54 protein-coding genes (2 of these 54 cut by a window edge) are annotated in these 57671 nt (G+C 68.9%); 10 read left to right on the top strand and 44 right to left on the bottom strand.

Features of this window, described 5'->3' with window-relative positions:
* The 22 genes from dnaE to DDQ50_RS13445 form a co-directional block, all read right to left on the bottom strand.
* On the bottom strand, positions 1-3406 hold the 5' portion of the coding sequence (gene dnaE / locus DDQ50_RS13340; protein WP_276308403.1) for a DNA polymerase III subunit alpha. Its footprint begins 107 nt before the window's first position; 3406 of the gene's 3513 nt are visible here — the first part of the coding sequence; its start codon is at positions 3404-3406; the stop codon falls past the left edge of the window.
* 87 nt (positions 3407-3493) lie between these two features.
* Positions 3494-4087, bottom strand: a complete 594-nt coding sequence (locus DDQ50_RS13345) for a GNAT family N-acetyltransferase (RefSeq protein ID WP_116757183.1) — start codon at positions 4085-4087, stop codon at positions 3494-3496.
* A 56-nt stretch (positions 4088-4143) separates the two neighbouring features.
* On the bottom strand, positions 4144-5067 hold the full coding sequence (locus tag DDQ50_RS13350) for an RluA family pseudouridine synthase (protein WP_116757184.1): 924 nt from the start codon (positions 5065-5067) through the stop codon (positions 4144-4146).
* 11 nt (positions 5068-5078) lie between these two features.
* A complete protein-coding gene (gene lspA / locus DDQ50_RS13355; RefSeq protein WP_338065161.1) occupies positions 5079-5738 on the bottom strand; it encodes a signal peptidase II in 660 nt (219 codons plus the stop codon).
* Positions 5725-6405 (bottom strand): DivIVA domain-containing protein, encoded by a 681-nt coding sequence (locus DDQ50_RS13360; protein ID WP_116757185.1) that lies wholly within the window; start codon positions 6403-6405, stop codon positions 5725-5727. Before DDQ50_RS13360 ends, lspA begins: the two co-directional genes overlap by 14 nt.
* Positions 6406-6529: 124 nt before the next feature.
* Positions 6530-6838, bottom strand: a complete 309-nt coding sequence (locus tag DDQ50_RS13365; protein WP_377940121.1) for a YggT family protein — start codon at positions 6836-6838, stop codon at positions 6530-6532.
* 73 nt (positions 6839-6911) lie between these two features.
* Positions 6912-7379, bottom strand: coding sequence for a cell division protein SepF (locus DDQ50_RS13370; RefSeq protein WP_116757186.1), 468 nt, complete (start codon positions 7377-7379; stop codon positions 6912-6914).
* Between the two features lie 33 nt (positions 7380-7412).
* Positions 7413-8102, bottom strand: a complete 690-nt coding sequence (locus DDQ50_RS13375; RefSeq protein ID WP_116757187.1) for a YggS family pyridoxal phosphate-dependent enzyme — start codon at positions 8100-8102, stop codon at positions 7413-7415.
* A 31-nt stretch (positions 8103-8133) separates the two neighbouring features.
* Positions 8134-9294 (bottom strand): cell division protein FtsZ, encoded by a 1161-nt coding sequence (ftsZ, locus tag DDQ50_RS13380; protein WP_116757188.1) that lies wholly within the window; start codon positions 9292-9294, stop codon positions 8134-8136.
* Between the two features lie 302 nt (positions 9295-9596).
* Positions 9597-10598 carry a cell division protein FtsQ/DivIB gene (locus DDQ50_RS13385; protein ID WP_240614390.1) on the bottom strand — a complete coding sequence of 334 codons (1002 nt, stop codon included), beginning with the start codon at positions 10596-10598 and terminating at the stop codon, positions 9597-9599.
* Positions 10595-12028: a UDP-N-acetylmuramate--L-alanine ligase gene (murC, locus tag DDQ50_RS13390; RefSeq protein ID WP_116757189.1), complete on the bottom strand. Its 1434-nt coding sequence runs from the start codon at positions 12026-12028 to the stop codon at positions 10595-10597. The genes DDQ50_RS13385 and murC overlap by 4 nt, the downstream gene beginning before the upstream one ends.
* Positions 12029-12033: 5 nt before the next feature.
* The gene (locus DDQ50_RS13395) at positions 12034-13131 is read right to left on the bottom strand and encodes a UDP-N-acetylglucosamine--N-acetylmuramyl-(pentapeptide) pyrophosphoryl-undecaprenol N-acetylglucosamine transferase (RefSeq protein WP_116757190.1); all 1098 of its coding nucleotides are present in this window, start codon (positions 13129-13131) and stop codon (positions 12034-12036) included.
* On the bottom strand, positions 13128-14393 hold the full coding sequence (locus tag DDQ50_RS17530; protein WP_240614427.1) for an FtsW/RodA/SpoVE family cell cycle protein: 1266 nt from the start codon (positions 14391-14393) through the stop codon (positions 13128-13130). Before DDQ50_RS17530 ends, DDQ50_RS13395 begins: the two co-directional genes overlap by 4 nt.
* A gap of 112 nt (positions 14394-14505) precedes the next feature.
* Positions 14506-16185: a UDP-N-acetylmuramoyl-L-alanine--D-glutamate ligase gene (murD, locus tag DDQ50_RS13405; RefSeq protein WP_116757192.1), complete on the bottom strand. Its 1680-nt coding sequence runs from the start codon at positions 16183-16185 to the stop codon at positions 14506-14508.
* Positions 16185-17282 (bottom strand): phospho-N-acetylmuramoyl-pentapeptide-transferase, encoded by a 1098-nt coding sequence (gene mraY, locus DDQ50_RS13410; protein ID WP_116757193.1) that lies wholly within the window; start codon positions 17280-17282, stop codon positions 16185-16187. The genes murD and mraY overlap by 1 nt, the downstream gene beginning before the upstream one ends.
* On the bottom strand, positions 17267-18688 hold the full coding sequence (locus tag DDQ50_RS13415) for a UDP-N-acetylmuramoyl-tripeptide--D-alanyl-D-alanine ligase (protein ID WP_116757194.1): 1422 nt from the start codon (positions 18686-18688) through the stop codon (positions 17267-17269). The genes mraY and DDQ50_RS13415 overlap by 16 nt, the downstream gene beginning before the upstream one ends.
* Entirely contained in the window at positions 18685-20238 is a 1554-nt protein-coding gene (locus DDQ50_RS13420) for a Mur ligase family protein (protein WP_116757195.1), read from the bottom strand. The genes DDQ50_RS13415 and DDQ50_RS13420 overlap by 4 nt, the downstream gene beginning before the upstream one ends.
* Positions 20239-20323: 85 nt before the next feature.
* Positions 20324-22093, bottom strand: a complete 1770-nt coding sequence (locus DDQ50_RS13425) for a peptidoglycan D,D-transpeptidase FtsI family protein (RefSeq protein ID WP_116757196.1) — start codon at positions 22091-22093, stop codon at positions 20324-20326.
* A gap of 14 nt (positions 22094-22107) precedes the next feature.
* Complete coding sequence (gene ftsL / locus DDQ50_RS13430) at positions 22108-22740, bottom strand: cell division protein FtsL (protein WP_116757197.1); 633 nt, start codon at positions 22738-22740, stop codon at positions 22108-22110.
* Positions 22737-23735, bottom strand: a complete 999-nt coding sequence (rsmH, locus tag DDQ50_RS13435) for a 16S rRNA (cytosine(1402)-N(4))-methyltransferase RsmH (RefSeq protein WP_116757198.1) — start codon at positions 23733-23735, stop codon at positions 22737-22739. The genes ftsL and rsmH overlap by 4 nt, the downstream gene beginning before the upstream one ends.
* Positions 23736-23843: 108 nt before the next feature.
* The gene (mraZ, locus tag DDQ50_RS13440; protein WP_240614428.1) at positions 23844-24275 is read right to left on the bottom strand and encodes a division/cell wall cluster transcriptional repressor MraZ; all 432 of its coding nucleotides are present in this window, start codon (positions 24273-24275) and stop codon (positions 23844-23846) included.
* Between the two features lie 254 nt (positions 24276-24529).
* Complete coding sequence (locus tag DDQ50_RS13445; RefSeq protein WP_116757456.1) at positions 24530-24901, bottom strand: DUF3040 domain-containing protein; 372 nt, start codon at positions 24899-24901, stop codon at positions 24530-24532.
* 138 nt (positions 24902-25039) lie between these two features.
* On the opposite strand from DDQ50_RS13445, the gene DDQ50_RS13450 reads away from it, so the two are divergent.
* Positions 25040-26152 (top strand): polyprenyl synthetase family protein, encoded by a 1113-nt coding sequence (locus DDQ50_RS13450; protein ID WP_116757200.1) that lies wholly within the window; start codon positions 25040-25042, stop codon positions 26150-26152.
* A gap of 13 nt (positions 26153-26165) precedes the next feature.
* On the opposite strand, the gene DDQ50_RS13455 is transcribed toward DDQ50_RS13450, so the two are convergent.
* Entirely contained in the window at positions 26166-26504 is a 339-nt protein-coding gene (locus DDQ50_RS13455) for an Rv2175c family DNA-binding protein (RefSeq protein ID WP_116757201.1), read from the bottom strand.
* A 241-nt stretch (positions 26505-26745) separates the two neighbouring features.
* Here DDQ50_RS13455 and DDQ50_RS13460 point away from each other — a divergent pair, with 241 nt between their 5' ends.
* Together DDQ50_RS13460 and pknB are read left to right on the top strand one after the other, a co-directional pair.
* A complete protein-coding gene (locus DDQ50_RS13460; RefSeq protein WP_116757202.1) occupies positions 26746-27915 on the top strand; it encodes a lytic transglycosylase in 1170 nt (389 codons plus the stop codon).
* Between the two features lie 105 nt (positions 27916-28020).
* Positions 28021-29985 carry a Stk1 family PASTA domain-containing Ser/Thr kinase gene (gene pknB / locus DDQ50_RS13465; RefSeq protein ID WP_116757203.1) on the top strand — a complete coding sequence of 655 codons (1965 nt, stop codon included), beginning with the start codon at positions 28021-28023 and terminating at the stop codon, positions 29983-29985.
* Between the two features lie 45 nt (positions 29986-30030).
* Here pknB and DDQ50_RS17320 read toward each other — a convergent pair whose 3' ends face one another.
* The 5 genes from DDQ50_RS17320 to DDQ50_RS13485 form a co-directional block, all read right to left on the bottom strand.
* On the bottom strand, positions 30031-30519 hold the full coding sequence (locus tag DDQ50_RS17320) for an endonuclease domain-containing protein (RefSeq protein WP_165829820.1): 489 nt from the start codon (positions 30517-30519) through the stop codon (positions 30031-30033).
* Between the two features lie 272 nt (positions 30520-30791).
* Positions 30792-30965: a hypothetical protein gene (locus DDQ50_RS17325; RefSeq protein WP_165829821.1), complete on the bottom strand. Its 174-nt coding sequence runs from the start codon at positions 30963-30965 to the stop codon at positions 30792-30794.
* A gap of 217 nt (positions 30966-31182) precedes the next feature.
* The gene (locus tag DDQ50_RS13475) at positions 31183-32550 is read right to left on the bottom strand and encodes a class II 3-deoxy-7-phosphoheptulonate synthase (RefSeq protein WP_116757205.1); all 1368 of its coding nucleotides are present in this window, start codon (positions 32548-32550) and stop codon (positions 31183-31185) included.
* A 107-nt stretch (positions 32551-32657) separates the two neighbouring features.
* On the bottom strand, positions 32658-33353 hold the full coding sequence (locus tag DDQ50_RS13480; protein ID WP_116757206.1) for a lysophospholipid acyltransferase family protein: 696 nt from the start codon (positions 33351-33353) through the stop codon (positions 32658-32660).
* Positions 33354-33387: 34 nt separating this feature from the next.
* Entirely contained in the window at positions 33388-34392 is a 1005-nt protein-coding gene (locus DDQ50_RS13485; RefSeq protein WP_116757207.1) for an ROK family glucokinase, read from the bottom strand.
* Between the two features lie 78 nt (positions 34393-34470).
* On the opposite strand from DDQ50_RS13485, the gene DDQ50_RS13490 reads away from it, so the two are divergent.
* Positions 34471-36300: an AMP-dependent synthetase/ligase gene (locus DDQ50_RS13490; protein ID WP_116757208.1), complete on the top strand. Its 1830-nt coding sequence runs from the start codon at positions 34471-34473 to the stop codon at positions 36298-36300.
* Positions 36301-36411: 111 nt separating this feature from the next.
* On the opposite strand, the gene DDQ50_RS13495 is transcribed toward DDQ50_RS13490, so the two are convergent.
* From DDQ50_RS13495 to DDQ50_RS13510, 4 genes are all read right to left on the bottom strand, one after another.
* Positions 36412-36933, bottom strand: a complete 522-nt coding sequence (locus DDQ50_RS13495) for a hypothetical protein (protein WP_133245975.1) — start codon at positions 36931-36933, stop codon at positions 36412-36414.
* 333 nt (positions 36934-37266) lie between these two features.
* Positions 37267-37758 (bottom strand): peptide deformylase, encoded by a 492-nt coding sequence (gene def / locus DDQ50_RS13500; protein WP_116757210.1) that lies wholly within the window; start codon positions 37756-37758, stop codon positions 37267-37269.
* A complete protein-coding gene (locus DDQ50_RS13505) occupies positions 37751-39322 on the bottom strand; it encodes a MinD/ParA family ATP-binding protein (RefSeq protein ID WP_240614392.1) in 1572 nt (523 codons plus the stop codon). Before DDQ50_RS13505 ends, def begins: the two co-directional genes overlap by 8 nt.
* A gap of 98 nt (positions 39323-39420) precedes the next feature.
* Complete coding sequence (locus DDQ50_RS13510; protein ID WP_116757211.1) at positions 39421-42819, bottom strand: pyruvate carboxylase; 3399 nt, start codon at positions 42817-42819, stop codon at positions 39421-39423.
* A 98-nt stretch (positions 42820-42917) separates the two neighbouring features.
* On the opposite strand from DDQ50_RS13510, the gene DDQ50_RS13515 reads away from it, so the two are divergent.
* A complete protein-coding gene (locus DDQ50_RS13515; RefSeq protein WP_116757212.1) occupies positions 42918-43742 on the top strand; it encodes a ParA family protein in 825 nt (274 codons plus the stop codon).
* Positions 43743-43865: 123 nt separating this feature from the next.
* Here the strand turns inward: DDQ50_RS13515 and DDQ50_RS13520 are convergent, their stop codons facing one another.
* The 5 genes from DDQ50_RS13520 to clsA all read right to left on the bottom strand — a co-directional run bounded on the left by DDQ50_RS13520 (position 43866) and on the right by clsA (position 47432).
* A complete protein-coding gene (locus tag DDQ50_RS13520; protein ID WP_116757213.1) occupies positions 43866-44777 on the bottom strand; it encodes a cyclase family protein in 912 nt (303 codons plus the stop codon).
* A 117-nt stretch (positions 44778-44894) separates the two neighbouring features.
* Complete coding sequence (locus tag DDQ50_RS13525; protein ID WP_116757214.1) at positions 44895-45440, bottom strand: MerR family transcriptional regulator; 546 nt, start codon at positions 45438-45440, stop codon at positions 44895-44897.
* Between the two features lie 124 nt (positions 45441-45564).
* A complete protein-coding gene (gene ftsR / locus DDQ50_RS13530; protein WP_116757215.1) occupies positions 45565-46269 on the bottom strand; it encodes a transcriptional regulator FtsR in 705 nt (234 codons plus the stop codon).
* Between the two features lies 1 nt (position 46270).
* A complete protein-coding gene (locus tag DDQ50_RS13535) occupies positions 46271-46783 on the bottom strand; it encodes an FHA domain-containing protein (RefSeq protein ID WP_116757216.1) in 513 nt (170 codons plus the stop codon).
* Between the two features lie 10 nt (positions 46784-46793).
* Complete coding sequence (clsA, locus tag DDQ50_RS13540; protein ID WP_116757217.1) at positions 46794-47432, bottom strand: cardiolipin synthase ClsA; 639 nt, start codon at positions 47430-47432, stop codon at positions 46794-46796.
* A gap of 123 nt (positions 47433-47555) precedes the next feature.
* On the opposite strand from clsA, the gene DDQ50_RS13545 reads away from it, so the two are divergent.
* Positions 47556-48614, top strand: a complete 1059-nt coding sequence (locus DDQ50_RS13545) for a M4 family metallopeptidase (RefSeq protein ID WP_116757458.1) — start codon at positions 47556-47558, stop codon at positions 48612-48614.
* Positions 48611-48865 carry a protealysin inhibitor emfourin gene (locus DDQ50_RS13550; RefSeq protein WP_116757218.1) on the top strand — a complete coding sequence of 85 codons (255 nt, stop codon included), beginning with the start codon at positions 48611-48613 and terminating at the stop codon, positions 48863-48865. The genes DDQ50_RS13545 and DDQ50_RS13550 overlap by 4 nt, the downstream gene beginning before the upstream one ends.
* A gap of 138 nt (positions 48866-49003) precedes the next feature.
* Here the strand turns inward: DDQ50_RS13550 and DDQ50_RS13555 are convergent, their stop codons facing one another.
* Positions 49004-49915, bottom strand: a complete 912-nt coding sequence (locus DDQ50_RS13555) for an NUDIX domain-containing protein (RefSeq protein WP_116757219.1) — start codon at positions 49913-49915, stop codon at positions 49004-49006.
* Positions 49916-49997: 82 nt separating this feature from the next.
* On the opposite strand from DDQ50_RS13555, the gene DDQ50_RS13560 reads away from it, so the two are divergent.
* The gene (locus DDQ50_RS13560) at positions 49998-50399 is read left to right on the top strand and encodes an RNA-binding S4 domain-containing protein (RefSeq protein ID WP_116757220.1); all 402 of its coding nucleotides are present in this window, start codon (positions 49998-50000) and stop codon (positions 50397-50399) included.
* 51 nt (positions 50400-50450) lie between these two features.
* On the opposite strand, the gene DDQ50_RS13565 is transcribed toward DDQ50_RS13560, so the two are convergent.
* From DDQ50_RS13565 to DDQ50_RS13580, 4 genes are all read right to left on the bottom strand, one after another.
* Entirely contained in the window at positions 50451-51566 is a 1116-nt protein-coding gene (locus DDQ50_RS13565) for a bifunctional 2-methylcitrate synthase/citrate synthase (RefSeq protein WP_116757221.1), read from the bottom strand.
* On the bottom strand, positions 51563-52519 hold the full coding sequence (gene prpB / locus DDQ50_RS13570; RefSeq protein WP_116757222.1) for a methylisocitrate lyase: 957 nt from the start codon (positions 52517-52519) through the stop codon (positions 51563-51565). The genes DDQ50_RS13565 and prpB overlap by 4 nt, the downstream gene beginning before the upstream one ends.
* A 106-nt stretch (positions 52520-52625) precedes the next feature.
* A complete protein-coding gene (locus DDQ50_RS13575) occupies positions 52626-54152 on the bottom strand; it encodes an MmgE/PrpD family protein (protein WP_116757223.1) in 1527 nt (508 codons plus the stop codon).
* A 141-nt stretch (positions 54153-54293) separates the two neighbouring features.
* Positions 54294-54563: a hypothetical protein gene (locus tag DDQ50_RS13580; RefSeq protein WP_116757459.1), complete on the bottom strand. Its 270-nt coding sequence runs from the start codon at positions 54561-54563 to the stop codon at positions 54294-54296.
* A gap of 88 nt (positions 54564-54651) precedes the next feature.
* Here DDQ50_RS13580 and DDQ50_RS13585 point away from each other — a divergent pair, with 88 nt between their 5' ends.
* Complete coding sequence (locus DDQ50_RS13585; protein ID WP_133245976.1) at positions 54652-55428, top strand: Pr6Pr family membrane protein; 777 nt, start codon at positions 54652-54654, stop codon at positions 55426-55428.
* Here DDQ50_RS13585 and DDQ50_RS13590 read toward each other — a convergent pair.
* On the bottom strand, positions 55391-56800 hold the full coding sequence (locus DDQ50_RS13590) for a flavin monoamine oxidase family protein (RefSeq protein ID WP_116757225.1): 1410 nt from the start codon (positions 56798-56800) through the stop codon (positions 55391-55393). The genes DDQ50_RS13585 and DDQ50_RS13590 overlap by 38 nt on opposite strands.
* Before the next feature lie 195 nt (positions 56801-56995).
* On the bottom strand, positions 56996-57199 hold the full coding sequence (locus DDQ50_RS13595) for a cold-shock protein (protein WP_116757226.1): 204 nt from the start codon (positions 57197-57199) through the stop codon (positions 56996-56998).
* Between the two features lie 206 nt (positions 57200-57405).
* Here DDQ50_RS13595 and DDQ50_RS13600 point away from each other — a divergent pair, with 206 nt between their 5' ends.
* On the top strand, positions 57406-57671 hold the 5' portion of the coding sequence (locus DDQ50_RS13600) for an FKBP-type peptidyl-prolyl cis-trans isomerase (RefSeq protein ID WP_116757227.1). 709 nt of this gene lie beyond the right edge of the window; only the first 266 of its 975 coding nucleotides appear in the window; it begins with the start codon at positions 57406-57408; its stop codon lies beyond the right edge, outside the window.

Here is a 57671-nt window from a genome sequence, read left to right on the forward strand (position 1 = left end):
TGAGCTGGAGCCGCACCTCGGTGCTGCCCGCATGCCTGATGAGCACATCGCCGAGCGCCTTGACCGTGTCGGTCGTCGCCCTCGCGTCGGGCAGAGTGAGGGTGAGCGGTCCGCCCGGGCCTCGCTGGCCGACGTCGGGCGTGAACACGCTGTACGCGTGCAGGTTGACGCTGTCCTCGCGCTGACTGATCCGGCCGCGCACGACCACCACGGTGTCGGTCGCCAGGGCGGGCGCGAACTCCTGGTACGCCTTGCCCATGAACATGACCGTCATCGTTCCGCCGAAGTCCTCGACCTCGACCTGTCCGTACTGGTTGCCGGACTTGCGGGCGATGCGATGCTGAACCTCGGTCAGCAGACCGGCGATCGTGACGGTCTCGCCGTCGGCGATCGACTCCGACACCAGCAGGTCCGCGATGTTGTTGGTCGCGTGCTTGGCGAGCTCGAGCTCGAGTCCCGCGAGCGGGTGGTCGGAGACGTAGAGGCCGAGCATCTCCCGTTCGAAGGCGAGCTTCTCGCGCTTCTGCCATTCGGGGCGGTCGGGCACCTTGTCGGGCTCGTCCTCGAACTCGAACATCCCGCCGAACAGGTCGACCTGACCGTTGGCCTCGTTGCGCTTGATCGACACTGCGGCCTCGACCGCGGACTCGTGGATCTCGAGCAGCGCGCGCCGGGTGGCTCCGAGCGAGTCGAACGCGCCCGCCTTGATGAGCGATTCGACGGTGCGCTTGTTCGCGACAGCGATGGGGACCTTGCGGAGGAAGTCGTGGAAGGACGTGAAGCGTCCCTTCTCGTCACGGGCCTGGCGGATCAGCTCGACGACGTTGAAGCCCACATTGCGGACCGCGCCGAGACCGAAGCGGATGTCGTCGCCGACGGCGGCGAAGAAGCCGATCGATTCGTTCACGTCGGGCGGGAGCACCTGGATCTTCATGCGCCGGCACTCGTTGAGGTAGATCGCGAGCTTGTCGCGAGCGTCGCCGACGCTCGTGAGCAGCGCGGCCATGTACTCGGCCGGGTAGTGCGCCTTCAGGTAGGCGGTCCAGTAGCTGACGACGCCGTAGGCGGCGGAGTGCGCCTTGTTGAAGGCGTAGTCCGAGAACGGGAGCAGGATGTCCCACAGCGTCTTGACCGCGGCGTCGGAGTATCCGCGCTCGTTCATGCCCGCCTTGAAGCCGGCGAACTGCTTGTCCAGCTCGGACTTCTTCTTCTTGCCCATCGCGCGGCGCAGCAGGTCGGCCTGGCCGAGCGAGTAGCCCGCGAGTTTCTGCGCGATCGACATGACCTGCTCCTGATACACGATCAGGCCGTAGGTGGTGCCGAGGACGTCGTCGAGGGGTTCGGCGAGTTCGGGGTGGATCGGGGTGATCTCCTGGATGCCGTTCTTGCGCAGCGCGTAGTTCGTGTGCGAGTTCGCGCCCATGGGGCCCGGCCGGTACAGGGCGCCGACCGCGGAGATGTCCTCGAAGTTGTCGGGCTTCATCAGTCGCAGCAGGGCCCGCATGGGCCCGCCGTCGAACTGGAAGACCCCGAGCGTGTCTCCGCGCGCGAGGAGCTGGTAGGTCTCGACGTCATCGAGCTCGAGCTCTTCGAGCACCGGCTTGTGTCCGCGGTTGACGGAGATGTTGTCGAGGGCGTCGTCGATGATCGTCAGGTTGCGGAGCCCGAGGAAGTCCATCTTGATCAGGCCGAGCGACTCGCAGGCCGGATAGTCGAACTGCGTGACGATCTGGCCGTCCTGCTCGCGCTTCATGATGGGGATGATGTCGAGCAGCGGCTCGCTCGACATGATCACGCCCGCCGCGTGCACACCCCATTGGCGCTTGAGGTTCTCGAGTCCGAGTGCCGTGTCGAACACGGTCCGCGCCTCGGCGTCGGTGTCGAGGATGGCGCGGAAGTCGGCGGCCTCCTTGTAGCGCTCGTGCGCCTTGTCGACGATGCCGGTGAGCGGGATGTCCTTGCCCATGATGCCGGGGGGCATCGCCTTGGTGAGCTTCTCCCCCATGCCGAACGGGAAGCCGAGCACACGGGAGCTGTCCTTGAGAGCCTGCTTGGCCTTGATGGTGCCGTAGGTGACGATCTGGGCGACGCGGTCGTCACCGTACTTCTCGGTCACGTAGCGGATGACCTCGCCGCGACGTCGTTCGTCGAAGTCCACATCGAAGTCGGGCATGGAGACGCGGTCGGGATTGAGGAACCGCTCGAAGATGAGGCCGTGCCGGAGCGGGTCGAGGTCGGTGATCTTCATCGCGTAGGCGACCATCGATCCGGCTCCCGAACCACGGCCGGGGCCGACGCGGATGCCGTTGCGCTTGCTCCAGTTGATGAAGTCGGCGACGACGAGGAAGTAGCCGGGGAATCCCATCTGCAGGATGACCTGGGTCTCGTACTCCGCGCGTGCGCGGACCTCGGAGGAGATGCCGTCGGGGTAGCGGTAGTGCAGCCCTTCCTCGACCTCCTTGATCAGCCAGCTGTCCTCGGTCTCGCCCTCGGGCACCGGGAAGCGGGGCATGTAGTTCGCCTCGGTGTCGAACTTGACCTCGCACCGCTCCGCGATGGCGAGGGTGTTGTCGCACGCCTCGGGGTGGTCACGGAAGATCTGGCGCATCTCCGCGGCGGACTTGAGGTAGAACTCGTCGGCGTCGAACTTGAATCGGTTCGGGTCGTCGAGCGTCGTGCCGGACTGAACGCACAGCAGGGCGGCGTGCGAGGTCGAGTCGTGAGCGTGCGTGTAGTGGAGGTCGTTGGTCGCGACGAGCGGCAGGTCGAGCTCCTTGGCGAGACGGATCAGGTCGCTCATGATGCGCCGCTCGATGCCGAGCCCGTGATCCATGATCTCGGCGTAGAAGTTCTCCTTGCCGAAGATGTCGCGGAAGTCGGAAGCGGCCTTCTTGGCTTCCTCGTACTGGCCGAGACGGAGCCGGGTCTGCACCTCCCCGCTCGGGCAGCCCGTCGTCGCGATGAGGCCGTCGGAATACTGGCTGAGCAGCTCGCGGTCCATGCGGGGCTTGAAGTAGTAGCCCTCGAGGGAGGCCCGCGAGCTGAGGCGGAACAGGTTGTGCATGCCCTGCGTCGACGACGACAGGAGGGTCATGTGGGTGTACGAGCCGGCGCCGGACACGTCGTCGCCTCCGCCGTCGCCCCAGCGCACGCGTGTCTTGTCACTGCGGTGCGTTCCGGGGGTGAGGTAGGCCTCCGTACCGATGATGGGCTTGATTCCGGCGGCCGTCGCGGTCTTCCAGAAGTCGTAGGCACCGAACACATTGCCGTGGTCGGTGACGGCGATCGCCGGCATGCCCTTCTCGACCGCCGCCTCGATGAGGGGGCCGACGCGCGCTGCGCCGTCGAGCATGGAGTATTCGCTGTGCACGTGCAGGTGCACGAAGGAGTCGCTGGAGGTTGCCAACTGTCGCTTTCTACAGACTCACGCCGGGAGCGCGCCCGTCGGGATCGGACGGCGAGGATTTCGGGTGGACATCGAGTCTAAGTCGGCTCACGAGCCGCCGGTCGGATCTCGGAGCTCGAGTCGCATGAGCACGCGCGGGAATCCATCGAGCACCGACGTGGTGTCGGCGGCCTTCTCGAATCCGGCGGATTCGAACAGCTTGCGAGTACCGACGTAGGCCATGGTCAGGTCGACTCTCTCGCCCTTGTTGTCGACCGGATACCCCTCGACGGCGGGCGCCCCGTTGCGTCGTGCGAAGTCGATCGCGCCGCTCAGCAGAGCCCGCGCGATGCCCCGGCCGCGGTTGCCCGCTCGGGTTCGGAAGCACCAGATGGTCCAGACGTCGAGGTCGTCGACGTGCGGGATCTTGCGACTCCTGGCGAAACTGTTCAGCTCACGGCGGGGTGCGACGCCCGCCCATCCGACGGGCGTGTCGCCTTCGTATGCCAGAACTCCCGGCGCGACGGCACGATCGCACAACTTCTCGACCAGGCGGCCCCGGTCGGGGCCTGTGAGCGCGTTGTTCTCAGCGGAGGGGATGCGGTAGCTGAGGCACCAGCACACGTTGGCGCCGGGGTGCCTCGGCCCGATGATCTGACGGACGTCATCGAAGACCGCCGCGGGGCGCACGTCGAACGACATGCCTCCCAGCCTGCCGCCGACCTCCGACATCCGCCAGGGGCGACGAGTGCGTCCGGTCAGTCGGCTTCGAGCACGTCGAGCGCGTGGCGCAGGTCGGCGGGGTAGGTGCTCTCGAACTGCACCCACTCCCCCGTCGAAGGGTGGCGGAAACCGAGGCGCATGGCGTGCAGCCACTGCCGGGTGAGACCGAGCCGCGCCGAGAGGGCGGTATCGGCCCCGTACATCGCGTCGCCCACGCACGGGTGGCGCTGGGCGGCCATGTGCACCCGGATCTGGTGGGTGCGTCCGGTCTCGAGGGTGACCTCGAGCAGCGTGGCCGCACGGAACGCCTCGAGCGTCTCGTAGTGGGTGACCGACGGCTTGCCGTCTGCGGTCACGGCGAACTTCCAATCGGAGCGGGGATGCCGACCGATCGAAGCGTCGATGGTTCCGGCGAACGGATCGGGATGCCCCTGGACCACGGCGTGGTAGATCTTGTCGACCTCGCGCTCCTTGAAGGCGCGCTTGAGAGCCGTGTAGGCGGTCTCGCTCTTGGCGACGACCATCAGCCCGCTGGTGCCGGCATCGAGGCGGTGCACGATCCCGGCGCGCTCCGCAGCACCCGAGGTGCTGATCCGGAACCCCGCACCGGCAAGCGCCCCGAGCACGGTGGGTCCGGTCCAGCCGGGAGACGGATGGGCCGCCACCCCGACGGGCTTGTCGACGACGACGATGTCATCGTCGTCGTACACGATGCCGAGGTCGGGCACCACGACCGGGACGATCGTCGGCTCGGACTTCTCCTGCCACTCCACCTCGAGCCATGAACCGGCGCGCAGTCGATCGGACTTGCCGAGCGTGCGCCCGTCCATCGACACCCCGCCCGACTCGGCGATCTCGGCGGCCATCGTGCGGGAGAAGCCGAGGAGTTTGGCGAGAGCGGCGTCGACGCGTGAATCGTCGAGGCCGTCGGGGACCGGAAGGCTGCGTGACTGGCTCATGGGGGTGCGGCTCAGACCGAGCCGGAGGCCCCCGTGTCGCCGGTGCGCGGAGCCGGCTCGGGGCTGATCGGGCCGCCATCGGCATCCGACGGCGCGGACGCCCTGCGGCGGGCGATGCTGCGGGTGCCGTCGAGGCTGACGCCACGCAGGGTCAGGATGATGAACAGACCCATGCTCGAGACGATCGCGACGTCGGCGAGGTTGAAGATCGCCGGGAACATCCAGATGTTGATGAAGTCGACGACGTGTCCGAGTCCGAAGCCGGGTTCACGGAACAGACGGTCGAAGAGGTTGCCGAGCGTGCCTCCGAGGAGGAGCCCGAACAGCGTCGCCCAGGCGATGGAGCGGATCCTGCGGGCGAACCAGACGATGAACACCGCAACGGACGCGGCGATGATCGAGAAGATCCAGGTGGAGCCGCTCGCAAGCGAGAACGCGGCACCGGAGTTGCGGACGAACTGGAATCGCAGGATCTCGCCCAGCACGTCGACGGAGGCACCGGGGGTGAGGTTGGCGACGACCCAGACCTTGGCGAGCTGGTCGAGAGCGAAGACGCCCACCGCGACGAGGAAGAGGAGGATCAGCGCTCGCGCGCTGACCCCTCCCCGCTTCGACCCGGGGGTCGAGCTCTCGTCGGGGCGGGCGTCGTCGGCCTGGTCAGGACTGACCAAAAGCCTGGAAGCTCGGGGGCTGACTCACGTTGAGGTTGCCGTAATTGCCGGTGTTCACGATGTTCGTCGAGTCGAGCTCGCGGAGCTGCCCCTCGATGTAGCCCTTGAGCTTCTGGCGGTATTCGCGCTCGAAGCTGCGCAGCTCGTCGATGCGGTGCTCGAGGAGCGCTCGCTCCTGGTCGAGACCGGAGATCTGCGAACGCTGCTTGGCCTCGGCCTCCGCCACGACACGGGCTGCGGTCGCGTGCCCCTCTGCGATGAGCGCGTCGCGCTTCTCGATGCCCTCGCGCACGTGCTCCTCGTGGAGGCGGCGGGCGAGCTGCAGCAGGTTGTTGGTGTTCGTCGGATCGATCGAGCTGGCGTCGACCGTGGACGACGGGTACGGGAGCGACCCGGTCTGCTGAACGGGAGCGGGCTGAGGCGCCGCCACCTGCTCGGGCGCCGGGGCGGCTGCCGCGGGAGCCGAGTTGCCGCTGCGCTGCAGCTCGGCGATGCGGGACTCGCTCGCGATCAGTCGCTGGCGGAGATCTTCGTTCTCCTGCCCGAGACGGCGCAGCTCGACGACGACCTCGTCGAGGAAGTCATCGACCTCGTCCTGGTCGTAGCCCTCGCGGAATTTGGTCGGCTGGAATCGCTTGTTGACGACGTCTTCCGGCGTGAGCGCCATGTCTTTGCCACCTTCTAAAGAACTCGGGAATGTCAGAACTTCGCTCAACGGTATCGCGCCACGAGGTTTCCCACCTGGACCGGGCGCGTGCGTTTCGCTCTCTCGGAACAGGATAGCGAGCCGGTCAGCCGATTCGGGTAGCGACGTACATTCCGACGATGACGAGGAGCATCGTGATGCTCCAGCCGAAGTCGAGTGCGACGGGACCGACGCGCAGCGGCGGGATGATCCTGCGGAAGAAACGGATCGGCGGATCCGTGAGCGTGTAGACCACTTCGGCGACCACGAGGAGGAATCCACGGGGCCGCCAGTTGCGGGAGAACGATTGGACGAGATCGAGAGCGAACCGCGCCCACATCACGAAGAAGTAGGCCAGGAACGCCAGATAGAGAACGAGTCCGACGATCGCCAGAGGGGTCAACGAGGCGGTCACGGGTCTATCCAATCAGACGGCACGACGGCGAAGATCGGCGCACGCTCAGGGGCGTGCGCCGGACGACGCTTCGTCAGTGACCGAACGACGCTTCGATATCACCCTCGACCGACTCGCCCGACACGGCGACGTGCGCGGGAGAGAGCAGGAAGACCTTGTTGGTGACTCGTTCGATCTTGCCGTAGAGGCCCTGCGACAGGCCGCTGGCGAAGTCGATCAGACGGCGTGCGTCCGCCTCGGACATCTGCGAGAGATTGATGATGACGGGAACACCATCGCGGAAGCTCTCGGCGATCACCTGGGCGTCCTTGTACTGACGCGGGTGGACTGTGAGGATCTCGTTCATCTCAGCGGGCGGCGGGACGGCGACGACGCGCGACTGGCGCTTGGGCAGAGCAGTGACCGTGGCGCGCTGCGTGCTGGCGGGCGCGGGCTGGTGCTGCGCGGGGGCTGCGGGCGCCTCCGTCTGCTGCTCTTCGTACTCGTAGTCTTCGTCGGCGAGACCGAGGTAGACCATGGTCTTTCGGATGGGATTGGACATTCAGGACCTCCGGGGTGGCTTCAGGGTTCGACATTAGGCCCCCCTCGTCCGCTCGCCCGTGATTGCCGTTCCGATCCTTAGGTGTGTCGCACCCGCCGAAACGGCCTGCTCGAAATCCCCTGACATGCCCGCCGAGATCGCACTCGCGGTTGGAGCGGCCCGCATCACCCGCTCCGACAGCTCTCGAAGCCGGGCGTAGGACCTGGCCGGGTCCTCTTCGAGCGGCGGAACGGCCATCACGCCTTTCAGTCTCATGCCCGGCGCGGCCTGGATGGACTCGACCAGTTCGTCCAGACCGGAGGGCGCCACTCCCCCTCGAGCCGGATCGTCCGTCAGATTGATCTGCGCGAAGACGCCCACGTCGAGGTCGTCGGATGCGAGCGCGTCCACCAGGCTGATCCTGTCGACCGAGTGGATGACACTCGCGTACTCGCGGACCGCACGGGCCTTCTTGCTCTGGAGCTGGCCGACGAAATGCCAGCGGATGTCCCCCGGCAGGGCCGCGGCCTTCTCCTTTGCCTCCTGGTGCCGGCTCTCCCCGAAGTCGCGCACGCCGAGCGAGTAAAGGTCCTCGAGGAGCTCGACCGGCTGGAACTTCGTCACGACGACCGTCGTGATCTCGCTCGCATCGCGACCGGCGGCGTCGGCGGCGCGCTCGACGCGCTCCGCGATCGACGCGATGCGCACGGCGAGGGGCCCGGTGTCCCGGGTGACGCCGATCATGCGCGGTAGCCAGTCATTCGATGAGAGCCGATCACTTGAGGAAGTCGGGGATGTCCAGGTCGTCGTCGTCGTCGTAATCGGCTTCGAAGTCCGTCGTCTGGGTGAGGGTCGTCGTCTCGGCGACGACCGCCCATTCCTGCGAGCCGGTCGCGCCATCGACGGCGGCCGCGGTCGCCACGCCGCCCGTCGTCGGCGCAGCGGCGTCGACGAAGTTGGTGCGCCGGCCCTCGCGGGAGGCGTTCGGCTCCCCGCCGTCGAAACCTGCGGCGATGACGGTCACGCGGACCTCGTCGCCGAGCGTGTCGTCGATGACGGCACCGAAGATGATGTTCGCCTCGGGGTGGACGGCCTCCTGCACGAGCTTGGCCGCGTCGTTGATCTCGAAGATTCCGAGGTTCGATCCGCCCTGGATGCTGAGCAGCACTCCGTGCGCACCGTCGATGCTGGCCTCGAGCAGGGGGGATGCGACCGCGAGCTCCGCGGCCTTGATGGCGCGGTCGGCGCCCCGGGCCGAACCGATGCCCATCAGCGCCGAGCCCGCGCCCTGCATGACGGACTTCACGTCGGCGAAGTCGAGGTTGATGAGGCCGGGGGTCGTGATGAGGTCGGTGATGCCCTGGACACCGGCGAGGAGCACCTGGTCGGCGGTCTGGAAGGCCTCCATGATGCTGATGCCGCGGTCGCTGATCTCGAGGAGACGATCGTTGGGGACGACGATGAGTGTGTCGACCTCGTTCTTCAGGGCGTCGACACCGCGCTCGGCCTGCGACTGGCGGCGCTTGCCCTCGAAGGCGAACGGCTTGGTGACCACACCGATGGTGAGCGCGCCGATCGACTTCGCGATGCGCGCGACGACGGGTGCACCACCGGTTCCGGTTCCGCCGCCCTCGCCCGCGGTCACGAAGACCATGTCGGCGCCCGCGAGCGCCTCCTCGATCTCCTCCGCGTGGTCTTCCGCCGCGCGGCGGCCGACCTCGGGGTCGGCTCCGGCGCCGAGGCCGCGAGTCAGCTCGCGGCCGACATCGAGCTTCACGTCTGCGTCGCTCAGCAGAAGCGCCTGGGCGTCGGTGTTGATCGCGACGAACTCGACACCGCGCAGCCCGAGTTCGATCATGCGATTCACGGCGTTCACGCCGCCGCCACCGACGCCGACGACCTTGATCACGGCCAGGTAGTTCTGGTTGTTGGACATCACGTCTTCTGCTCCTGGAAACTCTAAAGTTCGAGTTGAGGGTTAAAGTTATGCGCGGTATGCATTTCTTCTGTGCCGACCGTACGCGGGTGGAGCACCTCTGTCAGCAGGCGCGCCGCGTGTCGGACTTCTCACCTGAGCCTGCACCCATCCGCTGACAGGAAGGTTCGGGCAGAGGTTGAAGCGCCGTCATGGTCGCCGTAGATCAAGTACGCAAGCTTGCCGTAGCCGTTGCGGCCGTGATCACCGACTCGGCATGGTTCGGCGACAGCTGGGCCGCGCGGGCCCGAGACGGCTGCGGATCAGCGGATGATTCCGACGCCGGGCGACGAGACGTCGTATTCCGTGACATCGGTGGGGTGCTGCGCGAGCAGACGGGTCAGGTGCTGGGCCTTCCTCGCCGAATCCGCCGCGTCGCCCCAGACGACCTTCTGGCCGGTCGTCAGACCCAGGGTGACGTCGTCGACCGTCTTCGCCGAGATCGAGTCCACCTGGGCCAGCAGCTCGGCGGGGAGCGCCACCAGGACCGAGGCCGCCGCCGTGAACGGGACCGAGGAGAAATCGCCGCTCGGCAGGTCGATCAGCGGATAGCCCGGGATGCGCTCGGCCGCCGACTCGACCGTGACACCCGCGGAGTCGACGAGGTCGAAGCCGCTCGCGGTCTGGACAACGCCGACGGGGGTCCGCTCGACGATCCGGACGAGGAGGGTGCCCGGGGGCCTGCTCTCCGTCACGTAGCTCTGGATGAGGGGGAAGCCCTTCAACTCGGTCTCGACCTCGGAGAAGTCCACGAGCGGCAGCGGGGTGCCCATCTGGTCGTCGAGTGCGGCGACGATGTCCGCGGGAGGGATCCGCGAGGCTCCCTCGACCGTGATCTCCCGCAGCGCGAACAGCGGCGAGAACGCGCCCAGCGCGACGACCCCCGCCAGCGATCCGATCACGGCGACCGAGACGAGCAGGGTGATGCGTGCACGCCGCTGTCGGGTCGTGAAGCGGCGGACCTCGGCCTTCTCGCCTCGCTTGCGGAGCCGGCGCGCTCGACGCAGGTCGCGGCGCGCGCTCCGCTCGGCGGAGGCTGCGATCCTCGCGGTCTCGCGCGCGGACGCGACGTCGGACCTCGGCGATGCCTCTCGTGCGCGGGGCGTGTGAGCATCGGGAGGGGTCGGGCGACCTGCACCTGGTCGTGCACCCGTCAGGCGCCCTCCTGCGCCGCCTGACGGCGTACGGGAGCCGGCTGCGGGTCGGCCCCCGGTCTGGCCGCCGTCATGACCACCCGGCCGCTCGAATCCGGCGGGGCGCTTCACGCGGCACGACCTCCCGGGTCGTCGCCGTCGGGACCGGTGCCCGTCTCGAGCGCATCGAGCAGCTGCGGGACGATCCGATAGACCGATCCGCAGCTGAGGGTCATGACGATGTCGCCGTCGCGGGCGATCTCGGCGACGCGGTCCGCGGCGGTCTGCCAGTCGGGTAGGAAGTCGACCCTGGTCTGGTCGACGAACTCCGCACTGACGAGCGCCCCGCTCACCCCGGGTACGGGATCCTCGCGCGCACCGTCGACGTCGAGGACGATCGTGTGGTCGGCGAGCTCCTCGTAGACGCTCGCGAACTGGGGCGACATGAGCTGGGTGCGGCTGAACAGGTGCGGCTGGTGGACGGCGATGACCCGCCCGCCACCGACGACGCTGCGCGCGGTGGCGAGAGCGGCGGCGGCTTCCGAGGGGTGATGCGCGTAGTCGTCGAAGACCCGCACTCCCCGCCGCTCGCCCTTGAACTCGAATCGGCGCTTGGTCCCGCCGAACGCGGACAGTGCCCGCGCCACGGCAACGGGGTCGTGTCCGAGGCCGACGAGCACGGCGAACGCTCCGGTGGCGTTGATGGCGTTGTGCCGGCCCGCGACGCCGATGCTCACGGGATAGTCGGCCCCGTTCCAGGAGACGACGAAGCTCACCGTCTCGCGTGCGTCGATCGAGTGCACGCGCACATCGGCCTCCGCGCTCTCGCCGAACGTGAAGAGGTTCTTGTTCTGGATCAGCTCGCGGATGCGCTGGGTGCCCGAGTCGTCGGATGAGAGCACCACGAGCTCGGATGCGCGATCGGCGAAGATCCCGAAAGCCGCATCGAAGGCTCCGATGCTGCCGTAGTGGTCGAGATGATCCGAGTCGACGTTCGTGATGAGGGCGATGGCGGTGTCGTAGAGCAGGAACGACCCGTCGGACTCGTCCGCCTCGATGACGAACAGGTCGCTCGCCCCCGTGGCGGCGCTCGTGCCGACTTTGGAGATGACGCCGCCGTTGACGAAGCTCGGCTGGGCGTCGAGCTCGAGGAGAGCGGTGATGATCATGCCCGCCGAGGTGGTCTTGCCGTGGGCTCCGGCGACCGAGACGACCCGCTTGCCCAGCGTCAGCCACTTGAGCGCTTGGGATCGGTGCAGGACCGGGATGCCTGCGGCGCGTGCGGCGACGTACTCGGGGTTGTCCTCCCAGAGCGCGCTCGTGACGACGAGGGTGTCGGCGCCCTCGATGTTCGCTGCGTCGTGCCCGACGCTGATGCGGGCGCCGAGGTCGCGCAGAGGCTGCAGGTAGGGGCCCTCGTCACGGTCGGAACCGGAGACGGTGTAACCGGCCTCGAGGAACATGCGGGCGATGCCGCTCATTCCGGATCCGCCGATTCCGACGAAGTGGACGGCTCCGGGATCGGCGGGCAGGACGAGTGAGAGGTCGGGCTTGATCGGCACGGGCTCTACCCTAGGCTCCGCCGGGAGGCGGATCCCGCGAGTGCTTCCTCGAGCAGGTCGGCGGTGCGGTCGGCGCCGTCGAGCACACCGTGTGCGGCCGACGCGACGGCCATGGCGTCGATGCGCTGACGGTCGGCCAGGAGCGGGATCAGGTCCCGCCGGACCTGGCCCGGAAGGAACGAGGCGTCCTCGACGAGCACTGCTCCCCCGGATCCGACGACGCCGCGCGCGTTGAAGCGCTGCTCGCCGTTGCCGACCGGATAGGGCACGTAGACGGCGGGGACGCCGAGCGCTGTCAGCTCGCTCACCGTGGCCGCACCCGCCCGCGACACGGCGAAATCGGCGGCGGCGAGGGCCAGATCCATGCGGTCGCAGTACTCCAGCATGCGGTAGTCGGCCAGGTGGGGATCGGAGACCTCCGCGCGACCGCCGACGATGTGCAGGATCGACCAGCCGGCGGCGAGGATGTCGGGCGCGGACTCGAGGATCGTCGCGTTGATGCGCCGGGCACCGAGCGAGCCTCCCGTGACGAGCAGAACAGGACGATCGGGGTCGAGACCGAAGAAGCTCAGGGCCTCGGGACGCATCGAGGATCGATCGAGGGTCTCGATCTCGCGCCGGAGCGGCATGCCGACGACGCGGGCGCCTCGCAGCGGGGTCCCCGCGAATGCGACGCCGACCGAATCGGTCAGCCGGGCGCCGAGTCGGTTGGCGAGACCCGGCCGGGCATTCGCCTCGTGCAGCGCGAGAGGCAGTCGCGCCCGCTTGGCCGCGAGGTAGGCCGGGGCGGCCGCGTACCCGCCGAAACCGGCGACGACATCGACGCCGCGCTCGGTGAGGGTCCGGGTGAGTTCGCGCACTGTCTGATTGAAGGCCGGGCCGAAGCGCAACGCCGCGAGATCGGGACGCCGAGGGAACGGCAATCGCGGGATGGGCACCAGCTCGTACCCGCGCTCGGGCACCAGTCGGGCTTCGAGACCCTCTCGGGTGCCGAGGACGAGCACCTCGTCACCCGGTGCGCGACGGCGCAGCGTGTCGGCGACGGCGAGCAGCGGATTGACGTGGCCGGCCGTCCCACCGCCGGCCAGCAGCCATACCGTCACGAGACGGGCCGCGCGGCGCGCCCCGGCCGGACGCGAGGGTTCGCGGGCACGTGGTCGAGGAGCGCGGAACCCGGCACTCGGGCGAAGGACAGGGCGACTCCGATCGCCAGCATCGACACGATGAGCGCCGTGCCTCCGGAGGATATGAGCGGGAGTGGGACGCCGAGGACGGGGAAGACGCCCAGGATGACTCCGATGTTGACGAGGGCTTGGGACACGATCCAGGTTCCCACGGCGGCGACCGTGATCCGCCCCATGCCCCCGGGCGCCGACTGACTGACGATGCGGGTGAACACGACGGCGAGGACGACGAAGAGGATGAGGACGGTGACAGCGCCCACGAGACCGAGCTCCTCCCCCACCACCGCGAAGATGAAGTCGTTGTCCGCCTCGGGCAGCCACGACCATTTGGCCTTCGAATTGCCGAGTCCGACACCGAACACACCGCCGGCCGCGAGAGCCCACGTGCCGTGGGTGATCTGCCAGCACGCGTTCGCGTAGTCCTGGCTGCACCCGCTGAGCCAGGACTGGATCCGCTCGGACCGCGAGGCGCTGGTGAGCGAGAACGCGATGGCGAGCGGTGCGGCGATGACGAGCACCAGGCCGAGCTGACGCAGAGGCACCCCGCCGAAGAAGAGCGCCGCCAGCACGATGGTGGCGAGGATGATCGCGGTTCCGAGGTCGCCTCCGCGGAGGACGAGGACGATGGGGATCGCCGACACGATGAGGGCGGGGACGAGAACCCTCCGCCAGTCGGAGAGGCTCCCGCGCCGGTCCGCGAGGAACTTGCCGAGCCACAGCGCGAGCGCGAGCTTCGAGAACTCCGACGGCTGCACGTTGACGAAGCCGAGGTCGAGCCAGTTCCGGTTCCCGCCGTACTCGTAGCCGAGCCCGGTGAAGACGAGCAGCTGGCCGGCGACCGCGCCGACGAGCACGATCACCGAGAGCCGCGGCCACCAGCGCGCGGGGATGATCGAGATCGCCAGCATCGCCGGAAGGGCGAGCACCGCGGCGCCGCCCTGAGTGAGGAAGTCGGCGAAGGCGCTGTTGCCGTTCGCGAACGACTCCACCGATGACGACGAGAGCACCATGACGAGGCCGAAGGCCACGAGGAAGAGGGTGATGCCGAGAAGCAGGAAGTAGTTGGCGCCCTCGGAGACGAAGGCCTTGCCGAGCACGAAGCGGGCGGCGAGGCCGCGGTTCTCGGGCCCGTCGGTCGCGGCCGCCGTCAGAGTCGGCCGGCGGAAGCCGGATCGGAGCAGTCCGGCGCGCGGGGAACGGACCGGGGCGTCCGCGGTGCCGACCTCCGCCGTCGCGCGGGCGTCCGCCGGGCGATCCCGCTGAGTCTGCTGGGGAGCGGGCGTCCGCCGGGGACTAGGAGTCCGCTGGGCGGGACGGGTCGTCGGGGTTCGCTGCGCCGGAGGCGTCGGCTGAGGCGTCGGAGTCTTCTGGGCTGCCGCCGTCTTCGGGACCGCCGGCGCCTTCTTCGATACCGGCTTCTGGGTCGCGGGAGCCGCCGGCCTCGTCACGGTCGGACGGCGCACCGGTGTCACTTCGGTCATCGGGTCCCCCTTCCGGCGTTTCGCTGAGCAGTGCCGACACGGCGGCGGCGAATGCGCGGCCGCGGTCGGCGTAATCGGTGAACTGGTCCATGGATGCCGCCGCAGGGGCGAGGAGGACCACGTCGCCGGGCCGGGCGGCCTCAGCGGCCATGCGCACAGCAGCCTGCATGACCTCCTCAGTCTCACTCGGGACCACTTCGAACAGGGGAAGCTCGGGCGCGTGTCGGCCGAACGCCGAGACGACCTCCTGCCGATCGGCACCGATGACGATGGCCGCGCGCAGCTTCGAGGCGCGGCGCTCGACGAGGTCGGCGATCGGCACGCCCTTGAGCAGTCCCCCGACGACCCAGACGATCGAGCCGAACGCCCCGAGGGACGCGTCGGCGGCGTGCGGGTTCGTGGCCTTCGAGTCGTCGATCCAGAGCACCCCGTCGCGGTCGGCGACGACCTCGATGCGGTGCGGATCGAGCCGGTACTCCCGCAGGGCGGCACGGATCGAGGCGATCGACACCCCGGCGGCTCGGGCGAGCGCCGATGCAGCGAGGATGTTGGCGACGACGTGGGGCGCGGCGAGGCCGCGCTCGCGCAGCTCGCCGACGGTGGCGATCTCGAGGGCGGAATCACGGCGCTCGGCGAGGAACGCGCGGTCGACGAGGATGCCGTCGACGACGCCGAAGTCGCTGGGCCCGGGGACGTCAAGCCCGAAGCCGACGGCTCGCGCGCCGTCGATCACCTCGGCGTCCTCGACGAGGTGCATGGTCGCCTCATCCGCCCGGTTGTAGACGCAGGCGATGCGGGTGTTCTCGTACACCTTGCCTTTGGCCAGTCGATAGGCCTCGGCGGAGCCGTGCCAGTCGAGGTGGTCGTCGGCGATGTTCAGACACACGCTCGCGAGCGGCGAGACGCCGCGCATCCAGTGCAGCTGGTAGCTGGAGAGCTCGACGACGAGAGCGTCGAACCCCTCGGGGTCGCGGATGGCGTCGAGGACCGGGACGCCGATGTTGCCGCACGCGGCGACCCGCAGCCCCTCGGCTCGCAGCATCGCCGCGGTGAGTCCCGTGGTCGTGGTCTTGCCGTTCGTACCGGTGACGCTGATCCATTCGGCCGGCGCGCCGACCTTGTCGCGCAGCCGCCAGGCGAGCTCGATGTCGCCCCAGATCGGCACGCCCGCCTGGGCCGCCCAGACGAGCAGCGGGTGGTCGGGGTGGTAGCCGGGTGAGACGACGACGAGCTCCGGGACGAACGCCTCGAGCCGTTCGAGCCCGAGCGACCCGTCGGGGTCGAGGAGCAGCGTTCCGCCGATCACCTCGAGCAGCTGCGTGCGCTCGGGAGAGGCGGACTCCGCGATCACGAGGACCGACGCGCCCAGTTCGACGAGCGTGTCGGCGACCGAGAAGCCGGTCATGCCGAGTCCGAGCACGGCGGTGCGCAGTCCCGACCAGTCGTGGTGCCAGCTCGTGAGGGAGTCGGGCCGGACGTCGGGACGCGGCATCAGCGGCTCAGCCACTCGAGGTAGAACGAGCCGACGCCGGCGGCGACGAACAGTCCGCCGATGATCCAGAACCGCACGACGACCGTCACCTCCGCCCACCCCTTCAGCTCGAAGTGGTGATGCAGTGGGCTCATCAGGAATATCCGTTTGCCGTGCGTGATCTTGAAGTACGCCCGCTGCAGGATCACCGACCCGGTGACGATCACGAAGAGTCCGCCGATCAGCACGAGGAGCAGCTCCGTGCGGCTCAGCACAGCGAGCGACGCGATGGCGCCGCCGAGGGCGAGGGAGCCGGTGTCGCCGAGGAAGATCTGCGCAGGCGAGGTGTTCCACCAGAGGAATCCGATGAGCGCGCCGACGATCGCGGTCGCGACGATCGCCAGGTCGAGCGGGTCGCGCACGTAGTACGCCTTGTAGGCCACGTCGGGATCGAGGGCGCTGGAGAACGCGAACTGGTTGTTCTGCCAGAAGCCGATGATGACGTAGGCGCCGATCGAGAAGATCGAGGCGCCCGTCGCCAGACCGTCGAGACCGTCGGCGACGTTCACCCCGTTCGACGAGCTCGTCACGATGCCCGCGATCCAGATGATGTAGACGATGATGCCCGCGACGGCGCCGAAGATCATCACGAAGTCGAAGCGGGTGTCGCGGAAGAGCGAGATCGCGGTAGTCGCCGGCGTCAGCCCGTCCTTCGACGGGAACTGGAGCGCGAGCAGAGCGAACGCCGTCGCGACGATGACCTGGCCGAGGATCTTCGCCCAGCCGCCGAGCCCCAGGCTGCGCTGGTTGCGGGTCTTGAGGTAGTCGTCGAGGAAGCCGACGGCCCCGAGGCCGACCATCATGAACAGCACCAGCAGGGCCGAGATCTGGATCGGCTCCTCGCTCGTTAGTGTGCCCGTGAAGTAGCCGACTATGGTCGCCGCGATCACCACGAGCCCGCCCATGGTGGGGGTTCCGTGCTTGGCGTGGTGGCTGACCGGGCCGTCCTCACGAATGAACTGCCCCCACTCGATCCGCTTGAAGAGACGGATGAAGACGGGAGTCAGCAGGAGCGAGAAGGCGAGGGAGACGGCGCCGGCGGTCAGAAGTGCTTGCACGCGACCAGCTCCCCCAATCGATCACCGAGGAACCGGAGTCCTGCGGAGTTGGACGACTTCACGAGCACGAGGTCTCCGGACCGCAGGCTCGACTCCAGTCTGTCGTACGCCTCGTCGGCCGTTGCGTACCACTCGGACTCGCCGTCCCAGGATCCCTCGAGCTCAGCCGCCATGTGGATGCGCTTAGCGCCCTCTCCGACGACGATCAGCTGGCCGATGTTGAGCCGGACGACGAGGCGTCCGATGCTGTCGTGCTCCTCCGCCGACAGGTCGCCGAGCTCGCTCATCTCGCCGAGGACGGCGACGGTGCGCTTGGCTTCGGGGGCGAGCACGGCGAGGGTCTTCAGTGCGGCCGCCATCGAATCGGGGCTGGCGTTGTACGCGTCGTTGATGACGACGGTGTCGAGGCCGGGCAGCACCTCCATGCGCCACCGCTCGGCCCGTGTCACGCTCTCGAGCGCCTCGACGATCGTGTCAAGGGGCACCCCCAGGGTCAGCGAGGCCGCCGCGGCCGCGAGGGCGTTCGTGACGTGATGCTCGCCGAGCACCGAGAAGTGCACGTCGCGAGGCGTCTCGCCCGGCGCGTGCAGTGTGAATCGGGTGCCGGTCGAATCGACGCTCACGTCGCTCGCTCGCACGTCCGCCTGCGGTCCACGGCCGAACCACAGCACCTTCGCCGCGGTGGACTCGGCCATTCCGGCCACGCGGAAATCATCGGCGTTGAGGACGGCGGTGTCGTCCGGCAGCAGGTCGGCGACCATCTCGGTCTTCGCGATCAGAGTCGACTCGATCCCACCGAACTCCCCGGCGTGGGCGAGGCCGACCGTGAGGACGATGCCGACGTCGGGGCGCGCCATCCCGACGAGCCGGCGGATCTCGCCGATCCCGCTCGCTCCCATCTCGGCGACGAGGAACTCGGTCTCCCAGGTCAGCTTGAGCATGGTCAGCGGAGCACCGACCTCGTTGTTGAACGATTCGCGAGGGGCGATGGTCTCCGCTCGACGGCTGAGGATCTCGCGCAGCAGGTTCTTCGTCGTCGTCTTGCCGTTCGAGCCCGTGACGGCGACGATCCGCAGCACGCCCGCGGCGCGGACGCGCCGCACGACCTCGGCGGCGAGCAGTCCGAGAGCTACCGTCGCGTCGTCGACCACGATCTGGGTGACCGAGAGCTCGAGCGGGCGCTCGACGATGAGGAGAGCGGCCCCGCGCTCGATCGCGGATGGGGCGAAGAGGTGGCCGTCGGTGGTCTCGCCGTGGCGTGCGACGAAGACTCCCCCCGGGCCGATCTCGCGCGAGTCGGTCTCGACCGCTCCGCTCACCACGTCGCTGGGGGCTGCGTCACCGTCGCCGAGGAGCAGACGCCCGCCGACCGCTTCGGCGATCTCCGTGAAACTGAGCGCGATCACTCGTCGTCCCCGCCCCAGCCCGCCTCGCGGAGGGCCAGTCGTGCGTCGTCTCGTGCCGAGTAGGGGTGCTTCACTCCGGAGATCTCCTGGTAGTCCTCGTGTCCGGGACCCGCGTAGAGGATCGTGTCCCCGGGGCCGGCGAGTGCGATCGCCTGACGCAGCGCCTGGCGCGGGTCGGCGATCTCGTGGATGTCGCGCTCGGGTACGGCGCGACGGCCCGCCTCGACGAGGGTACGGCGGATCTCCGCCGGGTCCTCGAAGCGGGGATGGAAGTCGGTGACGACGACGATGTCGGCTCCGCGGGCTGCGATCGCGCCCATGTCGTCGCGCTTGGTCTTGTCACGGTCGCCGTCGGCGCCGAAGACCATGATGAGCCGCCCCGGCGTGAGCGGTCGGAGCGCGTCGAGGGTGTTGAGGAAGGCATCGGGGGTGTGCCCGTAGTCGATGTAGACCGTGGGTCCGCTCTCCCCGGACACGCGTTCCGCGCGACCGGGGATGTAGACATCGATGCCGCCGTCGCGGTCGAGGACGTGCTGGATGGCCTCGGGCTCGAATCCCGCCTCGACGAGCATGGTCAGCGCGAGGCCTGCGTTCGCCGCCATGAACCAGCCGAAGAGCGGGACCCGGGTCGCGATCGACACTCCCCCGGGCCCGGTGAGCGTGAAATCGGTGCGGAGTCGGTGCTCATCGGTGACCTCGATGCGCCAGTCGGCGTCGATGCCCGCTCCGGTGGCGACCGTGGTGACGGGGATCCTGCTCTCATCCGCCAGCCGGCGGCCCCATTCGCCGTCGACCGTGACGACGGCCTTGCGCGCCCGATCGGGATCGAAGAGCGCGCGCTTGGCCTCGAAGTAGGTCTCCATGTCGGCGTAGTCGTCGAGGTGGTCGTGACTGAGGTTGGTGAAGCCGACGACATCGAAGACGAGACCGTTGACCCGGCCGCGGCTGACCGCCTGCGCCGAGACCTCGATCGCGGCGGCGCGGACCGCGCTCTCGCGCATCCGGGCGAGGAGGGCGTGCAGCTCGCTCGCCTCGGGCGTGGTGAGCGAGGCGACGACGGTCGAGTCGCCGACGCGACGTTCGGCGGTCGAGCTGAGTCCCGCGCTGACACCCAGCTGGTGCAGGACCGCTTCGAGCAGGTAGACGACGCTCGTCTTGCCGTTGGTTCCGGTGACCGCGAACAGCTGCGGCGGGCGGTCGCCGGTGCGGTAGACCCACGCAGCGACATCGCCGAGTGCCGCACGCGGGTCGGGGGTGATGAGAACCGGCAGTCCGCTGCCCTCGGCGATCCCGGCACCGACCTCGTCGGTCAGAACGGCCAGGGCACCCGCCTCGCGGGCCTGCTGGGCGAAACGGGCGCCGTGCGCGTTCGCACCCGGGAGCCCGATGTAGAGGTCGCCGTCGGCGACGTCGCGTGAGTCGACGGTGACCCCGGCCACCTCGATCGACTCGAGATCGCCGCGCGTCTCCAGCGCGAAGGTGCGGGCGAGCTCGGCCAGCGAGCGGGGAACCGGATGTTCTGGGCGGAGCGTGGAATGCGCCAAGACCATCCCCTGTCCTCGTGATCGTGTGTCTGTCCGTCGACCTGCGACGTCTGCCAGCGTATTCGCGGCATGCGGCGCCCGCCTGTACGGATCAGAAGTTGGTCGGCAGGTCTGGTGAGAGCGATCCGGACGGCACGACCCGGTGGTCCTTAAGGACCTGGGTCATCACGTCACGGAAGATCGGCGCGGTCGCAGCCGATGTATTCATATTAACGGGGCCGGAGAGGTTCACCGAGACCACGTACTGCGGATCGTCGGCCGGCGCCATGCCCGCCATCGAGACGAGGTAGCTCTTGCTGTACCCGCCGTTGCCGTCGGGCTGCTGGGCCGTACCGGTCTTCATGGCGACCCGGTAGCCGGGGATCGAGACCTTGCTGGCCAGCCATCCCTTGGTGGCCACGTTCTCGAGCATGTCGACGGTGCTGCGCGCGGCGGAAGGCGAGATCACCTGGGTCCCCTCGCTCGAGGGCACGTCCGTCATGGTCCCATCGGGGAGACGGCATCCGGCCACGAGGGAGACGGGCATCCGCACCCCTCCGTTGGCGATGGTCTGGTAGATGCTGGCCATCTGCACCGCCGTGACGGTGATGCCCTGGCCGAACATCGAGGCGAGGTTGGTCTGGGGGTCCCAGTCGGGCACCCCGTCCTCGTCCCAGTCGTCGCCGAGGTAGCCGGTCTCCTCGGCGCCGAAGTCGACCTCGGTGCGCTCACCGAGTCCGAACTTCTTCATGTAGTCGTAGCGCTGGTCCGCCGTCATCAGGAGACCGAGTTGGGACATGCCCGTGTTGCTCGACTCCTTCAGGACACCGGTGGTCGTGAGGTTCCAGGTGCCGTGCGACTCGCTGTCGTTCACGTCGGCCCCGTCGGCGGTGGTGAACCGGTAAGGCGCGGTCACGTGGGTGCCCGTGTCGATGAGACCCGCATCGAGCAGGGAGGCGGTCGTCAGGGTCTTGAAGGTCGACCCCGGCTCGAACGGTGCGGTGAACGCCCTCGACCCGAGGGCGGAGATGTCGGTGTTGACCGTCGCGTCGACATCATTGGGATCGACCGTCGGGTAGTCGGCGACGGCGACGAGCCTGCCCGTCTTGACCTCCTGGACGACGACGACGCCCCACTTGGCCCCGTACTCCTGCGCGTACTTGGCGAGGGTCTGCTGCACGTACCACTGCAGGTCGCTCTCGATGGTGAGCACCAGGTCGTTGCCGTTCTGCGCCTGCTTGGTCGTGACCGTGCTGCCCGGGATGCGGACGCCGTCCTCGCTGCGCTCGTACACCTCGCTGCCGTCGACGCCCGCGAGGCAGGAGTCCTCGGAGAGCTCAACGCCGGCCTGCGGCTCGTTGGCGGATCCGACGAACCCGATCAGGTTCCCGGCGACCGCGCCGTTCGGGTAGGTGCGGGCGGGCTGCGAGCTGTAGTACAGCCACGGGATCTCGAGGGCCCGGATCTTCTCGAACGCGTCGACGTCGACCTTCTTGCCGAGGTAGAGGTAGTCCGATTCGGGGTCGGCGGCGACGGCGTCGCGGATCGACTTCACGATGTCCGCGGCGGGAACCCCGAGGTAAGGCGACAGCTTCTCCGCCGCGATCTCGGGGGTGATCGCCGATTCGACGGCGGTCTTGGGCGATGCGGTGATGTCGTAGCGCAGGACGCTGTCGGCGAGAACTACCCCGGTCGAGTCGAAGATGTCGCCGCGCATGCCGAGGATCTCCTCGGGGATCGAGCGCTTATCGACAGCCTGGGAGTTGAGCGTCTCCGCGCGCACGACCTGGATGTCGATGAGGCGCACAACGAACACCGAGACGAGTGCGAGCACGAGCACGGCTGCCAGGGCGAGCCGGCCCCGAGCGGTCCGTCGTGTCACTTGGACTCCAGAGATCAGCGGGTGGTGGGGGCCGGGACGCGGCCATCCGACGCTAACGGCGCATCGGTGGTTTCCCCTGTAGCCGCCCCCGGCGTTGCGCCGGTCGACGCCTCGGGCGCGACCGAGGCCGTCGGAGCGGTCTCCGCCGTCTCGGCGGGCGGCAGCTGGGTGACGAGCGGCACGCCCGCGAGCAGCTGGTTGGCGACCTTCGAACCGGCGGTGCCCAGAACACCGGCGCCACCGGCGGCCGCGGTGGGCGATCCGATGACGGCACCGTCGGACATGCGGAGCCAGACCGGGTTGGCGTTCTGCACCATCCCGAGCGCCTCGGCGTTGACGGCGAGGTTCTGCGGCGAGGAGAGACGACCGAGGTCCTCGCCGAGGAGCTGCACGGCCCGCGCCTGCTCCTTCTGGGTGACCTCGAGGCGGTCGATCGTGTAGGCGCCGTCGGAGAGCGCGATGCTCAGGGCGAGCTGCGACAGCATCAGACCGCCGAGGCTCGCGACCACGACGATCGCATAGGCGACCTTCGGGCGCGCACGGCGCTGGCTGCGATTCGCGACGACCTCGATCGACGGTTCGGGGGCCGTCCTGCGAGGGATGCGGAGAGGTTGGATGGGCAGGGTTGCGGTAGCCAGGTTGCTCATGGTGCGCTTCCTGAGGTGGTGCCTCGTCGGGTGGCGGATGTTGCAGGTGCGGGACGCAGGCGTTCGGCCGCTCGCAGTCTCACGGGTGTTGCTCTCGGGTTCTCGGTGATCTCCTCATCGGAGGCTCGACCGGCACCCTTGACGAGCAGGCGCAGTTCGGGGCTGTGCTCGGGAAGCTCGACAGGAAGACCCTGAGGGGCGGTCGACGACGCGCGACGCTGCAGTTCGCGCTTGACGAGCCGATCCTCGAGGGACTGGTAGGAGAGGACGACGATACGTCCTCCGACGCGCAATGAGTCGACCGCCACGGGGAGAGCCGCGGACAGGGCGTCGAGTTCGCCGTTGACGGCGATGCGCAGGGCTTGGAAGACCCGCTTGGCCGGGTGGCCGACGCGGGACAATGCAGCCGGAGTGGCTGCCTGAATGATGTCGACGAGCTGGGCCGATCGAAGGATCGGCGCCGAGTCCCTCGCCTGCACGATCCGCTTCGCGTAGCGGGGAGCGAGGCGCTCCTCGCCGAACTCGGAGAAGATGCGACGCAGGTCGGCCTCACTCCACTCGTTCACGATCGTCGCGGCGGTGAGGGCGCGGGTGCTGTCCATCCGCATGTCGAGCGGCGCGTCGCGGGAGTACGCGAAGCCCCGCTCGGTCAGGTCCAGCTGCAGCGATGACACGCCCAGGTCGAGGAGGATCCCGTCGACCCCCTGCGGGGCGCGCTCGCGGACGACGTCGCCGATCTCGTCGTAGACCGCGTGGACCGGCTGGAGTCGATCGCCGAACTCCTTCAGGCGCTCGCCGGCGATGGCCAGCGCCTGAGGGTCGCGGTCGATGCCGATCACGGTCAGTCCCGGGAAGCGTTCGAGCAGGGCACCCGTGTGCCCGCCCATGCCGAGGGTGCCGTCGACGACGATGGCGCCCTCGTGGTCGATGGCGGGGGCGAGCAGCTCGATGCTGCGTTCGAGGAGGACGGGGGTGTGAAGTGAGGAGAAGTCCATGGCGGCCGGAGACTAGCCGATCCTGCCGCCCGATCCCCATCCGTGTCGCGACCTGCCTCCGGGGAAGTGGAGTCAGGGCGGCGAACGGCTGGGAGTCGCACGTCAGGATCAGAAGAGGTCCGGGATCACCTCCCCGGCCGCTGTCGCGAAATCGTCCTCGGTGGAGGACACGTAGTCGTTCCACGCCTCCGCGTCCCAGATCTCGGCGTGGTTTCCCGCTCCGATGACGACGAGTTCGCGTTCGAGACCCGCGTAGCCGCGCAGGGCGGCGGGAACGGTCACCCGGCGCTGGCGGTCAGGGGTCTCGGCATGGGCGGCCGAGAGCAGCAGGCGCATGAAGTCCCGCGTCTGCTTGTTGTTTCCGGTCGCGCTCGCCCGCATGCGCTGGTGGACCGCGTCGAACTCGGCGGCGCTGTACACGTACAAGCAGCGGTCCTGCCCACGGGTGAGGACGATGCCGTGCTCGAAGTCCTCGGCGAACTTGGCCGGCAGGATCAGCCGGCCCTTCTCGTCGAGCTTGGGCGTGTAGGTGCCGAGCAAGGTGGCCACGGGCGGCACCCCTTCCCTCGGTCGCCTTGGAAACTAGCTCCACTTTACTCCACTACGCACCACCGAACAACGAGCGACGAGCGAATAGGGACCGTGTCGTGACCGTGCGACTCCCCCGGATCGCCGGGATTCCGGGCGCGAAGGCGAAGTGGTGGGCAGTGGAGGGGAACTCCGCCGGGAGAGCGGCGCAGGGCGCACGAAAAAGGGGCCGGCCCGAAGGCCGACCCCTTTGCGAAGACGCGTTTCTAGCTGTTGCCGCCCTGGCGGCGCTCCCAGCGGTCGTTCATGCGGTCCATGAAGCCCGACTTGGCGGGACGCTTGCCCGAGGGGCGGGAAGTGGAGCGTCCGGCGGGCCGACGCGGCGACCCCAGAGCGACGAGCGCTCCGGCGAACATGACCACAAAGCCGAGGACGCCGATGAGGGGCTGTCGGAAGACGACTCCCAGGACGAGGACCGCGACACCTGCGAGGCCGATGAGCACACCCGACACGAGCCAGGTGTAACTGCGACGACCCTGCTGAACCCGGGCGACGGACGCCACGAACTCGGCGTCGTTCTGGTAGAGACTGCGCTCCATCTCGTCGAGCAGGCGCTGTTCTTGCTCAGAGAGCGGCATGTCCATACTCCTTCCCGCTTGCTATGCGGTTCAACAGGCACCGCACGGCGGGTCCCGTTTCCGGGAATGCTGAGGGCCTGATTCCGGCCCGGTATCGAGCCACAGTGTAGTCGCCTCGAACCTGGCTAGGCTAGCGCTGTGGTCCAGGGTTCGAGACTTGTCGATCTGGTGCAATCGAAGCTCGATCTGTTGATCGACGACCGCACCGCAATTCTGACCTCGCTCGCCCCGGAGGTCGGCCCGTTGGGCGTCTTTTCAAAGGGCTTTCTCAGTGGCGGCAAGAGGTTCAGAGCACTGTTCTGCTTCTGGGGCTGGCAGGCCGTGCACATCCCCGATTTCGGCGCCACCGACGAGGAGACGCGGGAGACGCTCGACACGGTCGTGACCGCCGCGAGCGCGCTCGAGCTGTTCCATGCGGCCGCCCTCGTCCACGACGACATCATCGACCGTTCGGACACCCGCAGGGGGCGCCCGTCCGCCCATCGGGAGTTCGAGCGGGTCCACGACGAGAGCGGCTACATCGGCAACGCCGCGAGCTTCGGCGAAGGGGCGGCGATCCTGCTCGGCGACCTCCTCCTGACCTGGAGCGACGACCTGATGAACGACGGCCTCAGGCGTGTGCCCGACCGCTCGAACGCCTCGGCCGCTCGCCGGGAGTACGAGACCATGCGGCTCGAGGTCACGGCGGGCCAGTACCTCGACCTGGTCGAGGAACGCGCCTGGGCGACCGTCAGCGACTCGGAGGCGCTCGAACGGGCGGAGCGCGTCGTGCTCTACAAGTCGGCCAAGTACTCGGTCGAGGCCCCTCTCGTGATCGGAGCGGCGATGGCCGGCGCCGATGAGGCGCAGGTGACCGCGCTGCGCGACTTCGGCATCCCGCTCGGCACGGCGTTCCAGCTGCGCGACGACCTGCTCGGCGTCTTCGGCGACCCGGCCGTCACCGGCAAGCCGAGCGGTGACGACCTCCGGGAGGGCAAGCGCACCGTGCTCGTGCTGCTCGCCCGGGCGAACGTGACCCCGGCCGCCCGCACGCTCATGGACGATCTGCTCGGGGATCCCGATCTCAGCGGCGACCAGGTCGAACTGCTGCAGTCCACCATCCGTCAGTCCGGAGCCGTCGAACGCGTCGAGCGGATGATCGACGACAACGTGCGCCTCGCCCGCGCGGCCCTCGAGTCGGCTCCACTGGCCCCCGCCGCCGTCGCGGAGCTGTCACGGCTCATCGCCACGGTGACGGAGCGGAGCGCCTAGCCCCGACCGGGGTTCAGGCCAGGGCCTGGGCGACGCGCCTCACCTCGGCTTTGCGGCCGGCCCGCAGCGCGTCGATCGGGCTCGCGTCGAGACTCTCCTCGGGAGAGAGCAGCCAGTCCACCGCCTCGTCGTCCGAGAAGCCGTTGTCGGCGAGAAGGATGATCGTGCCGCGCAGATCGCCGAGCGGACCGTCGGCGTCGACGAAGTCGACCGGTACGCGGAGTGCACCGTCGACGCGGAGGGCGATCAGATGACGCTCTTCGATCATTCGTCGGACTTTGCCGACAGGGAGCCCGAATCGCTCGGCGAGTTCGGGAAGGGACAGCCATTCACGGGCACTGGATGCGCTCACCGCTCAAGGATGCCAGGTCGCGGCCCGACGCGCATCGGAGGCCGTCTCCCACCCATCACCAATGTTACGTTTGTGTTAACTCAAATCACATCAGCCACGTTGATTGACTCGTTAACTGTTGTGTGACAGCGTGAGGAACGTTCCGGGGGACGGGACGCCGCTCGATGTCTTCTCGAGCGGTCCAGGGCGTGGAGAACCACGCAGCACCTGTCCGAACAGATCCGGACGCAACAGGGGAATCATGAGCTCGACCGACCGAATCACCGACGCCGCAGTCACCCGACGGGGCCGCCACGCGGCCGGCCGGGAACGCGGCGCGTTCGCTCGCAGTCTGTTCGGTGCGGTTCCGGTCGTCCTCGTCGGATCGCTCGCCCTCAGCCTGGGCGTGGCCCCCTCCGAGGGTTCCGGCCGTCGGGCGGAGCGCGACCGGCAGACGCCGTCGCCCGACTCCGGCAACGGCGAGACCGGCACCCTCGACTTCGCCGCGGCGGACGGCGACGCCTCCCCCGCCGAAGTCGCCGTCGGTGCGGACCTCGGCGCGACCGCGCCCGCCCAGACCATGGCCCCGTTCGAGTACGCCGTCATGGAAGGCGACACGATCAGCGAGATCGCCGGCCGCTACGGCCTCTCGACCGCGTCCGTGCTGGCGCTCAACGGCCTCAGCTGGAAGTCGCTCATCTTCCCCGGCCAGATCCTCAGCCTCAACGCCTCGGCCTCTCCCGCGCTCCCGGTCGATGCACCCCTGACGCGCTACACGATCGCCGAAGGCGACACCATCAGCGGCATCGCCGCCTCGAACTCGCTCGACACGGAATCGGTCCTGTCGGCCAACGGTCTGGGTCGCGACAGCATCATCTTCCCCGGGCAGACGATCGTCCTGCCGCAGGTGCGCGGCTCCGCCAGTGCCCTCGATGCGACCCCCGTCGCCTCCGTGACGCCGATCGCGAGCACGCCCGTCGCCGAGACCGGCCCGGTCGCTCCGGTGACGCCGCTCGGCTCGAGCATCGGACTCACCGAGGAGATGCTCTCCAACGCGCGCAGCATCGTCGCGATCGGCCGCGAGCTCGGAGTCGGCGACCGCGGCATCGTCGTCGCACTCGCGGCCGCGATGCAGGAGTCGACACTGCGCAACCTCGACTGGGGCCACCTCGACTCTCTCGGGCTGTTCCAGCAGCGCCCGAGCACCGGGTGGGGAACGCGCGAGCAGATCCTCGACACCGACTACTCCATCCGCACCTTCTTCACGGGCATCCACACCGAGGACGTCACCGTCCGCGGACTGCTCGACATCGACGGGTGGGAGGACATGTCCGTCACCCAGGCCGCCCAGGCCGTCCAGATCTCCGCGTACCCTGACGCCTATGCGAAGTGGGAGTCCGACGCCTGGTCCTGGCTCGCCGTCATCGGCTGATCCGATGGGTGCTCTTGCCGTGAAAGCCCCCCGCGGGGGAGCAATTCTTCGGCGCGCCGCACCCCCCTCCCCCTGCCCGACACCCACCCTTCGTAAACTCGACAGGTGAACACGAGCCAGACCGACCCGATGGTCGGTCACCTTCTCGACGGGCGCTATCAGGTGCGCGCCCGCATCGCCAGAGGGGGCATGGCCACCGTTTATCTCGCCACCGACCTGCGCCTCGAACGCCGTGTCGCGATCAAGGTGATGCACGGCCATCTGGCCGATGACGCCGCCTTCCGCGACCGCTTCATCCAGGAGGCGAGGTCGGCAGCACGCCTCGCGCATCCCAATGTGGTGAACGTGTTCGACCAGGGGCAGGACTCCGACATGGCCTATCTGGTCATGGAGTACCTGCAGGGCATCACCCTGCGCGACCTGCTCAAGGAGTACGGCAAGCTCACCCCCGAGCAGACCATGGACATCATGGAGGCCGTGCTCGCGGGCCTCGCCGCCGCGCACAAGGCCGGCATCGTGCACCGCGACCTCAAGCCCGAGAACGTGCTCCTGGCCGATGACGGCCGCATCAAGATCAGCGACTTCGGCCTCGCCCGCGCGGCGACGGCGAACACGGCGACCGGGCAGGCGCTGCTCGGCACGATCGCCTACCTCTCCCCCGAGCTCGTGACCCGCGGCATCGCCGACACCCGCAGCGACATCTACGCGGTCGGAATCATGATGTACGAGATGCTCGTCGGCGAGCAGCCCTACAAGGGCGACCAGCCCGTGCAGATCGCCTATCAGCACGCGAACGAGCGGGTGCCGAGTCCGAGCGCGAAGAACCCGTCCGTCCCCGCCGCGCTGGACGAGCTCGTGCTGTGGGCGACCGCACGTGACCCCGAGCAGCGTCCCCGCGACGCCAGGACGCTCCTCGACCAGCTCTTCGACACGCAGAACCTCATCCGCGAGGGCGCCGGCACGACACCTGCGCCGACGCAGCGCACCATGGTGATGCCGAGCGCTGCGGCGCCCGGTGGCACGAGCGCCGTCACCTTCGACTCGGGTGAGACCCAGGTCCTCGCCCGCGCGCGCCGGACCGGCCCTGTCGTCCTCGAGAACGCGGCCAAACTCGCCGGAGAGACGAAGGGTCGGAGCCGACGCGGGTTCTGGCTGTTCGGTCTCGTCATCCTGCTCGCCGCCCTCGCCGGCGGCACGGGCTGGTACTTCGGAGCAGGGCCGGGAGCGTCGACGACGATCCCGACCGGCATCACCGGGCTGACCCCCGAGGCGGCGACGGCGCTGCTCGTCGACCAGGGTTTCGTCGTCTCCGACGAACCCACCCGGGTCTTCGACTGGCAGGTCGCGAAGGATCTGGTCTCGACGACCGACCCGGAGCCCGGTGCGGCAGCGGCCAAGGGCAGCACCATCACGCTCGTGGTCTCGGACGGCCCGGAATCCCTTCCCGTCCCGGCGGTCTCGGGGCAGGCGGAGGGCGACGCCCGGACAGCGTTGACCGATGCGCGCTTCGTCGTCGCCGACGACAGCGTCAAGGAGTTCAACGGCGACGTACCCGCCGGATCCGTGATCCGCGTGCAGGGTGCGGACGGGGCGGTGCTCGGAGACGGTGCGACCTACCCTGACCACGGCACGGTCACACTCGTCGTCTCGGTCGGCGGAGTCCCCGATGTCTACAACCTCTCCTACGACGACGCAGCGAGTCTGCTGACGGGGTCCGGTCTGCAGATCGCCCGTGTCGGCGACGAGTTCGACAACTCGGGGGCGGTGCCCGCGGGCAATGTGATGTCGGTGACCTATCCGACGAACGACGACGGATCGGCTCGCACGATCGTCCCCAACGACACCATCGGCGTCGTGGTGTCGAAGGGCATCGAGCAGGTCACGGTCCCCAACGTCGTCGGCCTCACGTGGGATGTCGCGCGCGGACAGCTGGAGGCGGCGGGCGTGATCCCCTCATACAGCTCACTCGCCGACAGTTCGCCGTCCTCGTATCTGGTCTCCGGCGTCAGCCCCGGCGCAGGAGCGGTCGTCAACCGCGGCTCGACGGTCACGGTCACCTTCACCCTCTGAGCCCCCTCCACCCCGGGTTGCACCGATCAGGACCGGTTTCACCGATCAGGAGAAATCGCGGTTTCGTCCTGATCCGTGCAGAAATCCTCCTGATCCGTGCAGATCTCCTGATCCGTGCAGCGCGGCGAGGATGGCCGGGACGACGAGCGAGTCCCACGACTGCATCACCTGGGCGTAGGTGAACCTCAGCACCCGATAGCCGCGAGCAGCGAAGAGCGCGTCGCGATCCCGATCCCGAACGAACTGCTCGGCCGTCGCGTGCTGCGTTCCATCGCATTCGATGACCAGCCTGTCTCCGATGACGATGTCGGCCCGGTACTTGCCGATGGGGAGCTGGATCACCGGTTCGAGGCCCATGCGCTGCAGTCGGAGACGAACGATGCTCTCGAGCGGGCTCTCGGCGCCCCGCACACTCAACCCCGCGATGTCTCCTGAGGCGCCGGCGCAGAACCGAACGAGCATCCGGTAGAACGCGTCGTCGAGGTGCCCCTCCGACCCGGGCGTCTTCATCCGGGCCGCGTCGATGGCGGCCACCGACCACTCCTCACCAACGCACAAGACCATCTGCTGGAGGGCATCGACGAGCCCGACCCGAAAGCGCTGATGGCCGACACGCCTGTCCCTCCAGTGCAGGTGGACGCCGGGTTCGGCCCCCGCCGGAACATGCCTGCTCGCGTTAGTGCTGGACCGGAGGCGTGAGCTGTTCGGCTCGAGAGCGACATGCAGGCCTGCCTGCTGAGGGACGGGCAGCCCGTAGGACTCGGCGGCGGAGCAGCACCCCAGCATCCCGCCTACTCGCACTGCCCTTATCGCAGGACCGGGAAGCGAAGGATCCACGTACAGCCGATACGTGGACGGATGAGCTCGCCGCTGTGCAGCATGGCGGCGATCTGGTGCCGAGTGAACCCGACGACCAGCAGGTCTTGGATGTGGGCGACGCCGTTGAGCATGCTCATTCGGCGGGCGATGGGGGTTGTCATGCCCGGAAGGCTGGCATCGGCCCATCCGGCGTCATGTCCTCACATCGAGGTCGGTGGATGGATCTCGAAGTTTCCTGCCTGTGGCGGGGATGCGCCGGTGAGGAGATCTGCACCGATCAGGACTGTTTCTGCACGGATCAGGACCGAAATGTCTTTCGGTCCTGATCCGTGCGACGAGGCCTGATCCGTGCAGACGGGGCGGATGCGAAGCCCCGGGTCAGGCGCTCAGTTCCTCGGCGACCAGGAAGGCCAGTTCGAGCGACTGCATGTGATTGAGGCGGGGGTCGCAGAGCGACTCGTAGCGGGTCGCGAGGGTGGCCTCGTCGATGTGCTCGGAGCCGCCCAGGCACTCGGTCACGTCGTCGCCGGTCAGCTCCACGTGGATGCCTCCCGGGTGGGTCCCCGCGGCACGGTGCGACTCGAAGAACCCCTTGACCTCGTCGACGATGTCGTCGAAGCGCCGGGTCTTGTAACCGGTCGGAGTCGTCACGCCGTTGCCGTGCATGGGATCGGTGACCCAGAGCGGTGTCGCGTCGAGCGTCTTGATGTGCTCGAGCAGCGGGGGCAGCGCATCGCGGATCTTGCCGGCGCCCATGCGGGTGATGAAGGTCAGACGACCCGGCTCGCGATCGGGATCGAGCTTGTCGATCAGCCGTTCCATGTCATCGGTCGTCGTGGAGGGACCGAGCTTCACCCCGATGGGGTTGCGGATCCGGGAGAAGTAATCGACGTGCGCGCCGTCGAGATCGCGGGTGCGCTCGCCGATCCAGAGGAAGTGCGCCGAGGTCGCGACAGGGGTGCCGTTGCGCGAATCGATGCGGGTCAGGGGACGCTCGTAGTCCATCAGCAGGCCCTCGTGGCCGGTGTAGAACTCGACGCGCTTCAGCTCGTCGAAGTCGGCGCCGGCGGCCTCCATGAAGCGGATGGCGCGGTCGATCTCCTTCGCGAGGCCCTCGTACATGGCGTTCGCGGGGTTGCGGGCGAAGCCCTGGTTCCAGCTGTGCACCTCTTTGAGGCTCGCGAAACCGCCCTGGGTGAACGCGCGGACCAGGTTCAGTGTCGACGCGGCCGTGTGGTACCCCTGCACGAGGCGTGCGGGATCCGGGGTGCGGCTCTCGGCGGTGAAGTCGTATCCGTTCACCACGTCTCCGCGGTAGGCGGGCAGAGTCACGTCACCGCGGGTCTCGGTGTCACTCGAGCGCGGCTTGGCGAACTGCCCGGCCATGCGACCCATCTTCACGACCGGCATGGATGCGCCGTAGGTGAGCACGACGGCCATCTGCAGAAGGGTCTTCACGCGGGCGCGGATCTGATCGGCGGTGGCGCCGGCGAACGTCTCGGCGCAGTCGCCGCCCTGGAGGAGGAAGGCCTCGCCCCGGGCCGCCTTGGCGAGCCGGTCGCGCAGCTGATCGACCTCGCCTGCGAAGACGAGCGGAGGAAGTTTCGCCAGCTCGTTCGAGGCGGCAGCCACGGCCGCGGTGTCGGTCCAGGTCGGCTGCTGCTTGATGTCGAGGGTCCGCCAATAGTCGAGGCCGGCCAGAACGTCAGGACTGGCGGACACGACGGTCTCGGTGGGGTCGACCACGAGCGGGACTTCCTTGCTGTTGGTGTGCGGCGGTACAGGTTGGTTGCGGCGGCCCGTTCGGACCCGGTCGCGGTGACCGGATCGTGCGGGCCTGGATGATGCGGGCCTCAGCGTGCCGCAGGTACGCGGGCGCTCTTAACCGAAGACGCATACGCGTCGACGTATTCCTGCCCACTCAACCGGGCGAGCTCGTACATGATCTCGTCGGTGATGGAGCGGAGGATGAAGCGGTCGCCCTCAAGACCCGCAAAACGTGAGAAATCTAGCGGTTCGCCGATCACGATGCCAACCCGGCGCACCTTCGGGATCTTCGATCCGACGGGCATCGCCTTCTCCGTGTCGACCATCGCGACCGGGATGACGGGCACATGCCCCTCCACGATCATGCGTGCGATGCCGGTGCGGCCGCGGTACAGACGGCCGTCGTGGCTGCGCGTGCCCTCGGGGTAGATGCCGAGCAGTTCGCCTCGTCGCAGCACGGCGAGACCGCTGTTGAGAGCCGCCTCCGACGCCTTGCCGCCCGACCGGTCGATCGGCAGCTGGCCGGTCGAGAGCATGAAGGCGCGGGTCGCCCAGCCTTTGATGCCCTTGCCGGTGAAGTACTCGGCTTTGGCGAGGAACGAGATGCGCCGATCGAGCTCGGCGGGGAGGATCACCGAGTCGATGAAGGAGAGGTGGTTGCTCGCGAGGATCGCGGCGCCCTTCTTCGGCACGTTCTCACGACCGGTCACCCACGGGCGGAAGGTGCGTCGCAGGAACGGGCCGATCACGATCGACTTCAGAACCCAGTAGTAAAAACGCACGCGTGTTCCCGCCTCCTTCGGCCAGGCCCTCAGCCTAGGCGGTCGCCGGATCGCCGGCGGAGCCGTGCGCGGAGAACGCGTTCGGGTCGCCCGGTGTCGGGAAGTGGTGTCGGGCCAGGTCGGCAGCGCCGACGACGCCCGCGTCGTTGACGAGCTCTGCGATCCGGAACTCGGGTTCGGGGTGGTAGCCGCGGGCCGGGAGCGCCTCGAGGAACGAGGCGCGGATCGGTCCGAGGAGCGACTCGCCTGCCTGCGCGACACCGCCGCCGATGACGAACATCTGCGGATCCAGGACGGCCGCGAGGCTCGCGCACGCCTCGCCGAGGTGGCGGCCGAGACGTCGCAGCGCGACGAGCGCACCCGGATCGTCCTGCGAGATGAGGTCGGCGACGTCGTGGCCCGACAGGATGCCGCCGCTCCGTGTGCGGGCCTCGGCGAGCGCGAGGCCCACTCCCCCGGCATCGGCGACCTCGCCCGCCATGCGGAGGAGGGCGCGGCCCGATCCGTACTGCTCGATGCATCCGCGCGCACCGCATCCGCACGGCAGCCCGCCGGGCACCACGCGCAGGTGGCCGAGCTCGGCCGCTGCGCCGAAGCCGCCGCGGAAGAGGGTGTCGTCGTGCACGATGGCGCCGCCGACGCCCGTGCCGATGGTCAGCATCACCATGTCGCTCACGAGACGCGCGGCGCCGAAGCGGAACTCGGCCCACCCTGCGGCGTTGGCGTCGTTCTCGATGACGATCGGGAGGGCGAGGCGGGCCTCGAGCTTCTCCCGGATCGGCTCGTGCCGCCACGGGAGGTTGGGCGTGTAGTACACGGTCGACTGGGCGGCGTCGATGAATCCGGGGATCGCGACGCCGACAGCGGCGATCGGGCCGTCACCCGCGAGATCCTGGACCATCTGGACGATGGTCGTCTCGAGGAGCTCCGTGTCGCCGACGGGTGTTGCGACCCTGCGCTCGTCGACGATCGTCCCGAGCTCGTCGACGACGGCCCCCGCGATCTTGGTTCCGCCCACATCAATGCCGATTGCATGCACCCGAAGAGCCTAGCCCCGCGTTCACAGGGGTCGAACAGCTAGAATGCTCTGACATCGTCCGGTATCGAAGGAGCTGCCGTGAAGCAGATCGACGCACCCGTAATCGTCCCGGCAACGCCTGACGCCAACGCGACAGACCTCTTGCTCGAGAGGGTCGCCGCAACCCCCGATGCACCGCTGTTCGCTCTTCAGCGCGGTGATCAATGGGTCGATGTCTCGGCCCGGGAGTTCCTCGACCAGGTCAGAGCCCTCGCCAAGGGATTCATCGCCGCGGGCATCGAGCCCGGCGACAAGATCGGGCTGATGGCCCGCACCCGCTACGAGTGGACTCTCATCGACTTCGCCGCCTGGTTCGCCGGCGCGGTGCTCGTGCCCATCTACGAGACGTCGTCGCCGTCGCAGGTCCACTGGAACCTCAATGACTCGGGTGCCATCGCCGTCATCCTCGAAGGCCCCGACCACTTCGCCCGTTTCGACGAGGTCCACCCCGATCTGCCCGACGTGCGCAACGTGTGGCAGATCGACCGCGGGGATCTCGACAAGATCGCGGCGTCGGGCGGCGAGGTCAGTGACGAGCTCCTCGAGCAGCGTCGCACGATCGCCGGCGAATCCGATCTGGCCACGATCATCTACACGTCCGGCACGACGGGCAAGCCGAAGGGCTGCGTGCTCACCCACGAGAACTTCGTCGAGCTGTGCCGCAACACGCAGAAGGCGATCCCCGAGGTCATCCGCCCCGGATCGTCGACCCTTCTCTTCATCCCGATCGCCCACATCTTCGCGCGCTTCATCGCGGTGCTCAGCGTGTACGGCGGGGTCCGCGTCGGCCACCAGCCCGACACGAGCCTGCTCCTGCCCTCGCTGGGCAGCTTCAAGCCGACGTTCCTGCTCGCCGTCCCCCGCGTGTTCGAGAAGGTCTACAACTCGTCCGAGCAGAAGGCGGCGGCGGGCGGGCGCGGCAAGATCTTCGCCCGCGCGGTCGACGCGGCGATCGCGCACTCGAAGGCGCTCGACGCCGGCAGGGTTCCGCTGGGTCTGAAGCTGCAGTTCGCCGTGTTCGACAAGCTCGTGTACAGCAAGCTGCGCGCTGCCCTGGGTGGACGCGTCACCTACGCGGTGTCGGGTTCGGCGCCGCTCGGCGAGCGTCTCGGTCACTTCTATCGCAGCCTGGGCGTCGTTATCCTCGAAGGCTACGGCCTGACCGAGACGACCGCGCCGATGACGGTGAACCGTCCGTCGAAGTACAAGATCGGCACCGTCGGCCCCGCGCTGCCCGGTGTCTCCATCCGCATCGCCGACGACGGGGAGATCGAGACCAAGGGCATCAACCTGTTCCGCGAGTACTGGAAGAACCCCGAGGCGACCGCCGACGCGTTCGACGGCGACTGGTTCAAGACCGGTGACATCGGCGAGTTCGACACCGACGGATACCTCCGCATCACGGGACGCAAGAAGGAGCTCATCGTGACGGCCGGCGGCAAGAACGTATCGCCGGCCGCCCTCGAGGATCCGATGCGCGCCAACCCGATCGTCGGGCAGGTCGTGGTCGTCGGCGACCAGAAGCCGTTCATCTCGGCGCTCGTCACGCTCGACACCGAGATGCTGCCGACCTGGCTCAAGAACAACGGGCACGACGCGACGCTGACGCTCGAGCAGGCCGTCACCCACCCGGCTGTCATCGCCGAGGTTCAGCGAGCGGTCGACTTGGCGAACACTCGGGTCTCGCGGGCGGAGTCGATCCGCAAGTTCGAGATCATCCCGGTCGAGTTCACCGAGGCGAGCGGGCACCTGACCCCGAAGCTCAGCATCAAGCGCAACGTCATCCTCAAGGACTTCGCGGACGTCATCGAGGGCATGTACGCCCCCGGGTCCTCCCCCGAAACCCGAGGGGTGACCCTCGTCCACTGAGGGGCCCACCTCCGCCTGATCTGGGAGTACCCGACGCGCCCCCACCGGACGCATCGCCCACGCTTGCGCGATGGGCCCCGGCGGGTACGCACGCCGGAACGTGGGCGGTGGTCAGCGAAGTAAGACGAGGAACATCCGATCGATCTCTTCCGGATTCAGCAGAAGAGTGATCGCGTCGGCTTTGCCCACGGACCCCGGGAAGTTATAGCGCGCGAACTTCCCTGTGGGGTCGTAGGAAGATTTGGGGACCTCGATCGAAGATCGCTCGATGACCTCGGCGAGGTGACGCGCGAGATCTTCGTCGATCGTTTGGCCCCGCGCGCTTCGCAACGAGAAAACCGCTCTCAGTCGCGGAGAACCGAAACGCAAGAGCATTCCGTTCGTGCGGTTACTCCGAGCCGGTAGGTATTCGACCTTCGCCCAGTCCAGTTCGCTCATCGGTACGACCCGACGGCCGGTTCGGAACTCCGAGGTATCGAAGTTCGCCCATGGCTGCGGCACCAGCCATTTCAGGATCACGGTCGCCAGCGCGGCGAGGACTACCACGACGAGCGGAACAGCGATCAATCCTGACGGGAACCCGCTTGCCCGGGCGACCGCCGACCCCAACTGGAAGATGACGTAGGGAAGCATGAGCACGCCGACCCCCGAATAAGCCAGCCACCCCGTGAACCACCGATACCGGCCGAGGCGAACCCAGCCGTGCGGGAACTCGTCGGCTGCGACGCCGGGAGTGCTGGTCGGGTCCTCGGCCTCCATGGCCCGACACTCTCGAAGTCACCTGTGAGCTGGCTTCACGTGGTGAGTACGCATGTTCCAGGCTGATGCGCACGCCGCAACGTACGTCTGGGGCCGGATTCTCCGGGCGTGGGCTGGGCGGGCCGCCCCCTGCGCGCACGTTGCGGCGTGCGGGGCCGGCCGCAACGTGCGCGTTCGCCCGGAACGCCCTACCGAGGTCGGCCTGGGTCAGAACCAGGTCGAGGTGCGGATCTGCTTCATGGCCGCCCGGCGGCTGTCCTTGTCGAGGCGGTCCAGATAGAGCTTGCCGTCGAGGTGGTCGACCTCGTGCTGCAGCGCCTGGGCCATCAGCCCGGACCCCTCGATCTCGACCTCGTTGCCGTCGAGGTCGATGCCGCGCGCCCGCGCATGCGGGTACCGCAGAACCGGGTACCAGAGATCGGGAACCGACAGGCAGCCCTCGTCGACCAGTTCGGGCTCTCCGGTCAGCTCGACGATCTCGGGATTGATCAGGTAGCCGATCACCCCGTCGACGTTGTAGCTGAACGCGCGCAGATTCACACCGATCTGCGACGCCGCGACACCGGCCCGGCCCGGCAGTGCCACCGAGTCGACGAGATCCTGCACGACCGACCGAACACGATCGTCGATCTCGACCACGGGATCCGACACCGTCTTCAGCACCGGATCACCGAAGATCCGGATCGGCCGCTCAGGCACCTCGGCGCGTGGGCAGCCCGTCAACGACGAGTGCTGCGAGCTGACGTGCGGCGTCCTTGGTGCCCGGCTTGAGGTCCTTGTACGAGACGACGGAGCCCGCGGCGAGGATCGGGTCGTACGGGATGCGGACGATGGCGCGGACACGCGACTTGAAGTGCGCCTCGATCTCGTCCAGCTTGACGAGATTGGTGCCCTGAGTCGCGGTGTTGAGAGCCACGATCGCATTGCGCACGAGATCACCGTACCCGTTCGCCTCGAGCCAGGTCAGCGTCTCGGACGCGAGACGCGCCTCGTCGACACTGCCGCCGGACACGATGACGACCGAATCGGCGCGCTGCAGGGTCGCCCGCATCACCGAGTGGACGATGCCCGTGCCGCAGTCGGTGAGCATGATCGAGTAGAAGCGGGCGGCCAGATCGGCGACCACGTTGTAGTCGTTCTCGTCGAACGCCTCGCTGAGCAGCGGGTCGGTGTCGGAGGCGAGGATGTCGAGGCGGGTCTCATCGCGCGAGACGAGCGAGCTGAAGTCGGTGAACCCGTTGACGCTCGCGGCGCGGTGGACCACGTCGCGGACGGTCGCGCGGGTCTGCTTGTTCACGCGCTCGGACAGCGTGCCGCGGTCGGGGTTCGCGTCGACCGCGATGATGCGGTCCTCGCGCGTCGTGGCCAGCGCCATTCCCATCAGGGCCGTGATCGTCGTCTTGCCGACGCCTCCCTTGCGTGTGAGCACCGGCACGAAACGCGTGCCGCCCTCGAACGCCTTCTGGATGCGCGTGTCGAGCTCCTTGCGCGCACGCTCGGCCGGCGAGTCGCCGAGGTTGACGCCGCCGAAGGTGACGCCGTAGACGAACTTGTTCCAGCCGCCCGTGGGCCGGGGCCGGGTCTTCTTGCTCTGGTCGATGAGGCGGTCGGCCGTCAGCATCGCCGACGACTCGGGGCCCTCGTCGTGCGCGCCGCGCATGCGGTCGCGACGGGAGACGCTCGTGCCCCCGGCAGGCGTCAGCGGTTCGACCCGCGACGCGTCGCCGGACTGCGGGACGCGCGGCATCTCGCCGGTGTTCCACAGGCTGTCGCTTCGGCGGGTCGTCTCGGCGGGGGTGCTGCGCGGGATCTCTCCCGTGGCGAGACGCGAGAGCTCGCTCGGCGACCAGCGCGGGTAGTCGTTCGTGGTGCCGGGGACGTGACCGCCGAGGATCGCGTCGTAGGCGCTGCCCGTACGGGTGCGCGGAAGCTCGCTGCGCGTCGGCGTGGTCGGCGCCGGGGTGCTCTCGCCGGAGGTCTCGCCGAGGCGGATCTCACCGGTCAACGTGCTGGGCAGCAACGACGGCGGCACGGCCACGTCGTCGATGCGGACAGCGGCCTCGTCCTCGGGGATCTCGTTCTGGATCGGGGGCAGGTCGATGTTGATGGTCAGACTCTCGGGCAGACCGGTCGCGAGCCGCTCACCGGGCTCGTCGAGGAGTTCCGCGTTGAAACGGTGCTCGAGGGACTCGTTCAGATCGACGAACGTCTTGTCAGTGTCGAGCACCCGGCTTGTCTCGTCGGGAGTTTTGCGCTTGCTCATGAGCACAGCCTTTCGCCACCTGTCGCCCGAAGACCGGGAGACTCCGTTCAACATTAGGAGCGGTGCGCCTCGAATCCGGGGAGGCGCACCGCGCCGTGTCAGGCGATCTCGACGAGAAGATCTCCGGCTTCGACCTGCTGGGTGGTTCCGATGGCTGCGCGCTTGACCGTGCCCGCGACGGGCGACGTGATCGCCGCCTCCATCTTCATCGCCTCGATGGTGGCGACGGTCTGACCGGCTGCGACCGCCTCCCCCGCGGCGACCTTGAGAGTCACCACTCCGGAGAACGGCGCGGGGATCTGGCCGGGTTGCGAGCTGTCGGCCTTCTCCGCTGCCTTGATGTCGACGTCGATCGCGTTGTCGCGGATCGCGACAGGACGCAGCTGACCGTTGAGCGTCGTCATGACGCTGCGCATGCCGCGCTCGTCGGGCTCGCTGATCGCCTCGATGCCGACGAACAGCTGAACGCCCCGAGCGATCTTGACCGTGTGCTCGATGCCCGGCTGAAGGCCGTAGAGGTAGTCGGCCGTGTCGACGACGGACAGGTCGCCGTACTGCTCGCGGACCTGTTCGTAGATCTTGGTCGGGCCGGGGAACAGCAGCCTGTTGAGCGCCGCGCGCCGGGTGGCGCTGTCGGCATCGAGTGCCTTCGTGTCGGCCTCGGAGAGGTCCTCGACGGAGATGTCGACCGTGCGGCCCGCCAGAACCTTGGTGCGGAACGGCTCGGGCCAGCCGCCCGGCAGGTCGCCGAGCTCGCCGGCCATGAAGCCGATGACCGACTCGGGGATGTCGAACGCGGCGGGGTTGCGCTCGAACTCGGCGGGGTCGGCCCCGACTGCGGCGAGCTGGAGGGCGAGATCGCCGACCACCTTCGACGAGGGGGTGACCTTCGGGATGCGTCCGAGGATACGGTTCGCGGCGGCGTACAGGTCCTCGATGAGCTCGAATCGGTCGGCCAGGCCCAGCGCGATCGCCTGCTGGCGCAGGTTGGAGAGCTGACCGCCCGGGATCTCGTGCTTGTAGACGCGTCCGGTGGGCCCCGGCAGACCCGACTCGAAGGGCCGGTACCGGGCGCGGACGGCCTCCCAGTAGGGCTCGAAGTCGGAGACGGCCTGCAGCGAGAGTCCGGTGTCGCGATCCGTGTGGGCGAGGGCCGCGACGAGGGCGGACGCCGATACCTGACTGGTCGTGCCCGCCATCGCGGCGCTGGCGACGTCCACCGCGTCGACGCCGGCCGCGCTCGCGGCGAGGATGGTGGCGAGCTGGCCGCCCGCCGTGTCGTGCGTGTGGAGGTGCACGGGCAGGTCGAACCGTTCGCGGAGCGCCGTGACGAGCTTGGCCGCGGCGAACGGGCGCAGCAGACCTGCCATGTCCTTGATGGCGAGGACGTGCGCTCCCGCGTCGACGATGCGTTCGGCGAGACCGAGGTAGTAGTCGAGCGTGTAGAGGTCCTCGGCGGGGTCGAGCAGGTCGGCTGTGTAGCAGAGGGCGACTTCGGCGACCGCGGTGCCGGTGGCGCGCACCGAGTCGATCGCGGGGCGCATCTGCTCGACGTCGTTGAGCGCGTCGAAGATCCGGAAGATGTCGACCCCCGTGTCGGCCGCCTCGCGGACGAAGGCGTCGGTCACCTTCGTCGGGTACGGGGTGTAGCCGACCGTGTTGCGGCCGCGCAGGAGCATCTGCAGAGCGATGTTGGGAACGGCCTCGCGGAGAGCGGCGAGACGGTCCCACGGGTCCTCGCCGAGGAAGCGGAGCGCGACGTCGTAGGTCGCGCCGCCCCACGCCTCGATGGAGAGCAGCTCGGGCATGAGTCGCGCTTCGTACGGGGCGACGGCCACGAGGTCGCGCGTGCGCACCCGAGTCGCGAGCAGCGACTGGTGAGCGTCGCGGAACGTGGTGTCGGTGACCGCGAGTCGGGTCTGCGCGCGCAGATCGGCGGCGAAGCCCTCCGGCCCGAGCTCGAGCAGTCGCTGACGCGAACCGGCCGGAGCCGGCACGGACAGGTCGGCGGCGGGAAGCTTGGCGACGGGGTCGGGTCCCGGAGGACGTTCCCCGTTCGGCTGGTTGACCGTCACATCGGCCAGCCAGGTGAGGATCTTGGTGCCGCGGTCCTTAGACCGCTGCGTGTGCACGAGCTGCGGGCGCTCTTCGATGAACTGCGTGCTCAGATCGCCGGCGATGAACTCGGGGTCCTCGAGCACGGCCTGCAGGAACGGGATGTTGGTCGTCACGCCCCGGATGCGGAACTCGGCCAGGGCACGCCGCGCACGGGCGACCGCCGCCGGGAAGTCGCGCGCACGGCAGGTGAGCTTGGCGAGCATCGAGTCGAAGTGCGGGCTGATCTGCGCGCCCTGCGCCACGGTGCCGCCGTCGAGGCGGACGCCCGCGCCGCCCGGGGAGCGGTAGGTGGTGATCTTGCCGGTGTCGGGACGGAACCCCTGCGACGGGTCCTCGGTGGTGATGCGGCACTGGAGCGCGGCGCCGTGGAGGCGGATCCGGTCCTGGGTGAGGCCGAGCTGTTCGAGGGTCTCGCCCGCGGCGATGCGCATCTGCGACTGGACGAGGTCGACGTCGGTGACCTCCTCGGTCACGGTGTGCTCGACCTGGATGCGCGGGTTCATCTCGATGAAGACGTGCTGTCCCGCCCGCTCCCCCGCCGTGTCGACGAGGAACTCGACCGTTCCCGCGTTGACGTATCCCACGGACTTCGCGAACGCGATGGCGTCGCGATGCAGGGCCTCGCGGAGCTCGTCGCTGATGTTCGGGGCCGGAGCGATCTCGACGACCTTCTGGTGACGGCGCTGGACCGAGCAGTCCCGCTCGAACAGGTGAACAGTGCCGCCTGCGGCGTCGGCGAGGATCTGGACCTCGATGTGACGGGGGCGCACGACGGCCTGCTCGAGGAACATCGTCGGGTCGCCGAATGCACTGTCGGCCTCGCGCATCGCGGCCTCGAGCGCGCTCTTCAGGTCGCCGGCGGCGTCGACCCGGCGCATGCCGCGTCCACCGCCACCGGCGACGGCCTTCGCGAAGATCGGGAAGCCGACCTCTTCGGCGGCGGCGAGCAGCTCGTCGATGTCCTTGCTCGGCTTCGACGACTTTAGCACGGGTACGCCGGCGGCGATCGCCTGCTCCTTGGCGGTGACCTTGTTGCCGGCCGCGCGGAGCACGGAGGCGGGAGGTCCGATGAAGGTGATGCCCGCAGCCGCAGCGGCCTCGGCCAGCTCGGGGTTCTCGCTGAGGAAGCCGTACCCGGGGTAGATGGCGTCGGCGCCCGACTCCTTCGCGACCCGCACGATCTCGGCGACGTCGAGATAGGCGCGGACCGGATGACCGATCTCGCCGATCTGGTAGGCCTCGTCGGCCTTCAGCCGATGCATCGAGTTCCGGTCCTCGAACGGGAAGACGGCGACCGTCTTCGCACCCAGTTCGTAGGCGGCTCGGAACGCACGGATCGCGATCTCCCCGCGGTTGGCCACAAGGATCTTCTTGAACAACGGCACCCTTTCGCCAGGCGAACGCTTCATGAGGAGCGCACGCGCCGCGCTCGTGTCATTTTTAGGTTCTCCCAGACTACTGGCGGTAGCCTGGGGCTGTGCATGTGCTGAGTGTCAGCTCCCTGAAGGGAGGGGTCGGAAAGACGACCGTAACGCTGGGGCTCGCTTCAGCGGCCTTCGCGAAGGGCCTCAGTACCCTCGTGGTGGATCTCGATCCGCAGTCCGACGTCTCCACCGGGATGGATATCCAGGTGCAGGGCCACCTCAATGTGGCCGACGTCCTCACCTCGCCGAAGGAGAAGATCGTGCGCGCCGCGATCGCTCCCAGCGGGTGGACACGCGGCCGCAGCGGCAAGATCGACGTCATGGTCGGCAGCCCGTCTGCCATCAACTTCGACGGCCCCCACCCGAGCATCCGCGACATCTGGAAGCTCGAAGAGGCTCTCGCCGGTGTCGAGCAGGACTACGAGCTCGTCCTCATCGACTGCGCCCCCTCGCTCAACGCCCTGACGCGCACCGCGTGGGCCGCGAGCGACCGCGTCGCCGTCGTCACCGAGCCCGGCCTGTTCTCCGTCGCCGCCGCCGACCGCGCTCTCCGGGCGATCGAGGAGATCCGTCGTGGTCTCTCCCCTCGTCTCCAGCCCCTCGGCATCATCGTGAACCGTGCGCGCGTCCAGTCCCTCGAGCACCAGTTCCGCATCAAGGAGCTGCGCGACATGTTCGGGCCGCTCGTGCTGTCACCGCAGCTGCCCGAGCGCACGTCGCTCCAGCAGGCCCAGGGAGCTGCGAAGCCGCTGCACATCTGGCCGGGCGAGAGCGCTCAGGAGATGGCTCGCATGTTCGATCAGCTCCTCGAGCGCGTGATGCGCACCGGCCGGGTCGGCGAGTACGCCGAGCTCACGGCCAAGGCCACGCGCCACTGACCTCGCCGCGGTGACGATCCGGGCCGCGGCGCCGAATCTCCACTGAGGCGCACCCGCACCGAGGCGCACCTTCTCTGAGGCGCCCTCACTGCGGCGCGGCTCGGCGCAGCACCGTCGAGCGCGTCACCCGATCGTGGCGAACGCCCGCACCGGGAAGGTGCCGAAGTCCTCGACCCGGGGCGGCACCGCGGTGAAGGCCGCTCCGCGCGGCGGCACCCCGGCGAGCCCGGTCAGGTGTTCGACGATCGGAGTACCGGCGGCGAGCAGAAGCGTGTGCGCCGGTCTCGCTCCCCCGGACTCCGGCGACATGTCGTCGATGTTGATCGAGTCGATGCCCACGAGTCCGACGCCGTGTTCGACGAGGTAGCGCGCACCGGCCTCGGTGAGGAACGGGGCGGACGCGCTGTACGCGGGTGTCCCGAAGTGACGATCCCAACCGGTGTGCAGCAGGACGGCGGCTCCGGTGACGTCGCGGTCGTAGAACACCTCGGCGGGGATGCCGCGTGTCGATGAGTCGACGAGGCGGACGAGCTCGGCGCGCACGGAGACGATCCGCTCCAGGGCCAGCCCGGCCAGGTCGTGACCGTCGGCATAGCGGTGGAAGGGCGTGTCGAGGTAGGTGCCCGTGTTGGCGACCATGTCGATGCGCGGGATCGCGAACTCGGTGCCGGCGGCGTAGACACTGCGCGACGCCTCGCGTGTGAGGTGGGGTGAGATGCGCGGGACCGGCATGCCCGGCATGGTGAGGAGACCGTCGACGATGGTGTGACTGAGGTCGATGTAGCGCGGCCCGTCCGGTGCGGGCGCGGAAGCGACCATCCCCCGACTGCCGGTGTGCGCTTCCTCGACCAGCTCGAAACCGGTGAGCTCGACGGATTCGACGAGGGCGAGACCGAGATGACGGACGAGCAGTTCGCCGACCGTGCGCTCGTCGACGTCGGCGGACGGGACGTCGAGGCGGAACCCCTCTGCCGTGAGTCCGCCCCCATTGACGAACTGGATGCGGGCATCGAACACGGCGCGGTACTCGGTCACGTCTCGAGACTCGCAGATGGGCGATGCGATCGCACGTCAGTTCCGGTCACGACTGCACGATCCTGTGCCAGCGGGTCGGACCCGCAGGCCGGTCCCGCGGGTTGGAACGGGTGGGTGTCAGCCGGCGGCGCGAGCGGCGCGGCGCAGCGCGAGCTCGTCGGCCGGGTCGCTGGCCTGGTGGTCGAGCTCGACGAGGCTCGATTCGACCTCGCGCAGGACCTTGCCCACCGCGATGCCGAAGACTCCCTGGCCGCGGCTGACCAGGTCGATGACCTCGTCGTTCGAGGTGCAGAGGTAGACGCTGGCGCCGTCGCTCATCAGCGTGGTCTGGGCCAGGTCGTTGACGCCGGCCTCCCGGAGCTGGTTCACGGCGGTGCGGATCTGCTGGAGTGAGATGCCGGTGTCGAGGAGGCGCTTCACGAGCTTGAGCACGAGGATGTCGCGGAAACCGTACAGTCGCTGCGAACCGGAACCGGCTGCGCCGCGGACGGTGGGCTCGACGAGACCCGTGCGGGCCCAGTAGTCGAGCTGACGGTAGCTGATGCCGGCGGCACGGGCGGCGACGGTGCCGCGGTAGCCGTCATTGCCGTCGAGATCTGGCATGCCGTCGGTGAAAAGCAGCCCGAGGTCGTAGCGGTCCTCGCTACGGCTGATTTCACTCATTTGGTGGGCTGCCTTCCTGGCTGCAATGAAGTCTTGCTCGACTCCTCAAAGGTAGCGAGCAGAGGTGCCCCGGGCAACGACATCCGGGTTATGGGCTCCGGCGTGTCGCGCCGGTCGACGGGCATCAGCCGCTGATCTTGCCGATGGCTGCACGCAGCAGGCTCGTGCGGACGACCTCGAGGTGCGTGGCCAGGTCGAGGGCCTGTTCGACACCCCGAGCACGGCTGCCCGGTTCGCGGCGGCGCAGCACCGGCTGGACGGCGCTCTCGAGGAGTCCGGCTTCGCGGTCCGCGGCTGTGCGGAGCGAGCGCAGATGACGCGGTTCGATTCCGACGGTCCCGAGCTCGACCAGGGCTTTCAGCACCCCGAGAGTCTCGTCGGAGTGCACCTCTGCTGGGGGGACGAGCGAGGCGCTGATCGCATCGTCGAGCAGGCCGGGGGTCGCGCCGGCCTCGCGGATGAGCTCTTCGCGGCTGTACCGGTGCTCCTCGACGAGCATGCTGCCGTCGGCGGATCCTCGCCCGGGCCACGAGGGCGAGCGGCCGGCGTCGAGATCGGCGAGGTAGCCGCGGATCACCTTGAGCGGAAGGTACTGGTCTCGCTGCAGGGTGAGGATGAGACGCAGGCGCTCGAGGTCGTGGGTGGAGAACTTGCGGTACCCCGACTCGGTGCGGGCGGGCGACAGCAGCCGCTCGTCCTCGAGGAAGCGCACCTTCGACGAGGTGAGATCGGGGAATTCCGGCTTGAGCTTGGCCAGCACCTGGCCGATGTTGAGCAGAGTCACCGCAGCAGTAGGTGCCCTTAGATCGCGGGCGGGAAGAGCCGACATGTCAGCGCGCCGCCGAGTAGGCCAGGTCGTGGCGGGAGGCGTAGAAGGTGAGTCGGAACTTGCCGACCTGCACTTCTGCTCCGTCGCTCAACAAGGCTGTGTCGATACGGACACCGTCGTAATAGGTGCCGTTGAGGGAGCCGAGGTCCTTGACCTCGAAGGCGGTGCCGTGGCGCACGAATTGAGCGTGCTTGCGCGAGACCGTGACGTCGTCGAGGAAGATGTCGGCGCTCGGGTGACGACCGGCGGTCGTCTCGTCCGCGTCGAGGAGGAATCGCGCGCCGCTGTTGGGCCCGCGACGCACCACGAGAAGCGCCGAACCGGAGGGAAGGGCGGCGATGGCCGCCTGCTCCTCCGCGCCGGAGCGCTGGTCGAGGGCGTTGACCTCGCTGATGAAGTCATCCCCAAAGGATGCCGTCGTGTCGGCGTTCAGGTGGGAATCCCGGCCACCGGCCGATGGCTCCCTGGACGCGTCACGGCGCACGCTTCCGCGCTCGCCTCGATCGTTCGCCATACCGGCCTCCTCAGCTGCCCACACTATCGGATGAGCGTCGCGACGCGCCCGTCGTTTCGCGCACGATGCGCGCGGTCTCCCGTGCGTACACGATCCCCGCCCACCAGTAAAGGAAACCGCCCCACAGGGCGAAGGCCCAACCGATCGGCGTCGCAACGGGATCGACGAACGGGACGGCCTGGGCTAGCACGATGAGGGGAAGGGCGTAGAACAGGCAGAACGTCGCGACTTTGCCCAGATGATGGACGGGCAGCGGCCCGTATCCATGGTTGGCGAGCACGACGCCGAGCACGATCAGCATGACATCGCGTCCCACGATCACGACGACGAGCCACCAGGGCACGACCTCGCGGACGGCGAGACCGACGAGCGCGGCGACGATGTACAGCCGGTCGGCCGCGGGGTCGAGCAGCTGGCCGAGCCGCGTGATCTGGTGCAGACGACGGGCGAGCCAGCCGTCGAGGTAGTCGGTGATGCTCGAGAAGACCAGCACCAGCAGGGCGGCCACATCCTGCCCGGTGAGGATGAAGTAGAGGAAGACGGGGACCAGCAGCAGCCGGACGAAGCTCAGGAGATTGGGCACGTTGATGATCTGGGTGCCCACCTGCTGGGGGTCGGCGGATCCCGTCTCGGTTCCGTCCCTGCTCATCGCGGGAAGTCTATCGATGACGTGTCCATCAGATGCGCCATGTCGCGCTCCGCGAGCTGGATCCGGGTGCGCGCAGGCCCGACGGCGCTGTCGGTTGTCGGCGGGGTGGGCGATGATCGATCCATGCACCGCAGCATCGTGCCGCCCTATCTGCTCGCCCGCATCGCAGAGAACGCGGGCGACCGGGCCATGCCCGCCGCGGCGCGTGCAGCCCAGCGGGCCCTCCTGAGCGACGGACCGGTGCGCCTCGCGGGCGCTCGGGCACCGCGTTACGCCGACTTCGGCCGGGGCGGGGCCGCGGCGTCGGGCCCGCAGCGCACGATCCACGACGCCGAGTCGACCGAGACGGTGCCCGGTGTCGTCGTCCGCCGCGAGGCGGACCCGGCGACCGGTGATCCCGCGGCGGACGAGGCCTACGACGGGCTCGGCGCCACCTACGCGCTCTTCGCATCCGCCTACGGTCGCGACAGCATCGACGGCAACGGGCTGGCGCTCGACGCGACCGTCCACTACGGCGACGAGTACGACAACGCGTTCTGGGACGGCGAGCGGATGGTGTTCGGCGACGGCGATGGCGAGATCTTCCGCCGGTTCACGGTCTCGCTGTCGGTGATCGGGCACGAGCTCGCGCACGGTGTGACGCAGTTCAGCGCGGACCTGCCCTATCAGGGCCAATCGGGGGCGCTCAACGAGTCGGTGTCGGACGTGTTCGGGTCGCTCGTCGAGCAGCACTCCCGGCAGCAGACCGCTGCCGAGGCGTCCTGGCTCATCGGCGAGGGGCTCTTCACCGATGCGGTGGAGGGCAGAGCGCTGCGCTCGATGAGCGCCCCCGGCACGGCCTACGACGACGATGTGCTCGGCCGTGATCCCCAACCGGCGCACATGGACTTCTTCGTCGACACGCTCGAGGACAACGGCGGCGTGCACATCAACTCCGGCATCCCGAATCGCGCGTTCCACCTGGCGGCGACCGCGATCGGCGGCTTCGCCTGGGAGGGCGCCGGAGCCGTCTGGTACGACACCCTCACGCGCGGATCGATCAGCGGCGAGACGGATTTCGACTCGTTCGCCGCGGCGACAGTCCGTGTCGCCCGCGCACGGTGGGGCCGACGGGCCTCGCAGAGCGAGGCGGTCGTCGACGCCTGGCGCACGGTCGGCGTCGAGCCGGAGGCGGCGCGATGACCACGGTCGTCGTCCACATCGTGCGCAGTGGCGGGGTGACGGCGATCCGACGCGAATGGACCGTCAGCGTCGATGCGGCCGAGTGGGCTCGCCTGCTCGACGACTGCCCTGCCGAGTCCGCCGCCGAGACCGCCTCGCGCGACCGGTACGTCTGGCGCGTAACCGATGAGAGCCGCGAGGTCGTCATCCCCGATTCGGCTCTCGCCGGCGACTGGCGGGCCCTCGTCGACCGCGCCCGCCACGGCGTCTGAGCCGCGCGCTCCCCGTCCGCACGGGTTCAGGATCGGTGGCGCTTCTCGACGGCGGTTCCGTCCCGATCCGCGCCAAAGAAGTTCTGATGTCCGCGCAGATGTCCTGAACCGCGCAGACAGCCCCGCGGGACGAGGGCCTCAGTCGTCCTCGTCGAGCAGCTGCCAGAGACGGGACGGAGAGAGGATGCCCGCGCCCCTGCGCTGCGCCTCGGCGGCGAGGGCGCGGTCGGCGGTGACGAGAACGGCGTCGGGTGCTGGCTCGCCTCCGAGATAGTCGAGGATCGCGCTGTCGCCGTCGGCGTGTGCGCGCTCGACGACCACATCGGGAGCATCGGGAGCGGCGCCGCGCGCGTCGCCCTCGAGCATGAGCCGGATCTGCGGCCACCACCGCTCGTGGGGCAGGCCCAGGTCGGCGGCCGGAAGGCCGCGCCGCGCGAGGAGCTGCAGCCGAGCGGCGAGACGTTCGGCCGCGGCAGGACGATCGCGCCACCATCCATCGGGGCGCGCGCCGACGACGTTCGCGGCGTCGACGACGAGGACCGGTCGAGCGCCGAGCGCGGGGCGCAGCGACGGCCACGCTGCACCGAACGACGGATGCAGCGGGAGGTCGGCCACCCGGGCGGGCGGGACCCAGTCGAGCGCTTCGCTCTCGGCATCGCCGATGACGGGTCGGAACACCGAATCGACCCGGGCGACGACGGTCGTGTAGCTCCAGACGCCGAGGTCGAGCACGCTCGTGAACGAGACCTTCAGCGCTTCGGCGGGCACACTCGCCTCTTCGACGGACTCGCGGATCGCGCCGTCGATCGCCGATTCGCCCTCGTGCCGGGCTCCGCCGGGGAGCCCCCACGTCCCACCGAAATGACTGAAGCCGGCCCTGTGCTGCAGGAGCACCCCGCTCGGCGACGTCACCAGCAGCCCGGCTGCGCCGAACCTCCCCCAGAATCTGCGGCCGTCGGGCAGGTCGACCCACTCGTCGCCGGAGCCGAGGGGACGGCGCGGGAGCGGAGGACGACCGGGAGATGCGGCAGCGTCGAATTGGGGGTCCATGACTCCTCCTCGTCGGCGGCGCGGTGCCCGGACCGGCGCGCGATGCGCACGCCTCCCGGATGCAGACGTCTAGTCTTCCACCATGCCGCAGGACCCTTCGAACAGACCGGGCACCGGCGCCCCGACGACGGCCCGTGTGGACAGCTGGCTGTGGGCGGTGCGACTCGTCAAGACACGTGCGGCCGCCACCGCGGCCTGCCGGGCGGGCCACGTCCGGGTGCGCGGAGAGCGCGCCAAGGCGGCAGCGCCGGTGCGCATCGGCGACGAGGTGCGGATCAGGATGGACGGCCGAGAACGGATCGTGGTCGTGCAGCGCATCGTCGCCAAACGGGTGAGCGCGGTCGTCGCGGCGGACTGCCTGACGGATCTGACCCCGCCTCCCCCGCCGAAAGTCGAGTCCCCCCTCGAGGTCATCCGTGATCGAGGCGCGGGCCGCCCCACCAAACGCGAGAGGCGCGACATCGAGAAGTTCCGCGGGTACTGACGAGCGAGCACCTGCCCGGAACGCCGGCAGGTCGGATCGGCCGGCGAGCGGTCAGACCTCGCGCTCGTCGGGCCCCACGTACTCGGAGAGGGGCCTGATGAGGGCGTTCGCCTCGAGCTGCTCCATGATGTGCGCGGTCCAGCCCGTGATCCGGGCGGCGACGAAGAGAGGCGTGAACAGCTCGGTCTCGAAACCCATGAGCGCGTAGGCCGGGCCGCTCGGGTAGTCGAGGTTCGGCTTGATCTGCTTGCGGTCCTCCATCGCCGACTCGAGTCGCGTGTAGAGGTCGGCGAGATCGGCCCTGTCGTAGTGCTCGACGAGGGTGTCGAGCGCCGTCTTCATCGTCGGGACCCGCGAATCGCCGTTCTTGTAGACGCGGTGGCCGAATCCCATGATCTTGCGCTTCTCCGCGAGCGCGGAATCGAGCCATTCCTCCGCTCTGTCGGCCTCGCCGATCTCGTCGAAGACGTGCATGACCGCCTCGTTGGCACCGCCGTGCAGCGGCCCCTTGAGCGCCCCGATGGCGCCGGTCACCGCCGAGTAGAGGTCGGCCAGCGTCGAGGTGATGACCCGGGCCGCGAAGGTGGAGGCGTTGAACGAGTGCTCGGCGTAGAGCACCATCGACACCCGGAACGCGTCGACGACGACCGCCGGCGGCACCTCGCCGAATGTCATCCACAGGAAATTGCTCGAATAATCGAGATCGTCACGCGGCGCGATCGGCTGCTGACCCCTTCGGCGGCGCTGGATGGACGCCACGACGGTCGGGATCCGGGCGAAGAGGGCGATCGCGCGCTGCTCGTTGAGAGTCCGGTCGATGTCGCCGCCCTTCTCGAGCAGGGTCGGGTCGAGCGTGCCGAGGGCGCTGACGGCGGTGCGCACGAGGTCCATCGGGTGCGCGGTGACCGGCAGGGTGTCGAGGACTGCGACGATGCGGTCGTCGAGAGGGCGCAGCGAGCGCTCGAGCGCAACGAAGCCCGCCAGCTCGTCGGGGTTCGGGAGCTCGCCGTGCCAGAGCAGCCAGGCGACCTCCTCGAACGAGGCGCGTTCGGCCAGCTGCTGGACGGGATAGCCGCGGTAGAGCAGCGAGTTCGTCTCGGGATTCACCTTCGAGATCGCGGTGCTGTCGACGACGACACCGGCCAATCCCTTGCGGATCTCAGTCATGCCGATTCCTTTCCTGAGGTATCGGACTGCGGGGCGGCATCGCCCGGAAGACCGGTGGGTTCGAGCGTGAAGTCGAAGATGTCGGCGTCGAAGGCGGTGTAACCCTCGTAGTCGAGCAGGTCGTAGAGCTCGGCCCTCGTCTGCATCGCGGGCACCTGACTCGCCAGGCTGCCCTCGGCCAGGAGAGCATCGAGCGCCCGGTCGGCGGCCCCCATCGCCAGACGGAGAAGCGAGACGGGGTAGATGACGATGTTGATGCCGACGGCCTCGAGCTGCGCCACCGTGAACAGCTCGCTCTTGCCGAACTCGGTCATGTTCGCCAGCACGGGCACATCCACAGCAGCTCTGATCGCCTCGAACTCGCCGAGATCGCGCATGGCCTCGGGGAAGATCGCGTCGGCACCGGCGTCGACGAGGGCCTTGGCCCGATCCTTCGCCCCCTCGAGACCCTCGATCGCGCGGACGTCGGTGCGCGCCATGATCAGCAGGTCGGGATCGCGGCGTGCGTCGACGGCCGCTCTGATGCGCTGCAGGGCGGTGTCGAGTCCGACGACCTGCTTGCCGTCGAGATGACCGCATCTCTTCGGATTGACCTGGTCCTCGATGTGCAGACCCGAGACGCCGGCGTCCTCGAGGATCTGCACCGTGCGTGCGACGTTCATGGGCTCGCCGAAGCCGGTGTCGGCGTCGATGAGCGTCGGCAGGTCGGTCACCCGGGCGATCTGGCCACCGCGTCCGGCCACTTCCGTGAGCGTGGTCAGGCCGATGTCGGGGAGCCCGAGATCGGCGGACAGGACGGCCCCCGAGATGTAGACGCCCTCGAACCCCTTGCGCTCGATGAGGCTCGCCGAGAGCGGGTTGAACGCGCCGGGGAACCGCAGGAGCCGACCGCTCGCGAGTTGCGCTCGGAGTGCCGAGCGCTTCCCCGACGCGGAGACCTTCGAGTGCAACATCAGCTCCTGCTCTCTGCGCAGATCGAGGGGATCCGGCGGCTTCTCAGCCTAATCCTGAGCCCGAGAGCCGGGGCCGACCGCGAACTCCCCGCGTCGCCGACACGGGTCAGAACAGACCGGTCGGCAGGACGACGCCGTCGTAGAGCCCGGGACGGGCGGTGATAGTGAGCTCCGCCACCTCGGCGGGCGTGAGCTCGGGGAGGCGCTCGGCGAGCTCCAGGAATCGCTCGATCTCGGTCGGTTCGAGTGCCGGTTCGGCGAGTGCGCGGAACTTCTGCACGTAGTCCGCGCGGGCGAACGGGCGGGCACCGAGCGGATGGGCGTCGGCCACGGCGATCTCGTCGACGATCCGCGTGCCGTCGGTCAGCTCGATCTCGACTCGACCGCCGAACGCCTTCTCACTCGGATCCTCCGAGTGGTAGCGCCGGGTCCACTCGGCGTCCTCGGTGGTGCTGACCTTGCGCCACAGCTCGACGGTATCGGGGCGCCCCGCGCGCTCGGGCGCGTAGGAGTCGACCTGATGCCACCGGCCGTCCTGGAGGGCGACGGTGAAGATGTAGGGCACCGAATGGTCGAGGGTCTCTCGGCTGGCGGTGGGGTCGTACTTCTGCGGGTCGCCCGCGCCGGAGCCGATGACGAAGTGCGTGTGGTGCGAGGTGTGCAGCACGATCGATGCGATGTTCGCCGGATCGCGCAGTTCGGGGTGTTCGGTACCGAGCCGGCGTGCGAGGTCGATCCAGGCCTGAGCCTGGTACTCGGCGGAGTGCTCCTTGGTGTAGCTGTCGAGGATGGCGCGCTTCGCCTCGCCGCGTGAGGGCAGGGGCACCTCGTAGCGGGCGTCGGGACCGCCGAGCAGCCAGGCGATGACCCCGTCCTCCCCCTCGTAGATGGGCACCGGGCTGGTCTCGCCTCGCATTGCGCGGTCGACGGCCTCGATCGCCATCTTGCCCGCGAAGGCGGGGGCGTGAGCCTTCCAGCTCGAGATCTCGCCCTTGCGGGACTGCCGCGTCGCCGTCGTGGTGTGCAGAGCCTGTCCGACGGCCTGGAAGACGGTCTCGGGGTCGAGGTGGAGCAGCGTGCCGATCCCGGCGGCCGCACTGGGACCGAGGTGCGCGACGTGGTCGATCTTGTGCCGATGCAGGCTGATGGCGCGCACGAGGTCGATCTGGATCTCGTAACCGGTGGCGATGGCGCGCACGAGGTCGGCTCCGCCGCGACCGGTGTGCTGCGCGACCGCGAGGATCGGCGGGATGTTGTCGGCGGGGTGCGAGTACTCGGCGGCGAGGAACGTGTCGTGGAAGTCCAGCTCGCGCACCGCGACCCCGTTCGCCCACGCCGCCCACTCGGGCGACACCCGAACCGTGGGCGCCTCGCCGAAGACGGTGGCGCCCGCTCCCCCGGTGCTCGCGGGGTGCGCCAGCGCCTGGGATCTGGCGGCGACGACGGGACGACGGGTGAGCGACGCCGCCGCGACAGCCGCGTTGTCGATGACGCGATTCACGATCATGTCGGCGACGTCGGCGTCGACCGGGACCGGGTCGACGGCGACCTGGGCTATCGCGGACGCGAGCTGCTGTTCGCGGGGCAGCTCTTCTTCGCTGCGGTGGGTGCGCACGCGCCAGATCTCGGTCACCGGTGTCCTCTCACGATCGGTGCCGTTCGGCACCTGCGTCGACCTCTACTCTGCTGCATCCCGTGGAGGGCGGACTACTCGAGACCGGTCACGCGTCGACCGGTCATTCGTCGACGTGCCGGTCACTCGTCGACGTGCCGGTCATTCGTAGACGTGGACGAGGCGCCAGCCTGTGCCGGCATCGACCTCGATCACGTCGAAGATGAGAGCGTGGCCACCCGAGGTGGTGCCCTGGAACCGCCAGCCGACGACTCTGCGAGCCGCGTGGGTGAGTTCGGGCGCCCACGCCTCCTCGGTGAGCGGGGTCGGCGAGTCGGACACGCGGTAGCGCACGCCGTTCCACACGAGGCGCGCGGGCACGCCATCGACAAGCCACACCGCGACATCGGCGGCGATCGTTGCTGCAACCATCAGGGACACTCCCGGCATTCGAACGTATGTTCGAGAGTATGACGCGAGGTCCCGACACGCCAAGTGGGTGACCCTTCGCTATCGTCGAATGATCATGGGGCTGCGGATCACGATCGGCACCCTCCGCCTGCTCGCCGCGGCGGTGGGAGTCGTCGCGCTCACCGCACGGTTCATCTACGGCCTGGGCTTCCGCAGCTTCGTCTCGGTCGACTTCTTCGGCTACCTGACGATGCAGAGCAACATCGCCGCGGTGGTCGTCTTCACCGTCGCGGGCATCGCCGCCGTGCGCGGGCGCCCCGAATCCCGTCTGCTGTCGACGGCGCGGGCGCTCGTGACGTGCTTCCTCCTCGTCGCCGGCATCGTGTTCGCCATCCTCGTCAGCCAGGCCCCGCTCTTCGGGTACACGATCGAGGTGCCGTGGTCGGACCGGGTTCTGCACTTCGTCCTGCCGGCCTACGCGCTCGCCGACTGGCTCATCGCGCCCCGGCGACGCAAGGTGCGCTGGCGGGCGATCCTGTTCGCGGTCGGCTACCCGGTCGTCTGGGGCATCGTGACGATCATCCGCGGGGAGTTCGTCGGCTGGTACCCGTACTTCTTCCTCGACCCGGCGCAGGCGGGATACCCGGTGCCCTTCATCGTCTACTCGGCGGCCGCCCTCGCGCTGTTCGCGCTCATCGAGACGGGACTCATCGCCGTGAGCAGGGTCGCGCCGCTCGGTCAGGGGTCACCCCCGGGTGCCGGCGCACGCCGGGCGACCCTCCGTGCCGGACGCCTGCGGCGGCTCGTGCACCTCAGACGTCGCCGGGGTCTCGTCGGCGGCGACGCTGTCAGGACTCGGCGAGGAAGGGCATCAGGCTCGAGCTGAGCTCGACCAGCACAGCATCGTCGTCGAGCCCGGCCAGAACAGCCGACTGACTGCCCGACAGCGCTCCGACGAGCACGGCCTCGCCGGTGAGGGGTTCGAGGTTGACCCATTCCGTGATCGCCAGGTCACTGCCGATCACCGACCAGCGCACCGCGTCGGTATCCCAGAACTTCTCGTCGAAGCGCAGCCAGATCGTCTCGGTCGTGCCGAAGCCGAGGTCGGCGATCGCGGCACGGTGCTCGAACGGCAGGGCGGGGTCGAAGGTGATGCCCTGCTGCTTGAGAACACCGAGCGGCACCGTCACGATCGCGCGGTCGACACTGATTGATTCACCGGTCGCGAGCCGGATGCTGACCCCGTTGTCGCCGTAGCTCAGCGCCGTCACGGCGCTCGACAGCCAGACGTCCGTACCGTCGAGCTGATCGGTGATGTAGCGCGCGTAGCCGCCGAGAACCCGCTCCTCGGTGGGCGCGGCGGGAAGCGCGACCCCGTACCACGAGGAGATCTCGTCGGGGTAGGCACCGCGGTCGATGGCGATGTGCTCGAGGAGCGCGAGGTCGATGCGGTCTCGTGCGGTCGGCGGATCGCCGGAGTCGTCGGCATCGCCGGCACCGGACCCGTCGAGCGACTCGGTGATGGTCGAGTCCTCGGGGCGGTCGGCGGCCCAGTCGACGGCCGAGGTGATCGCCGCATCGCCGGAGTCCGATGGGTCGACGTCGGTGCCGTCGGCGAGGCGGAGCAGGCGGTCGCGCTCGAGGGCGACCGTCTCGATGCCGAGGGACGCCAGCCGCAGCGACACCGCCGAGCCGGATTCGGGTGCCCACGCGGCACCGAGTTCGACGGGGACCGGCCAGTCCTCGTCGTCGAGGGTGGCGATGCGGCCTCCGATGCGGTCGCGGGCCTCGATCACCGTGACGGTGAGCCCGCTGTCGACGAGCCGGGACGCCGCGGCGGCACCCGCCGCGCCGGCGCCGATGATGGCGATGCGCTCACCCTCGGTGCTGTAGGCGAGGACCTCGCCGGCGGCGCTGAGACCCGACTGCGCGGCACCGTCGACGGTTGCGGGCTGCTCGATCGAGGTCGCCTCTCCGGCGAAGAAGATGCGCCCGTCGAGGTGTTTGCCGAGGACCGCGCGCTGCTCGGGCGACGCGCCAGCTGCGACGAAGCTGTGACTGCCACGGGAGAACTCGTCTCCGAGCCAGTCGCTGCGGACGATGGCGGTCGGAGCGGGAACGGGGCCGACGGGATCGGGCGTCGGAGCGACCGTTCGAGTGGGAGTCGGCTTGGGAGCCTCGGGCGTGCAGGCCGTCAGAACGAGCACCGAGAAGCCTGTGGCGGCGCCGGTGAGGAAGGTGCGACGGGAGAAGCTCATCCTGCGTTCACCTTATCCGCCGCGGATGTCATCGTGCCAAAGCCGACGCTCGGGGAGCTCTGTCGCCGCGCCGCACAGCGGACACAACGATGCCCACGTGCGGCGGACCGCACGTGGGCATCGGATGTAGCTGAGGGATGCACCGACCCGATCGAGTCGTCTCAGTGCATCGAGCGGGTCTCTCGACCCGCGACGTCAGATGACGCGGATGTTGGAGGCCTGGGGACCCTTGTTGCCGGGGGTCACCTCGAACTCGACGCGCTGGTTCTCCTCGAGCGAGCGGAAGCCGCTCGCCGTGATGGCGGAGTAGTGCGCGAACAGGTCGGGTCCCTGGTCATCGGGAGCGATGAAGCCGAAGCCCTTTTCGGAGTTGAACCATTTGACGACGCCAGTAGGCATATTGATCTCTTTCGTATCTCTTGGACCACGCTTACGACTTCCGTAAGCGGGGGTGTCACGCTGATCTTCGCGTTCCAAGAAACGTCGCGCCTCGCGGCGGGAGTCCTAACGGTCCACATAATTCAACACAACTGCGGTTCCCACTCTACAGTGCAGGGAGTGCCGTAGGGTGAGCGAGTTTTGTCGCTGAACCTGAAAGTTGCCTCGTGCGTCTACGCCCCATCGTCTCCGCCTTCGCCGCGCTCGCCCTCGCGGCCGGTCTCGCCGCCTGCTCGGGCGACGCCCCCGACCCCACGGCATCGACCGACGCGACGACCGTCGTCGACGTCTGCGCGACCCCGTCGGGCTCGGACTCCGACGCGGTGAAGGTGACCGGCGACCTCGGGACGGCTCCGACCGTCGAGTTCACGGCGGGCATCGACCCGAGCGAGACGCAGCGCACCGTGGTCATCGAGGGCGACGGCGCCGAGTT

This window comes from Amnibacterium flavum, from assembly GCF_003097495.1.
Taxonomy (GTDB): domain Bacteria; phylum Actinomycetota; class Actinomycetes; order Actinomycetales; family Microbacteriaceae; genus Naasia; species Naasia flava.

Coding starts and splice junctions, on each gene's coding strand:
- DDQ50_RS13535 (WP_116757216.1), bottom strand. CDS start 46,783: ATGGCGAACGATCGAGGCGAGCGCGGAAGCGTGCGCCGTGACGCGTCC.
- DDQ50_RS13550 (WP_116757218.1), top strand. CDS start 48,611: ATGACCACGGTCGTCGTCCACATCGTGCGCAGTGGCGGGGTGACGGCG.
- clsA (WP_116757217.1), bottom strand. CDS start 47,432: ATGAGCAGGGACGGAACCGAGACGGGATCCGCCGACCCCCAGCAGGTG.
- DDQ50_RS13580 (WP_116757459.1), bottom strand. CDS start 54,563: ATGGTTGCAGCAACGATCGCCGCCGATGTCGCGGTGTGGCTTGTCGAT.
- ftsL (WP_116757197.1), bottom strand. CDS start 22,740: ATGAGCAACCTGGCTACCGCAACCCTGCCCATCCAACCTCTCCGCATC.
- DDQ50_RS13560 (WP_116757220.1), top strand. CDS start 49,998: ATGCCGCAGGACCCTTCGAACAGACCGGGCACCGGCGCCCCGACGACG.
- DDQ50_RS13375 (WP_116757187.1), bottom strand. CDS start 8,102: ATGATCGGCGTCACCCGGGACACCGGGCCCCTCGCCGTGCGCATCGCG.
- DDQ50_RS17325 (WP_165829821.1), bottom strand. CDS start 30,965: ATGACAACCCCCATCGCCCGCCGAATGAGCATGCTCAACGGCGTCGCC.
- DDQ50_RS13565 (WP_116757221.1), bottom strand. CDS start 51,566: ATGACTGAGATCCGCAAGGGATTGGCCGGTGTCGTCGTCGACAGCACC.
- DDQ50_RS13420 (WP_116757195.1), bottom strand. CDS start 20,238: ATGGTCTTGGCGCATTCCACGCTCCGCCCAGAACATCCGGTTCCCCGC.
- DDQ50_RS13595 (WP_116757226.1), bottom strand. CDS start 57,199: ATGCCTACTGGCGTCGTCAAATGGTTCAACTCCGAAAAGGGCTTCGGC.
- DDQ50_RS13555 (WP_116757219.1), bottom strand. CDS start 49,915: ATGGACCCCCAATTCGACGCTGCCGCATCTCCCGGTCGTCCTCCGCTC.
- ftsR (WP_116757215.1), bottom strand. CDS start 46,269: ATGTCGGCTCTTCCCGCCCGCGATCTAAGGGCACCTACTGCTGCGGTG.
- DDQ50_RS13350 (WP_116757184.1), bottom strand. CDS start 5,067: ATGAGCCAGTCACGCAGCCTTCCGGTCCCCGACGGCCTCGACGATTCA.
- ftsZ (WP_116757188.1), bottom strand. CDS start 9,294: ATGTCCAACAACCAGAACTACCTGGCCGTGATCAAGGTCGTCGGCGTC.
- DDQ50_RS13495 (WP_133245975.1), bottom strand. CDS start 36,933: ATGCTTCCCTACGTCATCTTCCAGTTGGGGTCGGCGGTCGCCCGGGCA.
- DDQ50_RS13370 (WP_116757186.1), bottom strand. CDS start 7,379: ATGTCCAATCCCATCCGAAAGACCATGGTCTACCTCGGTCTCGCCGAC.
- DDQ50_RS13360 (WP_116757185.1), bottom strand. CDS start 6,405: ATGGCGCTCACGCCGGAAGACGTCGTCAACAAGCGATTCCAGCCGACC.
- DDQ50_RS13590 (WP_116757225.1), bottom strand. CDS start 56,800: ATGAGCTTCTCCCGTCGCACCTTCCTCACCGGCGCCGCCACAGGCTTC.
- prpB (WP_116757222.1), bottom strand. CDS start 52,519: ATGTTGCACTCGAAGGTCTCCGCGTCGGGGAAGCGCTCGGCACTCCGA.
- DDQ50_RS13445 (WP_116757456.1), bottom strand. CDS start 24,901: ATGCCGCTCTCTGAGCAAGAACAGCGCCTGCTCGACGAGATGGAGCGC.
- DDQ50_RS13345 (WP_116757183.1), bottom strand. CDS start 4,087: ATGTCGTTCGACGTGCGCCCCGCGGCGGTCTTCGATGACGTCCGTCAG.
- DDQ50_RS13545 (WP_116757458.1), top strand. CDS start 47,556: ATGCACCGCAGCATCGTGCCGCCCTATCTGCTCGCCCGCATCGCAGAG.
- DDQ50_RS13460 (WP_116757202.1), top strand. CDS start 26,746: ATGAGCTCGACCGACCGAATCACCGACGCCGCAGTCACCCGACGGGGC.
- DDQ50_RS13585 (WP_133245976.1), top strand. CDS start 54,652: ATGATCATGGGGCTGCGGATCACGATCGGCACCCTCCGCCTGCTCGCC.
- rsmH (WP_116757198.1), bottom strand. CDS start 23,735: ATGGACTTCTCCTCACTTCACACCCCCGTCCTCCTCGAACGCAGCATC.
- DDQ50_RS13505 (WP_240614392.1), bottom strand. CDS start 39,322: ATGAGCAAGCGCAAAACTCCCGACGAGACAAGCCGGGTGCTCGACACT.
- DDQ50_RS13525 (WP_116757214.1), bottom strand. CDS start 45,440: ATGAGTGAAATCAGCCGTAGCGAGGACCGCTACGACCTCGGGCTGCTT.
- murD (WP_116757192.1), bottom strand. CDS start 16,185: ATGCCGCGTCCCGACGTCCGGCCCGACTCCCTCACGAGCTGGCACCAC.